A 56126-nucleotide genomic window follows, 5' to 3' on the forward strand; every position below is an offset into this window, starting at 1 on the left:
GTCACCGTGGAGGCTGGCCGGTCCGAGCTCCCGGGGTCGGCCGACGTCCGGTCGGCCGCGCACGAGCCGACCAGGAGCGCTGCCACCAGCGCCGCCAGGGTGACCCTGCCCACGGACCTGCGCACGACTCCACGGTGCCGCCTCTCCCGGGCCGCCGTCCAGTGGCGAAGGTCATCGGACCCTGTTGAGACGCCACGAACCCCCGGACCCACTGGGGCCGCCGGACTCACGGGACCGGGAAGTCTCTCGGAGGGCCCTCTCCGGTGGCCCCGTCGACGTCCTCGCGCAGCAGGTCGGCGTGCCCGGTGTGGCGGGCGTACTCCTCGATCATGTCGGCCATCAGCCGGCGCAGGCTCATGCCCTGGTGGGTCCTCTGCTCGAGGCCGCCGTGGGACAGCGCCTCGGTGAGCGCGTGGCGCGAGCGCTGCACGGACGCGACCCACAGCCCACGGAGGGCATCGGGGGTGTCGTCGGCCGCCGAGCTCCAGACCCACTCCTCCCAGTCCCGCTCGAGGTCCACCCCGTCGAACGGCGCCGTCGACGGGCGACCGGCGAGGTGGTCCTGGAAGTAGAGCTCCTCGACCCAGGCCAGGTGCTTGAGCAGGCCACCCAGCGTCACCGACGACCGGCCGAGTCTCAGCGCCAGACCGTCCGCGTCCACGTCCGCGCACTTCCAGGCGAAAGTGCGCCGGTTGCGTTCGAGGGTGACCACCGCGGTCTCGACCTCGTCGCCGTGCAGGAAGCGTTCGAGGTCCAGCTCGGGCGGCTGTCCGGGCGTGAAGCCGAAGGTGGTCGTCATGCGTCGAGCCTAGGCATGATTCCGGACGAGAGACGTCAGCAACCCGCCCGCGTCAGGAGGCTCGGCGTACGACGGCCTCCTGCTCACGCGACCAGCGAGCGGCGCGTCGCGACGCGTCGGTGGCGAACTCGGTGGCCCGACGGCGGTCGGCCCGTGACACTGTCCGAGTGGAGGAGGTCCGGGTCGTCGTGGCGCACCAGGAGCGCGCCACCCTGCGGGTGGGCGAGGTGTTCCTGAAGGTCGACGCCGACCAGGCGCGCACCGATGTCGAGGTCGCGGCGATGGCCCTGGCGCCGGTTCCTACTCCGGAGATCCTGTGGTGCACGCCTCCTGTGCTCGCGCTGGCCGCCCTCCCGGGGACCGCCCTCGGCCGCCTCGGCGAGCCGTCGCCGTCGTCGCCGGCGGCGTGGGCCGCAGCGGGCGCCGCCGTCCGCGCCCTTCACGACGCACCGCTACCGCCCTGGCCCGGCCGCAGCCTCGACGAGAAGGCAGCGAGCCTCGACCGCGAGTGCGCGTGGATCCTGGCGAACGACGTGCTCCCCGCCGAGCTGGTCACCCGGAACCGGGCGGTGGCCGACGCAGCCCTGCGGGCGTGGACGCCGGTGTTCATGCACGGCGACCTGCAGGTCGCCCACGTGTTCGTCGACGGCGACCGGGTCACCGGGGTGCTCGACTGGTCCGAGGCGGGGCAGGGTGACGGCCTGTACGACCTCGCCAGCCTGACCCTCGGCCACCGGGAGCACCTCGACGACGTGATGGCCGGCTACGGCCGCGACGTCGACGTCGACGTGGTCCGGGCGTGGTGGTCCCTGCGCAGCCTGACCGCGATCCGCTGGTTGGTCGAGCACGGCTTCGACCCGTCCGCGCCGGGCTGCGAGATCGACGTGCTGAGGTCGCAGGCCTGAGGAGTCGGGCTGAGGGTCGGGCTGAGGGGTCGGGCCGGGGGTCCGGACCGGCGGGTCAGGGTCGGGGCAGGGCTTCACCCGATGTGCGGGAGGGCCACACCGGAGCACAGTGGAGCTGTCGGGGAGAAGCCCCGACACGACACCGAAGGAAGTGCTCCACCATGAACGACATCAGCCAGAGCCTCGGCCGCCAAGGTCTCGTCCGGCCGCGCGACGGACGGCTGCTGGGCGGCGTCGTCGCCGGCCTCGGCCGGCGCTTCGGGATCGACCCGTGGCCGGCCCGCCTGCTGTTCGTGCTGGCCCTGATGGTGATCCCCGGCAGCCAGATCCTGGTCTACCCGATCCTGTGGATCCTGATGCCCACCGAGCAGGCCGCTGCCGACCTGGCTGCCCAGGGGCAGCCGGTCCCCGGCGTCTGACCCACGTCGTACGACGGGCGCCCGGTCAGCGGACCGGGTGCCCGGCCCCGGCCAGGGCCGACTTCACCTCGGCGATCGACACCGTCCCGAAGTGGAAGACGCTCGCGGCCAGCACGGCGTCCGCGCCGGCCTCGACCGCGGGCGGGAAGTCCGCGGCCGACCCGGCTCCGCCCGAGGCGACCAGCGGCACCGACACCTCGGCCCGCACCAGCCGGACCAGCTCGAGGTCGAAGCCCGACCCGGTGCCGTCGGCGTCCATCGCGTTCAGCAGGATCTCGCCGGCCCCGAGCTCGCAGGCTCGCGCGGCCCAGGCGAGTGCGTCCAGGCCGGCCGGCTTGCGGCCGCCGTGGGTGGTGACCTCGAAGCCCGAGTCGGTCCCCGGCGCTCGACGAGCGTCGAGCGAGAGCACCAGCACCTGGTTGCCGAAACGGTCCGCGATCTCCGCAACCAGCTCGGGCCGATGGATCGCGGCGGTGTTGACCGCCACCTTGTCGGCGCCGGCCCGCAGCAGGCGGTCGACGTCCTCGACGGTGGACACTCCCCCGCCGACGGTGAGCGGGATGAAGACCTGCTCAGCGGTACGCGACACGATCTCCAGCGTCGTGGCCCGCCCCTCGTGGGAGGCCGAGATGTCGAGGAAGGTCAGCTCGTCGGCACCCTCCTGGTCGTACCTCCGCGCCAGCTCGACGGGGTCTCCCGCGTCGCGCAGGTCCTGGAAGTTCACGCCCTTCACGACCCGACCCGCGTCGACGTCGAGGCACGGGATCACACGTACGGCCAGGCTCACGCGTCGTCGCCCCGGGTCAGGACGAGGGCGTCGTGGAGCGTGAACCGCCCCTCGTAGAGCGCGGTGCCGATGATCGCGCCCTCGACACCGACCGGGACGAGGTCCATCAGGGCTTCGAGGTCGTCGAGCTCGGTGATCCCACCGCTGGCCACGACCGGCCGGTCGGTGGCCCCGCAGACCTCTTGGAGCAGCGTCAGGTTGGGCCCCTCGAGCATGCCGTCCTTGTTCACGTCGGTGACGACGTAGCGAGCACAGCCCTCGCCGTCGAGCCGGGCGAGTACGTCGTAGAGGTCACCGCCGTCGCGGGTCCATCCGCGCGCGGCCAGGGTCCGGCCACGCACGTCGAGGCCGACCGCTACCCGGTCGCCCCAGTCGGCGATCGCCGCGGCGCACCACTCGGGCTGTTCGAGCGCTGCCGTGCCGATGTTGACCCGTCGGCAGCCGGTCGCCATGGCCGCGACCAGGGACTCGTCGTCCCGGATGCCGCCGCTGAGCTCGACGGCGACGTCGAGGCGGCCCACGATCGAGGCCAGCAGGTCGCGGTTGTGGCCGCGTCCGAAGGCGGCGTCGAGGTCCACCAGATGGATCCACTCGGCGCCGGCCTCCTGCCAGCGCAGGGCGGCCTCGACCGGGTCGCCGAAGCGCTTCTCCGAGCCGGCCACGCCCTGGACGAGCTGGACGGCCTGGCCGCCGGCGACGTCGACGGCCGGGAGCAGCTCGAGGTGGGAGGACATGACACCGATCCTAGGGACGGGCGAAGCCGAGCCGGCCACGTGTCTCGGCGCGCAGGGTCCGGGCCAGCGAGGCCACCGCGACCCGGCGGGTGGTGTCGACGACGACGGTGCGCGGGGCGTCGAGGGGATCCGGGTGCGCCACCGCCGTCCGGATCCTGCGCAGGGTCTGCTCGTCGGCCGGCAGGTGCGGCCAGCCGCGCTCGCGGGCGGCGTACCTGGCCACCGCGACGTCGGCCGGCACCGCGCACTGCACCTCCACCAGGGTCGACCACCACGGCGCGAGCAGCCCGGCGACCCGGGCGGTGTCGCGCCGCGGTGCGATCCAGATGTCCACCACCGCCTCGCCCTCGAATGCCTTGACCCGACGGACCAGCTCGCCCTCGGCGTCGAAGCGCAGCCAGTCGCGAGGCGTCTCGGGAGCCTCGGCGGCCAGCTCCTCCTTGATCTCGTCCAGCGAGAGGAAGGCGCAGCCCAGGCGCCGCGCCAGTGCGGACCCCAGCGTGGTCTTGCCGGAGCCGGGGACCCCGGTGACGACCACGAGGCTCATCGACGCGTCACCATCAGGCGCACGACCGGGAACACGACCAGGCTGACCACGAGCGCACCGGTGCGGGCGGCCCAGTCGTCGCGGACCAGCCAGACCAGGAGGTTGAGCAGCAGCAGGAGCCCGATCGTCACCCCCAGCTCGGTCCGCCGGCGCTGCGCGATGATCCCGGGCTGGAGGTGCGGCCGGGGAACCCACCCGGTGAGCGCACGTCGCCGCGCCGCGGCCCGGGTCCGCCGTTCGGTTGCGCGTCTCCGGGCCTCGGCTGCGGCCGCCGCGGCCTGCTCCCGCTCGGCGCGACGTTGCGCCCGCTCCTTGCTCATGTGGGGCTCATCCCGGACTCAGAGCCCCTCGACCCAGTTGCGCAGCAGGGCGGCTCCGGCGTCGCCCGACTTCTCGGGATGGAACTGGGTGGCGCAGAGGGGGCCGTTCTCGACCGCGGCGACGAACCGGTCCCCCCCGTGCTCGGCCCAGGTCACCAGCGGAGCCGCGGTGTGACCGTCGGTGGTCAGCTCCCAGGAGCGGGCGGCGTAGGAGTGCACGAAGTAGAACCGCTGGTTCGCCACGCCCGCGAAGAGCGCCGAGCCGGACGGCGCCTCCACGGTGTTCCACCCCATGTGGGGTACGACGGGCGCCTGGAGTCGCGAGACCACGCCCGGCCACTCGTCGCAGCCCGTCGTCTCCACGCCGTGCTCGACCCCGCGGGCGAACAGGACCTGCATGCCGACGCAGATGCCGAGCACCGGTCGGCCACCCGCCAGCCGGCGGCCGATGGTCCGCGGACCCTGGACGGCGCGCAGTCCGGCCATGCACGCGGCGTACGCCCCCACCCCCGGCACCACCAGGCCGTCGGCGCCCTCGGCTGCCGCACGGTCCGCGGTGAGCGTCACCGCCGCCCCGGCCCGCTCCAGCGCGCGCACCGCCGAACGGAGGTTGCCGGACCCGTAGTCGAGGACGACGACCGTCCTCCTGGGTGTGCTCAAAGAGTGCCCTTGGTGGACGGCACCCCGGTCTCGCGCGGGTCGGGCGCCACCGCGTCGCGGAACGCGCGGGCGAAGGCCTTGAACTGCGCCTCGACCAGGTGGTGGGGGTCGCGGCCGGAGAGCACCCGGACGTGGACGGCGACCTGCGCATGGAAGGCCAGGGTCTCGAAGACGTGCCTGGTCAGCGAGCCCGGGTAGGCGGCCCCGGTGCCGCCACCGATCACGACGTAGGCCTGGCCGTCGGGCTCGCCGACGTGGACGCAGTAAGGCCGCCCGGAGACGTCGACGGCGCACTGCACGAGCGCCTCGTCGAGCGGCACCAGGGCGTCGCCGAAGCGGCGGATGCCCTGCTTGTCGCCGAGCGCCTCGTGCAGGGCCCGGCCGAGCACGATCGCGGTGTCCTCGACGGTGTGGTGGGCGTCGATGTGCGTGTCGCCGTCGGTGGCCACGGTCAGGTCGACCAGCGCGTGCCGGGCGAAGGACGCGAGCATGTGGTCGAAGAAGCCGACACCGGTGGCGATGTCGCTGCGACCGGACCCGTCGAGGTCGACCTCGACGTGGACCTTGGACTCCTTGGTCTCGCGGTCGACCCGGGTGGTGCGGTTCATCTGTGTGCCTCCGATGTCTGCGTCACGGCGGTGAGCGCGGTTCGAAATGCTGCCATCTCGGCCGGGGTCCCGATCGAGACCCGCAGCCAGCCGTCGGGACCGGTCTCGCGCACCAGCACACCATGCGCGAGCAGCCCTTCCCAGACGGCATGCCGGTCGTCGAACCTGCCGAACAGCACGAAGTTGGCGTCGCTGTCCGCGACCTCGAACCCTTGGCCACGCAGCCACTCCACGGTGGCGTCACGTTCGACGCGGAGCCGGTCGACTGCGGCCAGGAGCTCGCCGGAGTGCCGGAGCGCCGCCAGGGCGACCGCCTGGGTGACCGCCGACAGGTGGTAGGGCAGCCGCACGATCCGCAGCCCGTCGCAGATCTCCGGCGCCGCGGCGAGGTAGCCGACCCGGGCACCGGCCAGCGCGAAGGCCTTGCTCATCGTGCGGGTCACCACGAGGTTGGGGTGCCGGGGCAGCAGCTCCAGGGCGCTCGGCGTGCCCTCCCGGCGGAACTCGGCGTACGCCTCGTCCACGACCAGCAGCCCGCCGCGCGGATCGCCGGCCAGCTCGTCGCACAGCGCCGAGATCGTGCTCGCGGGCAGCGCGGTGCCGGTCGGGTTGTTCGGCGACGGCAGGAGTACGACGCTCGGTCGCCGCGCCCGGACCAGCTCCAGCGCCCGGTCGAGGTCGATCGCGAAGTCCTGCTCACGGTGCCCCACCTCCCACGCGGTGTGGGTGTCGCGGGCGTACTCGGGATACATCGAGTAGGTCGGGGCGAAGCTGAGCGCGAGCCGCCCGGGGCCGCCGTAGGCCTGGAGCAGGTGGAGCATCACCTCGTTGGAGCCGTTCGCGGCCCAGATCCGCTCGGCGTTGAGGCCGTGGCCGAGGTGGGTCGCCAGTGCCTCCCGGAGCCCGGTGAACTCCCGGTCGGGGTAGCGGTTGAGGTCACGGGCAGCGGCCGCGACGCTGCGCTCGATGTCGGCGACGACCGCGGCCGAGGGCGGATAGGGGTTCTCGTTGACGTTGAGCAGCACCGGCACGTCGAGCTGCGGCGCGCCGTACGGCTCGAGCCCGCGCAGCTCCTCGCGGAGCGGCGCGGTCATCTCGTCGACCGGACCGTGACCGCGGCCGCGTGGCCGGGCAGGTCCTCCGCCTCGGCCAGCACGACGACGTGCGCAGCGACGGCCTCGAGGGCCGCGCGGTCGTACTCCACGACGTGCATGGCCTTGACGAACGCGCGTACCGACAGCCCCGACGAGTGGCAGGCACAGCCCGCGGTGGGCAGCACGTGGTTGGAGCCGGCGCAGTAGTCACCCAGCGAGACCGGCGCGTAGGGGCCGACGAAGACGGCGCCCGCGTTGTGCACCCGCGCCGCGACCCCGGCCGCGTCGGCGGTCTGGATCTCCAGGTGCTCGGCCGCGTAGGCGTTGACCACGTCGAGGCCCTGCTCGACGTCGTCGACCAGCACGATCCCGGACTGCTGGCCGCCCAGGGCGGTCAGGATCCGCTCGGTGTGGCGGGTCGCGAAGACCTGCTTGTCGAGCTCCGCCTCGACCTCGTCGGCCAGCCCCAGCGACGGCGTGACCAGGACGCTGGCCGCCATCGGGTCGTGCTCGGCCTGGCTGATCAGGTCGGCGGCGACGTACGCCGGGTCGGCGGTGTCGTCGGCCAGGATCGCGATCTCGGTCGGCCCGGCCTCGGCGTCGATGCCGACGACCCCGCGGAGCAGGCGCTTGGCGGCGACGGTGTAGATGTTGCCGGGACCGGTGACCAGGTCCACCGGCGCGCACGGACCCGCGCCGTAGGCGAACATCGCGATCGCCTGCGCTCCCCCGACGGCGTAGACCTCGTCGACGCCGAGCAGCGCGCACGCGGCCAGGATGGTCGGTTCGGGCAGCCCGCCGTGGTCCTTCTGCGGTGAGCTGGCCAGGGCGATCGACGCGACGCCCGCCACCTGCGCGGGGACGACGTTCATCACCACGCTCGACAGCAGCGGCGCGATGCCGCCGGGCGCGTAGAGGCCCACCCGCCGGACCGGGACCATCCGGTTGGTGACGGTGGCTCCGGGGCCGTAGGTCGTGACCACGTCGTGCTCGAGCTCGGCCTCGCAGGACGTGCGCAGGCGGGCGATCGACTCCTCCAGCCCGGCACGGACGGCCGGGTCGAGCTCCGCGAGGGCTCGGGCCAGCGCCTCCGGGGGGACCCGGAGGTCGTCCGGGGCCACCCCGTCGAAGCGGAGCGAGAAGTCCGCCACGGCGTCGGCGCCACGGGTGCGGACCGCCTCGCAGATCGGCCGGACGACCTCGACGGCGGCGTCCACGTCGTACTCCCCCGCGGCAGGACGCCTCGGTAGTCGACGTGCCCGCCCGGCTCGCTGCCGGTCGCAGCGGGCACGCCTCGGAGGTCGATACGACGGAGCATGGCTCGATTCTAGGGGCGGGCGAGGACGCCCCTTGAACGGCGAAGCGGGAATGGGACGGCCGCAGCGACCGGCAGAGCGCGCCTGCGCGCGAGTCGAGCGCCCCCCTCCCGGCCGCTGTCCACGAGCGCGGCTCCCGCTCCCGGGTTGGCGCGTGCCCTACGCTTCGGACATGGGCGACACGCTCCCGATGTTCCCTCTCAACTCCGTGCTGTTCCCGGGGATGAGCGTGCCGCTGCGGGTCTTCGAGGACCGCTACCGCGCCATGGTCCACCACCTGCTGCGGGTCGACGACCCCACCGAGCGGGTCTTCGGCTCGGTCGGCATCCGGGAGGGCTACGAGGTCGGCGAGCACGGTGCCCAGTGGCTGTTCAAGGTCGGGTGCCGGGTCAAGATGACCGAGGTCGAGTCTTTCGCCGACGGCTCCTTCGAGCTGGTCGCCGTCGGGCTGGACCGGATCGAGCTGGACCGCCTCGACACGTCCGGCGCGTATCCGGTCGGACACGTCCGGCCCCTGGCCGAGCACGACGTACGCGTACCGGAGCAGATCCAGGCCGCGGCCCGTGACGCGTTCGAGGACTACTGCGTCGCCCTGGGCGAGGTCGGCCGCGAACGGCCCGGCGGCGACCTCCCGCGCGACCCGACCTACCTCTCGTGGGCGTTGTCCGCGGTCGCTCCGCTCACGCTGGCGCAGCGTCAGGAGCTGCTCGAGGCCGAGGACCCCGTCGTCCGGCTGGTGATGGTCACCGACGTGATCCGCAGCGAGCTGCGCACCATGCGGGTCTTCGCGTCGCTGCCGGCCACCGAGATCGCCCGCACCCGGTGGTCTCCCAACTGAGCCAGGGTCGCGCTCAGTCGGTCGAGACCTTGAAGGACGTACGGGCGATGCTGCCGTCGGTCCAGCTGGAGAAGCCGAGCGCCTGGAGCGGGGCCACGTTGTCCATCAGGCTCCGGTCTCCGCTCGACGCCTGGGAGAGGGCGTGCTCGAGGTCGTCGACGTTGAGATAGAGGACCTCGTTGGCATGGTCGGCCTCGGGGATCACACCGGTGAACGCGCTGGTCGAGCCGAGGTCACCACCGGCCAGGACCTGCGTGCGGTAGTCCGGGCTCGGACCCACCACGACCACGCCCGCACCGCTGTCGGAGCCGAGCGCCGCCGCCGAGCCCGAGCCGACCTGCGCACGGAGCTTGGCCAGGACCTTCTCGATGGCTGCCGGGTCACCCTTCACCGAGTAGGCCACCGGCACGCCGGTGCCGTCGGAGGACTCCACCATCGACTCGTAGTCGAAGCTCTTGCCCACGCTGATCGCCGACGACGTGCCCAGCAGGGTCTCGGCGTCCGCCGGCAGGTCGAGCCCGGTCTCCTGGGAGAGCTGGTCGAGGAGGTCCTGACCCGTCTGGCCGTCCCCGGAGTACGACGCGAAGCGGTCGGCGAGGCCGAGCACCCAGCCCGACTGGAGCCCGACCCCCAGCGCCGCGGCGGTGTCGGCGGGCAGGCGGGTGACCGCCGCCCCGCCCTGGCCGTTGGTCACGATCGGCTGGGTCAGGGAGGAGTCGGTGGCCGTCGCGACCTCGAGGCCGTTCCCGGTGAACCGGATCGTCGCCGCAGCGCCCTGAAAGTTCTTCAGCACCTCACCGAACGGACCGCTGCCCTCCTGCGGGACGGCGGCCGTCGCGTGGAGGCTCGTCGACGAGCCGATGGTCGAGCTGACGGCCCCGGACGTTCCGAACGGCGAGAAGGCCCCGGACAGGTCCGAGAGCTGGCCGGCGAGGTAGTCGCCCGCCGCGGGCGCGGCGTACAGGTTCACGACGCCGGCGTCACCGACGGCCTTCGTCCACTTCTGGTAGGTCGCGTCGTCGGCCAGGCTGCCCTTGGCGGTCGCGGCCTCGATCGCGGTGACGTCGGCCTGGGTCTTGGCCACGATCACCCAGCCGTCGTGCACGTCGTAGGCGACGTCGGTCGGCGGGTTGTCGCCGCACGTGAGGAGCGTGTGCATCCCCGCTTCGGCCTTCGCGTCGTCCTTGGCCTGCACCACGAACACCGGCTCGGGGTTGCCGCCGCCGAGGTCGACCGCCGCGACCGCGGCGCGGTCACCCAGCCACGGGTCGATGTCGGACTCGAAGGTCAGGCTGGGACACCCGACCCCGGAGATCAGCTCGTCGCCGATCTTCTTGCGCACGTCGTCGACGCTGTGGATGCCGACCTTGTCCTTGAACGCCGGGAACTTCTCCAGGGTGCGGAAGGCGTCGATCTTCTGTCCCCCGCTGGGGTCGAGGTCGATGCTGGCGTAGGCGATGGTCGAGGCGGGCAGCGCCTGCGCGGGCTGGGCGCCCTGCTGGAAGAAGCTCAGCGCAGCCCAGGCGCCGGCGCCGAGGGCCAGCAGCCCGACGACCCCACCGCCCACGAGCAGGGTGGTCCGGCGGCTTCGCTCGGCCGTCGGCCGGCCGTCGGCGCCCTCGGGCGGGATCGGCGCCCCGCTGCCGTAGTCGAGGTACTCGGGCGTGCCACCCGGCCCGGCGCCCCACGGCTCTCCGTGGGCGTCCGCGGGCGGTTGCTGCTCGGACATGGTGATGCTCCCCGTGAAGTCGGCGCCAGTCGGCGCATCTGCGCCGGGAGCCTACCCGCGGCTGCCCTCCGGCATGCTCGCTTCGCTCGGATCGCCGGAGGCGACGTCGGGGGCCTCGGTGGACGTCGTGCGCGGCCAGGCGAAGAAGACCACGGCCAGCACGAGCAGCGAGACCATCGGCCAGACCAGGTAGGGGCTGAAGCCGCTGACGGTGAGCGCCCCGTGCACATGGACGCCGTCGGCCAACGACGCGGCCACGGTCGTCGGGTCGACCGGCCCGCGGCTGATGCCGACCTCGCGCATCACCCCGGCGGCCAGTGCGGAGCCGAGCGCCACTGCAACCAGCACCGCGAGCTCCCGTGCACGAGCGAGCAGGCCGACGGCCAACGCGGTCAGCGCGCTGGCCACGGAGCCGACGACGACGTAGAGGCCGGTCCCGGTGAACATCCGGCGCAGCGACTCGTAGTCGACGGGATAGACCTGGTGCTGCTGCACGAGCTGGTCGGGCGGCGTCCAGACCGCCTCCCAGACCAGGCCGGCGACCAGTCCGACCACCGCGTAGGCGATCAGCACCTCGACGACGATCAGGGCCGCACCCGACCAGGGGGCGCGCGGTGGTCGGCTGGTGTGCACGCTGCCAGTGTGCCCGGTGCCCGTTGCCGCGGAGGTCACCCGCTCAGGCATCCGGGGCCCAGGAGCTGCTTGAGGTCGGCGAAGAGCGCGGCTCCCGCGGCTACCCGCAGCCGGTCGTCGACCCGCATCACGGTGGTCCGCTCGCGGCCCAGCAGGCGCAGGTGCACCTCCGTGACGCCCGGGTGGGTGCGCAGCACCTCCTTGAGCTGGTCGACCACCGGCGGGGTGCAGCGGGTCAGCGGCATGCTCACGACCACCGGTCCGGAGCGGTCGTCGTCGAGGTCGGGGATGGTGACCTCCTCGCCCCGGATCTCCGGCTGGTCCTTGTTGCGGGAGAGCTTGCCGCGCACGGTGACGATGGCGTCCTCGGCGAGCAGGCTGCCGGCGAGCTGGTAGGTGCCCGGGAACAGGAGCACGTCGATGGCGCCGTCGAGGTCCTCGACCGTGATCACGGCCCAGGTGTCGCCCTTGCGGGTGATCTTGCGCTGCACCGAGGTGATCAGGCCGGTGATCGTGATCGGGCTGTTGTCGCCGCGCTCCTCGTCGAGCATCAGCTGACCGATGCTGCAGTCGCTGGCGCCCGCCAGCACGTGCTCCAGCCCCATCAGCGGGTGGTCCGAGACGTAGAGACCGAGCATCTCGCGCTCGTGCCCGAGCAGCGTCATCTTGTCCCACTCGTCGATCGTGGGCACCGCCACCGCCATCCCGAAGCCGGAGTCCTCGTCGTCCAGGCCACCGAACAGCGAGTCCTGGCCGATCGCCTCGTTGCGCTTGGTCTCGACGTACTGGTCGACGGCCTGCTCATGGATCGCCACCAGCGCCCGGCGTCCGTGCCCCATCTCGTCGAAGGCGCCGCCCTTGACCAGGGACTCGATCACCCGCTTGTTGCAGACCAGGGCCGGGACCTTGGCCATGAAGTCGTTGAAGTCGGTGAACCGCCCCTGCTCCAGCCGGGTCTCCACGATCCGGTCGACGACGTTGGCGCCGACGTTGCGGATCGCGGTCAGCCCGAACCGGATGTCGTCGCCGACCGGCGTGAAGGTGGCGTCGGACTCGTTCACGTCGGGCGGGAGCACCTGGATCTTCATCCGGCGACACTCGTTGAGGTAGATCGCCATCTTGTCCTTGTCGTCCTTCACCGAGGTCAACAGGGCCGCCATGTACTCCTGGGGGTAGTGCGCCTTGAGGTAGGCCGTCCAGTAGGAGACCAGGCCGTACGCCGCGGTGTGCGCCTTGTTGAACGCGTAGTCGGAGAACGGCACCAGGATGTCCCAGAGCGCTTTGACCGCCGCCCGGGAGTAGCCGTTGGCCGACATGCCCGCCTCGAAGGGGACGTACTCGGCGTCGAGGATCTCGCGCTTCTTCTTGCCCATGGCCTTGCGCAGCAGGTCGGCCTGGCCGAGGGAGTAGCCGGCGACCTTCTGCACGATCGCCAGCACCTGCTCCTGGTAGACGATCAGGCCGTACGTCGGCTCCAGGATCTCCGCGAGCGGCTCCTCGAGCTCGGAGTGGATCGCCGAGATCTCCTGGCGGCCGTTCTTGCGGAGGGCGTAGTTGGTGTGGGAGTCGGCTCCCATCGGGCCGGGTCGGTAGAGCGCCAGCACGGCGGAGATGTCGGCGAAGCTGTCGGGCCGCATCAGCCGCAGCAGGCTGCGCATCGGGCCGCCGTCGAGCTGGAAGACTCCGAGCGTGTCGCCACGCGCCAGCAGCTCGTAGGCGGCGACGTCGTCGAGGGCGAGGTCCTCGACGACGAGCTTCTCACCGCGGTTGCGCTCGATGTTGGCCAGCGCGTCGTCGAGGATGGTGAGGTTGCGCAGACCGAGGAAGTCCATCTTGATCAGCCCGAGGTGCTCGCACATCGGGTAGTCGAACTGGGTGATGATGGCGCCGTCCTGGGGGCGGCGGATCAGCGGGATGATGTCGATCAGCGGCTCGCTCGACATGATCACGCCCGCGGCGTGGACGCCCCACTGGCGCTTGAGGCCCTCGAGCCCGATCGCGGTGTCGATGACGGTCTTGACGTCCTGGTCGGCCTCGTAGAGGGACCGGAACTCCCCGCCCTCGCCGTAGCGCTTGTGCTGCGGGTCGAAGATGTCCTTGAGCGGGATGTCCTTGCCCATCACCGCGGCCGGCATGGCCTTGGTGATCCGGTCACCCATGGCGAAGGGGTAGCCGAGGATGCGGCTGGAGTCCTTGACCGCCTGCTTGGCCTTGATCGTGCCGTAGGTGACGATCATGGAGACCCGGTCCTCGCCGTACTTGTCGGTGACGTAGCGGATCACCTCCGCACGACGACGCTCGTCGAAGTCGATGTCGAAGTCGGGCATCGAGAGCCGCTCGGGGTTGAGGAACCGCTCGAAGATCAGGCCGTGCTCGAGCGGGTCGAGGTCGGTGATCCGCATCGCGTAGGCGCAGATCGAGCCGGCGCCGGACCCGCGTCCCGGGCCGACCCGGATCCCGTTGTCCTTGGCCCAGTTGATGAAGTCGGCGACCACCAGGAAGTAGCCGGGGAACCCCATCTGGAGGATCACCCCGACCTCGAAGTCGGCGCGCTCGCGAGCCGCCTGGGAGACGCCGTCCGGGTAGCGGTGCCGCAGACCGGTCTCGACCTCGCGGCGGAACCAGGTCTCCTCGGTCTCACCCTCCGGCACGGGGAACCGGGGCATGAACGTGCCGTTGCCCTCGGTGAAGCTCACGTCGCAGCGCTCGGCGATCAGCAGGGTGTTGTCGCAGGCGTCCTTCATGCCGTGCTTGTGCTCCCAGAGCTCCCGCATCTCGGCAGCGGACTTGATGTAGTAGCCGTCTCCGTCGAGCCGGAACCGCTTGGGGTCGCTCATCACCGAGCCGGAGGAGACGCACAGCAGGTGCTCGTGGGCCGAGGCGTCCTCGCGACGGACGTAGTGGGAGTCGTTGGTCGCGATCACCGGGATCGCGAGGTCCTTGCTGAGCTGGAGCAGGCCGTCGCGGACCCGCTTCTCGATCACCAGGTCGTGGTCCATCAGCTCGATGAAGTAGTTGTCGCGACCCATGATGTCCTGGAAGTCCGCAGCCGACTGGCGGGCCTTGGCGTAGTCGCCGATGCGCAGCCAGGTCTGCACCTCGCCCGAGGGACAGCCGGTGGTACCGATCAGGCCCGCGGCGTACTCGGCGAGCAGCTCCCGGTCGGCGCGGGGGTTGTAGTAGTAGCCCTCCATGCTGGCCCGGCTCGAGAGCCGGAAGAGGTTGTGCATCCCGGCGGTGCTCTCGGCGAGCAGGGTCATGTGGGTGTAGGCGCCGGAGCCGCTGACGTCGTCGTCGCCGCCGTCGTTCCACCTGACCCGCTTCTTCTCGAACCGGCTGGTGTTGGGGGTGAGGTAGGCCTCCATGCCGATGATCGGCTTGATGCCGGCCGCGGTCGCCTTGGCGTAGAAGTCGTAGGCCCCGAACACGTTGCCGTGGTCGGTCATCGCGATGCTGGTCATCCCCAGCTCGGCGGTGCGGGCGAACAGGTCGTCGAGCCGGGCCGCGCCGTCGAGCATGGAGTACTCGGTGTGGACGTGGAGGTGGACGAAGTCCGCGGCGGAGGTCGAGGCCGAGGCTGAGCCGGATGACATGGGTGGCGGGGGCTCCTCAACGGCTCGGGCGGGCAGGCGACAGCGGTGCGGCGGACAGAGGTCCGATGGATCTCGCTGGACCTCCACCGACGCCGCGGACCGGCCGGGGGAAGACGCTCAGACTACGCGATCTCCGCGGCCATCCTGACAGGGCACACCGACAGTCTCGTCGTACGACGGGTGCGCACGCCGGGCCGGAACGATCACGATCCGAGAAGCGTCCGGGCGCCGCGGCTCCCTAGGCTCGGGATCGACCACGGACCACCGAACGAGGAGACCACGACATGGCGAGCACGGGCTGGACCGACGACGAGCGGGCCGCGATGAAGGCACACGCCGAGGAGATCAAGCGCGCCGGCGGCAAGGGCGCCGCGAAGACAGCAGAGGAGGCCCAGGCCTGCCTCGACAAGATCGCCGAGATGCCGGCGGCCGACCGGGAGCTCGCCGAGCGGGTGCACGCCATCGTCACCTCCACGGCCCCGGACCTCGCGGTGAAGACCTACTACGGGATGCCTGCCTACGCCCGCGACGGCAAGGTGGTGTTCTGGTTCAAGTCGGCGGCGAAGTTCAAGACCCGCTACGCGACGATCGGCTTCAGCGACCAGGCCGCGCTCGACGACGGGAACCTCTGGCCGACGGAGTACGCCGTCACCGCGCTGACCGCGACCGAGGAGAAGAAGATCAAGGCACTCGTCACGAAGGCCGTGGGCTGATCCGCGGGGGCTACGGGCGCTTGGCCATCCGGATGTCGGGCGCCTTCTCCTCGTTGCCGGCGCCGTCGGTGCGCTCCACCTCGACCAGGCCACGGCGCTGGTAGAGGCTGCGGGCGCCGGTGTTGGTCTCGAAGACCCACAGCTCGTAACCGTCCGGGTGGGTGGCGTCCACGACGTCGAGCAGGAGCGAGCCGATGCCCTCGCCGGTGCGCTCCGGCAGGACGTAGAGGGCGTCGAGGAAGGTCGGGGTGCACTGGGCGTAGCCGACGATCTCGCCGTCCTGCTCGGCGACCCAGAAAGTGACGTCGCTCTCCGACATCCGCCGGGCGACGTACGCGCGGTCCTCGGCGTTGGTGTGCAGCGCCGGCGGCATCCGGGGTACGGCGTGCACCCGGGCGGCCGTGTAGAGGTCGGCCACCGCGGTCGCGTCGTCGACCGTCGCCAGGCGCACGGTGATCTCGTCAGTAGGAGTCACGGATCAGCTCCAGGGCCCGGGCCAGGTCGTCGGGGTACGGCGACGAGTACTCGACGTGCTCGCCGGTGTCGGGGTGCTCGAAGCCCAGCCGGACGGCGTGCAGCCACTGCCGCTCGAGCCCGACCCGCTCGGACAGGGTGGGATCGGCGCCGTAGGTGAGGTCGCCGACGCAGGGATGCTTCAGTGCGCTCATGTGGACCCGGATCTGGTGGGTCCGGCCGGTCTCGAGGTGGACCTCGAGCAGCGACGCGAAGCGGTGGGCCTCGAGCGTCTCGTAGTGGGTGACGCTGTGCCGCCCGTCGGCCATCACCGCGAACTTGTAGTCCGCACGCGGATGCCGGCCGATCGGCGCATCGATGGTGCCGGTCAGCGGGTCCGGATGGCCCTGCACCAGGGCGTGGTACACCTTGTCGACGGTGCGCTGCCGGAACGCGTTCTTGAGCACCGAGTAGGCCCGCTCCCCCTTGCAGATCACCATCACGCCCGACGTCCCGACGTCGAGCCGCTGGACGATGCCCTGCCGCTCGGAAGCCCCGCTGGTGGCGATCCGGAAGCCGGCCGCGGCCAGATGCCCGACGACGGTCGGACCGGTCCAGCCCGGCGAGGGGTGGACCGCGATGCCGACCGGCTTGTCGAGCACCACGATCGAGTCGTCGTCGTGGATGATCCGGATGCCCTCGACCAGCTCAGCCTTCACCTCGAGGGGGTCGGCGCTGGCCGGGATCGTCACGTCGAGCAGGGAGCCGGCATGCACCCGGTCGCTCTTGCCGGCGACCTCGCCGTCCAGCTGCACGTGGCCGTCGGTGATCAGGGCCACCGCACGGGTCCGGGAGAAGCCGAACATCCGGGCCATCGCCGCGTCGAGGCGTTCGCCCGCGAGTCCGTCCGGGACGTGGACGACGCGCTGTTCGGGGCCGCTGGTCATGCGCGATCGGCGCTGCGCGCACCGGTCAGCCGCACGCCCCGCCAGCTCTGCAGCACGATCAGCACCACAGCCGCGTCGATCAGCATGTCGGCGACGTTGAACACCGGCCAGTGGGGGAACTCCAGGAAGTCGACGACATGGCCCCGCATCACCCCGGGCTCGCGGAACACCCGGTCGGTGAGGTTGCCCAGCACCCCGGCCAGCAGCAGGCCGAGCGCGATCGCCCAGGTACGGTCCCCGAGCCTGCGGCCGTAGCGGACCACGGTCGCGGCGGCCACCACCGCGATCACCGACAGCAGCAGCGTGTACGACGTACCGGTGCTGAACGCCGCTCCCGGGTTGCGCACCAGGTCGAGACGCAGCCACGAGCCGACCACGTTGACCGGCTCACCCTCCGTCAGTCGGCCGACGGCCAGGAGCTTGGTGCCCAGGTCGACGGCGTAGGCCGCCAGCGCGACCGTGGCGAAGACCGCGCGGTGGTTGCCGGCGGAGCGTGGAGCCGGACCGGGTGCGGCGGAGGTCAGCGGCGTTCCTCGCGTTGCTTGCATGTCATGCACAGTGTGGCACGCGGGAACGCCATCGCCCGACCCTTGCCGATCGGGTTGCCGCAGGACTCGCAGGTCCCGTAGGTGCCGTCGGCGATCCGGGCCAGCGCCCGGTCGATCTGGGCCAGCTTCTCGCGCTCGTTGTTCAGCACGGTCAGCTCCTGGTCGCGCTCGAAGCTGGTGGCGCCCATGTCGGCCTGGTCGTGGCCCGCGCCGTCGCCCGCGTCGCGCATCAGCCCGGCCAGCTCCTCCTCCTGGGCGGTCAGGGTGCGCACCACCCGGGCCCGGTCGGTGTTCAGGTCGGAGATCACCTCGTCGACCTCGGCCTTGGTCCAGGGCTTGTCACCGGGGAGGACGGCCAGACTGGCCGGATCGGCCTTCTTGCCGGTCGGCCGCTTGGCCGGTGTGGGAGCGGCAGCCTGAGCCGCCGGGGTCACCTTCTTGGGAGCCTGTGCCGCCACGGTCTGCGCTGCCGCCTTCGTTGGAGTCGTCTTCGAGGGTGTCTGCTTCGCCGGCGCCTTGGCCGCCGGCGCCTTCTTCGCCGGCGCCTTGGCCGCGGGCACCTTCTTCGCGGGCGCCTTCGCGGCCGGAGCCTTCTTCGCCGGCGCCTTCGCGGCCGGAGCCTTCTTCGCCGGGGCCTTGGTCGGCGTCGCCTTCTTCGTCGCGGCCTTCTTCGACGGGGCCTTCTTCGACGGGGCCTGCTTCGACGGGGCCTTGGCGGCGGCTGCCTTCTTGGCCGGCGCCTTGGCCGCCGTCTTTGCTGTCGGAGCCTTCTTGGCGGCCGCCTTCTTCGGCGCCGGAGCCTTCTTGGCGGCCGTCTTCTTCGCGGCCGGAGCCTTCTTGGCCGCCGCCTTCTTCGCCGCCGGAGCAACCGTGGCCGGAGCCTTGGCCGCCGGAGCCTTGTTGGCGGGCGCCTTCGCGGCCGGGCTGGACGCGGCGCCCGAGGAGCGCGAGCCCACCACCTTGCGCGCCGCCTGGGCAGCCTTGCCGGCCAGCGATCGGGTCGTGCTGCGAGCCATGGTGACCTTCCAAGGGGCCGCGGGGACATCGGGCCTGACCGACGACATGCGGTGCCGGTCGGAGGGGAGGCTATCCCCCGGGGAGCGCTGGCTCAAAGACGGCACGCCTGTCGGAATCCGCCGGGCCGGCGCGTGCCGCAACGCACCCACCCGCAGGGGTGACGCACGGACGGCCGGCACCCGAGGGTGCCGGCCGTCCGGAGCGTGCAGTGAGCTGGCTCAGCCCTCGTCGTCGCCGAGCACCGAACGGAGCCGCTTGGGGGCGCCGGCACCGGCGTCGGGCGAACCCGGCGTCGGGTCGGCCGAGCCGGAGCTCTCCAGCGCCTCCAGCTGCTGGCTGAAGTAGGTCTTGAGACGGGAGCGGTACTCGCGCTCGAAGGCCCGCAGGTTGTCGACCTCCGAGGAGAGCCGGTCGCGCTCGCTCTCCAGGTCGCCGAACAGCTGGGTGCGGCGTTCGGCGGTCTCGCTGTCGAGCGACTGGGCCCGACCGCGAGCGTCGGCCTCCATCTTGTCGGCGTTCACCTTGGCCTCGGACTCGAGGCGCTCGGCCTTGGTACGTGCCTCGCCGATGATCTTGTCGGCCTCGCCCTTGGCGTCCTCGACGAGCTGGTCGGCGTTGTTGCTGGCGAGCTGGAGCAGCCGGGCAGCGGCGTTGGAGGCATCGGCCACGGTCTCGACGCGGATCGTCTCGACCCCGCCACCGGAGACGGCGCCGAGGGTCGTGGTCGTCATCGTGCTGCCGGGCGAGACCGGCGCCGGGGCCGGCTCCGGCTCGGGCTCGGGTGCGGGCTCGGGAGCCACCGGCTCCGGCGCCACGGGCTGTGCTGCGGCATACGGCTCGGGAGCGGGCGCCGGCTCGCCGGATCCGCTCTGCGCGGCCGAGAGCTTCGCACGCAGGTCGTCGTTCTCTCGGGTCAGGCGCGCGAGCTCCGCCTCCACCTCGTCGAGGAACTGGTCGACCTCCCCCATGTCGTAGCCCTCACGGAGCCGAACGGGAGTAAAGCGCTTGTTGCTCACGTCCTCAGGCGTCAGCGGCATGACCTCACCCAATTCCTAGTTTTCTCGGTTCCGAAGACTTCGCGTCGAACAATAGCGCCTCACCAGACCCGTGCGACTCACCCCCGAGAGCAGAGGCCGCCACGGCACCGGCGGGCAGGTCGTCGCCCCGCGGCGCGGGGGGACGACGACGAGCAATCGTCAGCTCTGGTTGAAGAACCCGCCTTCGACGATCCGCGCCTTGTCCTCGGCGGCGACCGTCACGTTGGGAGGCGAGAGCAGGAAGACCTTGGCGGTCACCCGCTCGATGGTGCCACGGGTGGCGAAGACCAGGCCGGCCGCGAAGTCGACGAGGCGCTTGGCGTCGGCGTCGTCCATCTCGGAGAGGTTCATGATCACCGGAATGCCCTCACGGAAGTTCTCCCCGACGGTGCGCGCCTCGTTGTAGGTGCGCGGGTGCAGGGTCGTGATCATGGACAGCTCGGCGATCCCGGCGGCGGGCGCCGCCACGGGCGTACGACGTCGCTGCGACAGGTCCGCGACGGGTGCCGGCTGGGCCTTGGCCGGCACCGCGGCCCGCCGCGACTGCGCGGGCTCCGGCTCGGTGTAGCCCTGCTCGTCGTACTCCTCGTCGTACATCCCGGTGTCCTCGAGCAGGCCGAGGTACTCGCCGATCTTGCGCATCGCGCCGCTCATGGATCCATCCTCCGGTTGTCGGGTGCCGCGAGACACCTGTCGTGCTGGTGACGCTACTGGATGCGGGGACGCTCACCGAGGATTGCGGAGCCGACACGCACGTGTGTCGCCCCGGCCCCGATCGCGGCCTCCAGGTCGTTGCTCATGCCGGCCGACAGCCAGTCGGCCTCGGGCCGCCCGACCAGGAACCCGGCCCGGATCTCGGCGAGCCGCGCGAACGCCGTCGCGGGATCCTCGCCCAGCGGAGCCACCGCCATCAGGCCGCGCAGCCGCAGCATCCCCGCGGCGTCGACCGCCGCGGCCAGGTCGGCCAGGTCGGCGGGGTCGGCGCCGGAGCGTCCGGCGCGGTCGGGCGGGTCGAGACCGACCTGGAGGAGCACGTCGACCGGGTGGCTGCGGCCATGGGCGCCACGGTTGAGGGCGTCGACCAGCTTGCGACGGTCGACCGACTCCACGACGTCGGCGTAGCCGCCGACCGCTGCCGCCTTGTTGCTCTGCAGGCCGCCGATGAAGTGCCACCGGAGGGCGAGGTCCGTGCACTCGGCGCACTTGTCGCCGGCCTCGGGGTGGCGGTTCTCCCCGACGTCGGTGACGCCGAGCCCGGCCAGGATCCGGACGTCGCTCGCCGGGAAGAACTTCGTGACCGCGACGAGGGTGATCTCGTCCGGGTCGCGACCGGCAGCCGACGCGGCGGCCGCGATCCGCCGGCGCACGTGGTCGAGCCCGGCCGCGATGTCGTCGCGGCGGTTCATCGTGACCTCCGGATGATCCCGGCCTGCCTCCCGGACACCCCGCCGTCGCGCCGGTAGGAGAAGAGATCGGCCGACTCCCGCGTGCACCTCGACAGGTCGACCACCCGGACGCCGTCCCGCTCGAGCTGGGCGCGCACCCCGGCCCCGACGTCGAGTGCCGGCGTACCCCACGAAGTGGTGGCGCGGCTGGCGGGCTCGACTGCGGCCACGTCGTCCTGCATCTCGGGCGGGACCTCGTAGCAGGCACCGCACACGTAGGGCCCGACCCAGGCCGTGAGCGGGCCGGCCGCCAGGCCACGGACCGCGGCGACGGTGGCCGGCACGATCCCGGCCACCAGACCGGGCCGGCCACAGTGGGCCGCACCGATCGCCGCGCCGTCGTCGGAGGCGACGAGGACCGGCACGCAGTCCGCGGCGCGCACCATCAGGGTCACCCCCGGCTCGGCGGTGACCACGCCGTCGGCGACCGCGTGGAGATGGCCGTGGACGGCGTGCGAGGGACCCTCGGGCCCGATCACCGACACCGTGTTGCCGTGCACCTGGCTGAGCTCGGCGAGCCGGTCGCCGGGGGCGAAGTCGGCCATCAGCCGTCGGTGGTTCTCGGCCAGGGCGTCCGGGTCGTCCTCGGCCCAGGCCAGGTTGAGCGAGTCGTAGGGCGCGCCACTGACCCCGCCGTGCCGGTCGGTGAAGGCCAGCTCGACGGGGCCGTGGGTCAGACGTGCGGCGTACACCCGACCGACGTTAGCCGGGGGTCACTTCAGGAAGTCCGGGACGTCGAGGTCGTCGTCGTCGAACTGCAGCTGCGGCTTGGCCGGCGCCGGCGTCGGCGACTGCTGCCGGGCTCCGGCGCTGACCGGCTCACGGGCCGGCTCCGCCTTCTTGGCGGCGAGGGCCTGGGCGGCTGCCCGGGTCTGCTCCTGCGACTGCTGCTGCTGGGGAGTACGACGGAAGCCGGACTCGGTCTCGCGGCGCTTGGGCATGCCGCCGTCGAACCCGGCGGCGATCACCGTGACCCGCACCTCGTCGCCGAGGGCGTCGTCGATGGTCGCCCCGAAGATGATGTTGGCCTCGGGGTGCGCCGACTGGGACACCAGGGCCGCCGCCTCGTTGATCTCGAACAGGCCCAGGTCGGAGCCGCCCGCGATCGAGAGCAGCACGCCGTGCGCACCGTCGATGCTCGCCTCGAGCAGGGGGCTGGAGACCGCCTGCTCCGCAGCGACCACCGAGCGGTCCTCGCCGCGGGCCGAGCCGATGCCCATCAGCGCGGAGCCGGCGTTGGCCATCACCGACTTCACGTCGGCGAAGTCGAGGTTGATCAGGCCGGGCGTGGTGATCAGGTCGGTGATGCCGGAGACGCCCTGGAGCAGCACCTGGTCGGCCTGCTTGAAGGCGTCGAGGACGCTGACGCTGCGATCGCTGATCGAGAGCAGCCGGTCGTTGGGGATCACGATCAGGGTGTCGACCTCCTCGCGCAGGCGGGCGATGCCCTCTTCGGCGGAGTTGGCGCGACGGCGACCCTCGAAGGCGAACGGCCGGGTCACGACGCCGATGGTCAGGGCGCCCAGGGAGCGGGCGATCCGGGCCACGACGGGTGCGCCGCCCGTTCCGGTGCCGCCACCCTCGCCGGCGGTCACGAAGACCATGTCGGCGCCCTTCATGACCTCTTCGATCTCGTCGGAGTGGTCCTCGGCGGCCTGGGTGCCCACGTCGGGGTTGGCGCCGGCGCCGAGCCCGCGGGTGAGCTCGCGGCCGATGTCGAGCTTGACGTCGGCGTCGCTCATCAGGAGGGCCTGGGCGTCGGTGTTGATGGCGATGAACTCGACGCCCTTGAGCCCGACCTCGATCATCCGGTTGACGGCGTTGACACCACCGCCACCGATGCCGACCACCTTGATGATGGCCAGGTAGTTCTGCGCTGCTGCCACAGTTCGCGCCTCTCGGTGATCGGCCGACCCGCGAGGGCCGACACGGCTGTGGCGTCCGGTCGGACGCCGATCGTGTTCGGGGAAGTCTCGAGGTCGGGAACCGTAACCCTGAAGTGGAGGGTTATAGTTATGTCAACCTCTCGATGGCGACGACGTTAGACAGCGCGACCGGTGAACCGGCGCAGACACGCGGGGACACGGCGTACCAATCGCGAGGATCGACCGACGCGTGACGAGCGGCCGCTCAGCGGACGCTGGTGACCGGCTGGCCCGGGACGCTGACGTCGTAGGTGCCCGCCGGGCGGGCGAGGAGGCGAGCCAGCACCTCGGCCTTGAGCGCGGACTGGGCATCGCTCCCCCACACCACGGTCGCGCCACCACGCAGGGCCAGCGAGATCTGGTCGATCCCCCGCACCTGCACGTGGTCGACCCGGGCCGCGAGGGTGTGCGGCAGGCTGGCGATCACTCGGGCCGCCTCGGCGAGGGCGGCGCTCCCGGTGTCGGCGCTGCTCACCACGCGGGGCATCCCGACCGGCGGGTGCGGGTAGTCGCGGAAGAGCACGCCGTCGGCGTCCATGGCGTGGAAGGTGCCGCCGATCTCGACGACCGCGACCGGGGTCCGCTCGGTGATCTTGATCAGCACCCCGTCGGGCCACTCGCGCGAAACGTCGACGCGGCGCACCGGCGCGAGGGCACCGACCCGGGAGCGGATCGCCTCGAGGTCGAGCTGGGCGAGGTGCCCTCCGGTGGGCACGTCCGCGGCGGTGAGGACCTGCTGTCGGGAGAGGAAGGACTCGCCCTTCACGTCGACCTTCTTGACGGTCAGCACCGAGCTGACGAAGACCAGCCACACGGCTCCGACGACCAGCGCGACCAGGAGGACCGACGCGATCACGTAGCGCCACACCAGCCAGCGCCGCAGCCACTGCCGGCGGGTGAACCGGCGCCGCGACCGCGCCGCGGGGTCGGGTGCGCGACGACCGCCCTTGAGCGGGTTGCGCGGCAGCGTGATCACGAGTCCTCCAGCAGATCGAGGAGCAGCGGCCCGATGTCGGTGACGCTACCGGCGCCGAGCGTCAGAACGAGGTCACCGGGCCGGGCGAGCCGGAGAAGTTCGGCCGGGACGTCGGCCGGGTCGGCGACGAAGTGCACCCGCTCGGCCGGCAGGGGTACGGCGTCCGCGACCAGGAGGCCGGTCACGTCGGGGTCGGGCTCCTCGCGGGCGACGTAGACGTCGAGCACGACCACCTCGTCGGCCGCGCCGAGGGCGACCCCCATGGCTGTGCCGAAGATCCGGGTCCGCGACACGAGATGCGGCTGGTAGGCCACGACGAGCCGGCCGTCGCCGGCCAGGGCACGGGCCGCCTGGAGGTCACCGGCGATCTCGACCGGGTGGTGGGCGTAGGAGTCGTAGACCCGCACTCCCCCGGCCTCGCCCTTGCGCTCCATCCGCCGCCCGGTGCCGGTGAACTCCCCGAGCCCGCGGGCCAGGTCGTCGTACCCCAGGCCGAGGCAGAGCCCCAGCACCAGCGCACCGGCCGCGTCGAGGACGTAGTGGCGGCCGGGGACCTGGAGGGTCACCCGAGGCCAGGCGGTGCCCGACGACTGCACCAGCGAGAAGGACGACGTCGTCCCCGACATCTCGACGTCGACGACCCGCCAGTCGTTGTCGGGCCCCTCGCCGACCGAGAGGGCGATCAGGTCGCGGGCGCGGGCCGGCTCGAGCAGGGCTCGGGCGCCCGGGTCGTCGCCGCAGACGACGAGGGTGGCGTGGGGTCCCATGGTGGCGACGAAGTCGGCGAAGGCCGCGTGGTAGGCCTCCTCGGTGCCCCACACGTCGAGGTGGTCGGCATCGACGTTGGTGACCAGGGCGAAGGCGGGCCGGTAGACGAGGAAGGCACCGTCGCTCTCGTCGGCCTCGGCCACGAAGACCTCGCCCTCGCCGGCGTCCGCGTTGCGGCTGGTGGCGCCGAGCACCCCGCCGATCGCGTAGGTCGGATCGGCTCCGGCGGCCCGCAGGGCCATCGTGAGCATCGACGTGGTCGTGGTCTTGCCGTGGGTGCCCGCGACGGCGGCGACCGTGTGGCCCGCCATGGTCGCCTTGAGACCTGCCGAGCGCGGCAGGACCAGCAGACCGCGCGCCCGCCCCGCGAGCACCTCGGGGTTGTCGTCGTGGGCCGCGGTGGTGACCACGAGCGTGTCCGCGTCGCCGACGTGGGCGGCGTCGTACCCGAGGTGCACGGGGATGCCGAGCTCACGCAGCGAAGGCAGGAACGGCGTGTCGTGGTCGTCGCTGCCGGTGACCGCGACGCCCTGACGGGCCATGATCCGCGCGATCGCCGACAGTCCGGCACCGCCGATCCCGACGAAGTGCACGCGGCCCAGCTCGCCGGCGGGCGGGATGACGTCGGGGACCGGGATCCTCATCGGGCCGCGTCCAGGATCATCCGGGCCAGCTTCTCGTCGGCGTCGAGCGGGACCAGGTGGGCGGCCGCGGCACCCATGGTGTCGAGGCGCTCCCGGTCGGTGAGCAGGGGTACGACGTGGGTCGCGACCCACTCCGCGGTCAGGTCGGCGTCGTCGACCAGCAGCCCGCCGCCCGCCTCGATCACCGCCCGGGCGTTGAGCGCCTGCTCGCCGTTGCCGATCGGCAGGGGCACGTAGACGGCCGGCAGACCGACCCCCGACACCTCGGTCACGGTGTTGGACCCCGACCGGCAGAGCACGGCGTCGGCAGCGGAGTACGCGAGGTCCATCCGGTCGACGTAGCCGAGCACGACGTAGGGCACCCCGGTGTCGGGAGGGGGTACGTCGTGCGCGGGACCGGTCACGTGCAGGACCTGGATGCCTGCTGCTGCCAGCGCGGGCGCTGCTCCGAGCACCGCCCGGTTGATCGACGCGGCACCCTGCGAGCCGCCGGTCACCAGCAGCACCGGCAGATCGGGCCGCAGGCCGTACGCCGTGAGCGCCTCGTCGCGGAGGGCGGCCCGGTCGAGGGTCGCGATCATCCGGCGGATCGGGAGCCCGAGGTAGGTCGCGTGCGGCAGCCGAGTGTCCGGGAAGCTGGTGGCCACGTGCCGGGTGAACCGGGCTCCCAGCTTGTTGGCGATGCCGGGCAGGGTGTTGCCCTCGTGCACGACCAGAGGCAGTCGTCGCCTGCGCGCCGCGAGGTAGGCCGGCACCGAGACGAAGCCACCGAAGCCGACGACGACGTCCGGACGGACCCGGTCGACGACCTCGAGCGCCGCGTCGCGGGCGGCCCGCAGGCGCCCCGGCACCCGCAGCAGGTCGACCCCGGGGCGACGGGGCAGCGGCACGCTCGGGACGAACTCCAGCGGGTAGCCGGCCGCCGGGATGATCTGCGCCTCGATCCGCTCACGGGTGCCCAGGCAGGTGATCGTGATCCCCGGGGCCAGCCGCTTCAGGGCGTCGGCCGTGGCCAGCAGGGGCGAGGTGTGCCCGGCGGAGCCGCCACCGGCGAGGAGGACGCTCAGCCGGCCGGCGGGCTCGGTGCTCACAGGCCGCGGCGCGAGACTCTCCCCGCGCTGACCCCGGTGTTGCGGGAGCGTTTGCGCTGGGCCAGGGCCCGGGCCGCCTCGGGCTCGCGGCGCGCGAAACCGACCAGCATGCCGAGGGCGACCAGCGACGGCACGAGGGCGGAGCCGCCGTACGAGACCAGGGGAAGCGGGATCCCGATCACCGGTAGCAGCGCCAGCACCATGCCCACGTTGATCATCATCTGCCCGATCAGCCAGACCACGATCCCGAAGGTCATGTAGCGGACGAACGGGTCCTTGGTACGGCGCGCCACCCGGATCGCGGCGTACGCGATGGTCAGGAAGAGGCCGATCACCAGCAGGGTCCCGACCAGGCCGAGCTCCTCGCCGAGCACCGCGAAGATGAAGTCGGTGTGCGCCTCGGGCAGGTTGCCCCACTTCTGCTGGCTGGCCCCGATGCCCTGCCCGAACAGCCCGCCCGTGGAGAGGGCGAACAGGCCGTGGGCGGGCTGCCAGCCGGCGCTGCTGTACTCGCGCATCGGGTCGGTGAAGGTCGTGATCCGGGTCAGCCGCTCGCGGTCGGTGGTGGCCAGCAGGCCGGCGAACACCGAGACGATCAGGAAGGACAGCGCGAAGAAGCGGGCCGGCGCTCCGACCACCCACAGCATCCCGAGCAGGATCGCGAAGAACACCAGGCCGGTGCCGAGGTCGTGGCCGAAGATCACCAGCCCGGTGGCCAGGAGCAGCCCGGGCACCACCGGCATCATGATCTGGTGCAGGTTGCCCAGCCGGCGCTCCTTGTTGGCGTAGACGTGGGCGGCCCAGAGGATCAGCGCGAGCTTGGCGATCTCCGACGGCTGGATCTGGATCGGGCCGATCGCCAGCCAGTTGGTGTTGCCGTTGAGGGAGACCCCGACGAACGCGGTCAGCAGCAGCAGGGCCAGCGAGACGAAGTAGCCCGGCCAGGCCAGGCGGCGCACCCACCGCTGTGGCAGCCGGCTCGCGACCCAGGCGCACGGCAGGCCGATCGCCACCCAGATCAGCTGCCGCTCGACGACGGCGTAGGAGTTCTGGTGGAAGTTCTGGAAGGCGTAGACGCTCGACGCGCTGAACACCATGATCAGGCCGATGGTCAGCAGCAGCGCCGAGGCGCCGAGGAGCAGGTAGTACGACGTGAGGGGACGGTCGAGGGCGTCCTGGAGGGCGGCGGACCAGGAGGAGACGGTCCGTCGCCGCTGACGGGCCGGCCGGCCCGGAGCCCGGCTCGCCGGCGTGGTCCGCCGGCCGAGTCCGCGTAGGGGGCTGACGATCGCCACCGGTCTCCCCCGTCCTCGGTCAGCCGTCGGTCAGTGTGTGCACCGCCCCGGCGAAGGCCTCACCGCGGTCGGCGTAGTCGGTGAACATGTCCATCGAGGCACAGCCGGGGGCCAGCAGCACCGTGTCGCCCGGTCGGGCGAGCGACGCGGCAGCCGTGACCGCCCTCTCCATGGCGGCATGTCCGGAGCCAGTCTCTCCGCCCTCGATCACGATGACCGGAACATCCGGCGCGTGTCGCGCAAGAGCGGCCGCGATGACGTCGCGGTCGCGGCCGAGCAGCACCACCCCGCGCAGCCGGGACCGGGCGGTCCGGACCAGGTCGTCGAACCGGGCGCCCTTGGCCAGGCCGCCCGCGATCCAGACCACGGGGTCGAACGCGAGCAGCGACGAGAGCGCGGCGTGCGGGTTGGTCGCCTTGGAGTCGTCGACCCACGCGACACCTCCGGTCTCGGGGCTCGCGACCGCGACCGTCGCGATCCGGTGGCCGTCGGGGCTGAAGGAGCGCAGCCCCTCGCGCACAGCTGCCTGGGAGATCCCGTGCGCCCGGGCCAGGGCCGCGGCCGCCAGTGCGTTGGCCACCACGTGCGGCGCGGGGCTGGGCAGGTCGTCGAGGGTGCACAGCTCAGCGGCGCTGGACTGCCGCTCGGGGATGAAGGCGCGGTCGACCAGCAGGTCGTCGACGAGGCCGACCATCCCCACCCCGGGCATCCCGAGGGTGAAGCCGATGGCCCGGGCTCCCTCGGCGACCTCGGCCTCGCGGACCAGCCGCTCGGTCTCGGGGTCGGCGGCGTTGTAGACGCACGCCCGCTGCACCCCGGTGTAGACCCGACCCTTGTCGGCGGCGTAGTCGGCCATCCCGGTCGGGCCGGGGTACCAGTCGAGGTGGTCCTCGGCGACGTTGAGGACGGCGGCGCTCTCGGCGGCCATCGAGTCGGTGTAGTGGAGCTGGAAGCTGGACAGCTCGACGGCGAGCACGTCGTACGGCGTGGGGTCCATCACCGCCTCGACGATCGGCAGCCCGACGTTGCCGGCCGCGACGCTGCGCAGCCCGGCCGCCCTCAGCATGGAGTCGAGCATCTGCACGGTGGTGGTCTTGCCGTTGGTCCCGGTCACGGCGAGCCAGGGCGCGGCGGAGTCGGGGTCGCGCAGCCGCCAGGCCAGCTCGACCTCACCCCAGACCGGGACGCCCCGCTCCCGGGCCTGCACGAGCAGCGGCGCCGAGGGCCGCCAGCCGGGCGAGACGACCAGCAGGTCGGTGTCGTCGGGGAGGGTGGCGGTGACCCCGGCGCCGAGCCGGACGTCGGCGCCGAGCACCTCCAGCAGCGTCGCCTTCTCCAGCTTGCCGTCGGCCGACTCGTCGAGCGCGGTCACCGAGGCGCCGAGATGGGTCAGGTTGTCGGCCGCGGCGAAGCCGCTGACACCGAAGCCGGCCACGACCGCGCGGACCGCCGCCCAGTCGCCGTGCCGGCCGAGCCCGTCGACGTCCCTCATCGCAGGGGGGTCACGTGCCCGCGACCCACGCGGCGTAGAACACACCGAGCCCGCCCGCGACGCACAGGCCGGTGATGATCCAGAAGCGGATCACGATGGTCACCTGGTCCCAGCCGAGCAGCTCGAAGTGGTGCTGGAGCGGCGCCATCCGGAACACCCGGTGCCCGGGCCGGACCCGGAACACCTTCTGCACCAGCACGGATCTACGCGACAGCTTGAAGAAGCCGACCTGGAGCATCACCGACAGGGTGATCACCAGGAAGAGACCACCCAGGATCACCAGGAGCAGCTCGGTGCGGGTCATGATCGCCAGGCCGGCCAGGGCACCGCCGAGCGACAGGGAGCCGGTGTCGCCCATGAAGATCTGGGCCGGGGGCGCGTTCCACCACAGGAAGCCGAAGCACGCTCCGGTGAGGGCGGCGGCGACGACCGCCAGGTCGAGCGGGTCACGCACCTCGTAGCAGGCCGGACCGCCGTGGCTGGCGCAGCTCTGGTTGTTCTGCCAGATGTTGACCAGCATGTAGGCGCCGAAGACCATCGCGCAGGCACCCGTGGCCAGGCCGTCCAGGCCGTCGGTGAGGTTCACCGCGTTGCTGGTGCCGGTGACCATCAGCCAGAAGAGCGCCAGGGCCACCACCGTGAACAGCTCGATCCGTGAGTCGCGGATGAACGACAGGTGGTCCGAGGCCGGGCTGACGTGCCGGCCGTCCTCGAGCATCGGCGAGAGCGCCAGCCAGCCGAACACCAGCGCGATCACGGTCTGGCCGACCATCTTCGCCTTGCTGCGCAGGCCCAGCGAGCGCTGCTTGGAGATCTTGATGAAGTCGTCGAGGAAGCCGACGATGCCCATCCCGACGAAGAGGAACAGCAGCAGCAGCGACGAGGCGGTGGGCTCGGTCCGGGTGACCAGCTCGGCCAGGAAGTAGCCCAGGACGGTCGCCGCGATCAGCACGACGCCACCCATGGTGGGGGTACCGCGCTTGGTGTGGTGGCTGGTCGGGCCGTCGTCGCGGATCTCCTGGGTCCACCCCAGCTGCATGAACAGCGGGATCGCCGCGCGGGTGCCGAGCAGCGAGAAGAGCAGGGCGAGACCTCCGCCCAGCAGGATCGCCTTCATCGGCTGGGACTCCCGCCTTCCCGTGCTTCGGCCGGGACGTCGAGCAGGACGTCGGCCAGGTGTTCGAGGGCAGCGCCTCGCGACGCCTTGACCAGGACGGCGTCCCGGGCCCCGACATTGTGCCGCAGCCACGTGCCGGCGGGTTCACGCCCCGCCGTCCGGACCACCTCACCCTTCCAGCCGGGGGTACGGCAGGCGCCCTCCGCGATCGCGTCGGCGGCGGCGCCGACCGTGACCAGCACGTCGATGCCCAGACCGGCGGCGTGCTCACCCACCTCCGCGTGCTGGTCGTCGGACTCCTGGCCCAGCTCGAGCATCTCGCCGAGCACGGCGACCGTACGACGTCCGCCGCGGGTTCCGATCGCGGCGAGGGCGTCCAGGGCAGCGTTCATCGAGGCCGGGTTGGCGTTGTAGCTGTCGTTGACCACGACCAGGCCGTCCGGCCGCTGGTGCAGCGCCATCCGCCACGGCGACAGCGAGCGGGCGGCGCCCAGGGCGGTCACGACGTCGTCCCAGCCGACCCCAGCTGCCAGCGCCATCGCCGCGGCCGCAGCCGCGTTGGCGACCTGGTGCGCCCCGGCCTCGAGGAGCTGCACCGATGCCCGTTCCCCGTCGTACCCGAGCTCGACGGTGGGTCGCCCGAGGTCGTCGAGCTCGAGGCTGCGCCAGGCCACGTCACCGGCGACACCGAACGTCAGCACCCGGGCCCGGGTCCGGGCGGCCATGGCCGCGACCAGCACGTCGTCGGCGTTGAGCACCGCGGTCCCGTCGTCGGGCAGCGCCTCGACGATCTCCCCCTTCGCGGTGGCGATCGCCTCGCGGGAGCCGAACTCGCCGAGGTGGGCGGTGCCGACGTTGAGCACCGCCGCCACCTGCGGTGGGGCGACCGCGCAGAGCTCGGCGATGTGGCCGATGCCGCGGGCTCCCATCTCGAGGGCCAGGAACCGGGTGTCGGTCGTGGTGCGCAGCACGGTGAGTGGGACGCCGATCTCGTTGTTGCGGTTGCCCTCGGTCCAGATCGTCGGGCCGGCTGCGGCGAGCACCTGGGCCAGGAAGTCCTTGGTGCCGGTCTTGCCCTGGGAGCCGGTGAGCGCGAGCACCGTCGGCCGGAGCGTGTCCACGACGTGCCGAGCCAGCCGGCCCAGCGCCCGGACCGGATCGTCGACGACGACGGTCGGGACGCCGGTAGGACGGGCCGCGAGCACTCCGGCCGCTCCCCCGGCGACGGCGGCCTCGGCGAAGTCGTGGCCGTCCACCCGCTCGCCGGCGACCGCCACGAACAGTCCACCGGCCGCGATCTCCCGGGTGTCGACGAAGGCCGGAGCGGTCACCGGCCCGGCGTTCCCAGGGACATCGGCGACCTGCCCGCCGACGACGGCCGCGATCTCGGCGAGGGTCATCTCGATCATCGCCGCAGCACCTCGCGCACCACCGCGCGGTCGTCGAAGGGGTGCACCACCCCGGCGATCTCCTGCCCGGTCTCGTGGCCCTTGCCCGCCACCAGCACCACGTCACCGGCACCGGCGCGGGTGACGGCCTCGGTGATCGCGGCCCGCCGGTCACCGATCTCGAGCACCGTCGCGGCCGTCTCGTCGATGCCGGACAGGATCGCGGCGCGGATCGCGGCGGGATCCTCGCTGCGCGGGTTGTCGTCGGTGACCACCAGCACGTCCGCGCCCGCCGCCGCGATCCGGCCCATGAGCGGGCGCTTGCCGGGGTCGCGGTCGCCGCCGGCGCCGAGCACGACGATCAGGCGGCCGTCGGTGAGGGCTCGCAGCGTGGCCAGCGCGGCCTCGATCGCATCCGGCTTGTGGGCGAAGTCGACGACCACCTCGAAGTCCTGGCCCTCGTCGACGCGCTCGAAGCGGCCCGGCACGCCCTCCCCTCCGGCGATCGCGGCGGCGACCGCGGCCGGGTCGTACCCGACGGTCGCGGCGGCCGCGACCGCTGCGAGGGTGTTCGCGACGTTGAAGGCACCGGTGATCGGGCAGCCGGCACCGATGTCGATGCCGTCGGGGCCGGCGATCCGGAAGCGTGACCCGGTCGGGCCCAGGTCGATGTCGAACGCGCACCAGTCGGCGTCGTGCCCGACGGTCGACAGCGTGCCGAGCGGGACCTCGGCCCGCTCCAGCAGCCGACGCCCCCACTCGCCGTCGATGTCCACCAGGCCGGCGCGGGCGTGGTGGGGAGTGAACAGCGCGGCCTTGGCCGAGAAGTAGTCCTCCATGTCGTGGTGGAAGTCGAGGTGGTCGCGGCCGAGGTTGAGGAACACGGCGACGTCGAAGACCAGGCCGTCGACCCGCCCCTGCACCAGGGCGTGGCTCGACACCTCCATCGCGCAGGCCTCGACCCCGCGCTCGACCATCATCGCCAGCAGGCCGTGCAGGTCGGGAGCCTCGGGCGTGGTCAGCGCCGAGGCGACCTCGGTGCCGAGCACCCGCGTGCCGACCGTGCCGATCACCGCGGCCGGGACCCCCGAGGCGGTCAGCCCGCTCTCGAGCAGTCGGGAGGTCGTGGTCTTGCCCTGGGTGCCGGTGATGCCGATCATCCGGAGGGACTCCGCGGGCCGTCCGTAGACCTCGGCGGCCACGGTGCCGAGCACCGCCCTGGGACGGGGTACGACGAGCACCGGCAGGTCGGTGGGCACGTCCGCCGCTCCGACCTCGTCGGTCAGCACGGCCACGGCACCGGCCGACAGCGCGGCCGCCAGGTGCGCGATGCCGTGCACCGTGGCGCCCGGGATCGCGGCGTACAGGTCGCCGGCTCGGACCCGTCGGGAGTCCATCGAGATGCCGGTCACCCCGGCGCCGACCGGGTCACCGACACCGTGCGGCGTGACCACCTCGACCCCGAGGCCGCGGAGGTGGTCGGCCAGCACCGAGACCTTGCTGGGCGCCGACCGCGACGGCCGGGCACCGTCCGGATCGACCGCGCTCACCACGGCCCGAGGCTATCGGTCCGTGAGAGCCGGCCGGTCACCCCGGGACCCTCGCGCCGGCGCCCCTCGGCTCCGTCACCAGGTCGTCGGGATCTGCGACGGCCGCGCCCCGGTCGGCGGTACGCCGTACCGACGGAGGGCGAAGGCCATGATCTTGGAGAAGGCCGGGCCTGCCACCGAGCCGCCGCCACCGCCGTTGCGGGGGTTCTGTACGACGACGTAGACGGTGAACCGCGGCTTGTCGGCGGGTGCGAAGCCCGCGAAGGACACCGTGAACTGGCCGTTGTAGCACCGGCACGTGGAGCCGACCCGCTGGGCGGTCCCGGTCTTGCCGGCCACGACGTAGCCGGGGACCTGGGCACCCGGAGCGGTGCCGGCCGTGGGGTCGACGACGCGCTCCATCATGTCCGTCATCTGGCGGGCGGCGTCGGCACTGACCACCCGACGCGTCGTGGTGTGGTCGGTGCCCACGACCTGACCGGTGCTCGTGGTGGCGGAGCCCTGGATCAGGCTCGGGTCGACGTGGACTCCGCCGTTGGCGATGGTGTTCACCGCGGCCGCCATCTGCACGCCGTTCACCGCCACGCTCTGGCCGAAGGCGACCCGGTCCGCGGTCATCTGGTCCCAGGCGGCGCTCGAGGGGAGGATGCCGGCGGTCTCGCCGTTCACGCCGATGTTCGTGGGCCGACCCAGCCCGAAGCGGGTCAGGTAGCGGCGCAGCTGGTCACCGTGGAAGAGCCGTGCCGCCTTGGCCGTGCCGATGTTGGACGACTGCGCGATGACGCCGGCCAGGGTCAGCTTCAGGGTCGGGTGGGGGAACCAGTCGTGGATCTGGCGGTCGCCGCTCTGCAGCTGCGGTGGCACGACCAGCTTGGTGTGGTCGGTGACCTTGCCGGCGTCGATCAGGCCGCTCAGGGTGAGCACCTTCTCCACCGAGCCCGGCTCGTAGGGGCTGGTCATGGCCAGCGAGTTGCGGTCCGCCGCCGGCGCGGCCTGCGGGTTGGTCGCGTCGTACGTCGGGTAGTCGGCCAGGGCCAGGATCTCGCCGCTGTGGGTGTCCTGGACGATCGCGAACCCGGAGTCGCCGCGGGCACCGAGGACGGTCTGCCGGAGGACCCGCTGGGTGTACCACTGGAGGTCCTCGTCGATGGTGGTGTGCAGGTCGGTGCCGTTCCTGGCCGGGGTGATGGTGCTCTGCCCCAGCGGGATCCGGTTGCCCGCACCCACCTCGTAGGTCTCCGACCCGTCGGTGCCGGCCAGCTGCTTGTCGAAGGTCATCTCGAGCCCGGCCAGCGGTCCGTCGGTGCCGAGGAAGCCGACCAGGTTGGCGGCCACGTCGTGGTTGGGATAGGCCCGGACCGGGTCGTTGCGGGTGTCGAGCCCGGTGAAGCCCTGCGCCTGCGCGGCGTCGACGACGCGGAGCGCGAGGGCTGCCGGCACCCGCCGGGCGATGTAGGCGAAGCGGCTGTGCTTCTCGGTCAGGGCGCTCAGGGTCGAGAAGTAGTCGACGTGCAGGCGCTGGGCGAGGAACTTGGCCAGGGCCGGCGCGGTGGCCCGGGTCATCGACGGGTCGGCCACCACCATCCGGCCGTCCACGGAGTCGGCCAGCGGCTTGCCGTTGCGGTCCAGGATCTCGCCGCGTCCCGCAGGCAGCTCGACGGTGACGGTGCCACCCTCGGCTGCCGCCAGCGCGGCGTACCGCTGGGGGTCGACACCCTGGAGCTGCACCAGGCGCGCCCCGAAGAAGGACAGCACGACCGCGATGAAGACGAACCCGGTGCGCAGCCGCAGCTGGGCGGAGCCACGCAGGCTGCGACGCCGCCGGTTGCGGGCCGCCGCGCCCGGGCGGCGGGTACGCCGGGCCGGGCTGCCGCCGGCGCGGCCGCGGCTGCTGGGACGGCGGACGCTGCCGCCGCGTGGGTGCGTGGGAGACACGGGTCGCTTCCTGCTCAGTGCGCCGCGGCGTGGTGGGTGCCGTGCGTGGTGCCCTGTCTACCGGCGCGCCGCCCCTGGTGCCGGGAACCGTGGCCCGTGTTGTCCGACGACTTTGTCGTCGACCCTGGCTGGTCCTGGTGACGCCCGCCGCCGGTGCGGACGATCGTCACGTGCGCGGCCGGGTCGAAGGCCGCGGGCTTGGCCGGCGGCGGTGCCGTCAGCCGGAGCTTGTCGAGACGGGTCGCGGGGGTCGGGTCGCCGAGCACCTTGCCGGTCGCGAGGTCGAGCACCGCCGGGCTGGTGGGCAGCACCATGCCCATCTTCTGCGCCCGCATCGCGATCAGCTGCGGGTCGCGCAGGTGGTCCAGCTGCATCTCCAGACCCTGCTGCTGCGCCACCAGCGTGTCCGCCTGGTGCTGCAGGGAGGTGGCGGCGAAGGACGCCTGCTGCATGGAGGTGTTGAAGAGGAGCAGCCCCACGATGCCGCCGACGGCGACCATCGAGACCACCAGCAGGAACGGCACGGGACTGGTCCGCCGGCGGCGGCGCCGGGGCACGACCGTCAGCCGCGCGCGCTCGATGGCGGCGCCGGCGAGGCGCGGGACTCGGCTCCGCAGGGCCAGGGCGGGACTGCTCATCAGGCGACTCCTCTGTCGGGGCGGATCCGTTCGACCGCGCGCAGCCGGACCGAGGCCGCACGCGGGTTGGAGGCGATCTCGTCGGCGTCGGCCCGCTCGGCGCCGCGGGTGACCAGGCGCAGCGCGGGCTCGCGGTCTGCGGGCACGACCGGGAGGTCGTGCGGGACGTCGACCGTGGTGACCAGGGCGAAGGCCCGCTTGACCAGCCGGTCCTCGAGCGAGTGGTAGGACTCCACGACGACGCGCCCGCCGACGGCGAGGGAGTCGATCGCGGCCGGGATGGCGCGTCGCAGCACGCCGAGCTCGTCGTTGACCTCCATCCGCAGCGCCTGGAAGGTGCGCTTCGCGGGATGCCCCCCGGTACGACGTGCCGGCGCCGGGATCTGGTCGTAGAGCAGCTCGACCAGCCGTGCCGACGACGTGAACGGCTCCGTCTCACGTTGCCGGACCACGGCGGCGGCGATCCGGGAGGCGAACTTCTCTTCGCCGTACTCCCGCAGGATCCGGGCCAGGTCGCCGTGGGAGTAGGTGTTGAGGACGTCGGCCGCGGTGGGGCCGGTGGTCGGGTCCATCCGCATGTCCAGCGGTGCGTCCTCGCGGTAGGCGAAGCCGCGCTCGGCCACGTCGAGCTGCATCGAGGAGACCCCGAGGTCGAAGAGCACGGCGTCGGCCCGGGCCACGCCGAGGTCGTCCAGCACCTCGGGGATCGCGTCGTACGTGGCGTGCACGCCGGTGAACCGGTCGCCGTACGACGCCAGCCGCTCGCCGGCGCGGCGCAGCGCCTCGGGGTCGCGGTCGATGCCGATCACCCGGGCCAGCTCGCAGCGGCCGAGCACCGCCTCGCTGTGGCCGCCGAGACCCAGGGTGGCGTCGACGAGGACCGCGCCCTCGTGTCCGAGGGCAGGCGTCAGGAGGGCGACGACCCGGTCGAGCAGCACCGGGACGTGGGAGGGGCTGGTCATGGTCCGGCCTAGCGCCCCAGCTGGGCCAGCAGCAGCAGACCCCCGGCGACGCCTACGGACGAGGCGGCCGAGAAGGCCATCAGGGCCACCGCGTCCCGCGCCTGCTGGCGGACCCGCGGGCCGCCGCTCGCGACGGGCACCGACCCCGGAAGGGGTGGTGCCGCCAGACGGGTGGACGTGAGACTCATCGGTTTCGACCCCGCTCGATGGGAACTGGTGCTGCCGGTGGATGTGGTGCAGCGACTCGTCCAGCCAGGTCTCTGCCCGCTCCCGTCGGGACCGCGCCCTGTGGGAGCGGCGGTCGAGATGGGGAAGCGCCTTCTGGTGCCGGGGAAGTTGCCCCAGACGGCGCGGGAGCGGGCACGAGACCTCGCTGTACGAATCGCTGTGGAGTTGTGTCTGTGGGAGTGAGGACCCGCCGGCCGGTCAGCCGGTGGGGAAGATGTCCTCGCTCATGTCGGCGAACGTCTGGCTGTGCTCGGTCTCCCAGGCGGCGATCCGGGCCGGGTCCCAGATCTCCACGCGGTTGAGCGCACCGATCACGACGACCTCACGATCGAGGCCGGCGTACTCCTTCAGCGGTGCCGGGATGGTGATCCGGCCCTGCTTGTCCGGCTTGTCCTCGGCCGCCCGCATGGCCAGGAAGCGGCCGTACTCCCGGGCCTGGCGGACCGTGAGCGGCGCCTGCTGCACCTGGGCGGCCATCTCGGTGAACGACGCGATCGAGAAGACGTTGAGGCAGAAGTCCTGTCCCTTCGTCACCACGAGTCCCTCCGCGAGCTGGTCCCTGAACTTGGCCGGGAGGAACAGGCGGTTCTTCTCGTCGAGCTTGGGGTTGTAGGAGCCCACGAACATCGGGGCACCTCCACCTGGCTCGACCTGCCCTCCACTTCGCGCCACTTTACCCCACTTTCATCCACCGTCAACCACATTCGGGGTAAAGACGCGGCGGATCCACGCCTGAGCGCGGCTCGGCCGGCGCCGGTGCGCCACCGCAGCGCGCATCCCCACTCCCCCGACGCCCTGCCCCATCACCGCAGGTCAGCGCGTTGCCGCCGCAGATGGGACTGCCGCAGAACGGCGCGTGGGGGGCGCGGTGGGGGGTGGTGGGGCGTCCCAGGACCCGTCGCCGACGGGGTGGAGGGCAGTGGAGTGGAGCTGCCTGGGCGAGGCCGCGGCGGGCGCCGGCGAGCAATCCGCAACCAAACCGTGACCCCGGGAGTCAGAACCAAGCAACGCCTCGACACGTAGGTTGTCCTGCACGACCTGGAACCGGCCGCCGCCGAACCGCGCCCCGGACCAGATCAACGGGTGGACGCGCAACGCGCTGGTTACGACGGGAAGGACGGCTCGTGGCTGTTCCGGCTTCACAGGGTGCAGATCTGGACACGCTCGGCCGGGTGGTCGACAAGGTCCGGAGCAACATCAAGCGGGTGATCGAGGGCAAGCCCGACGTGATCAGCTCCGCGGTGACGGTGCTGCTGGCCGAGGGCCATCTCCTGATCGAGGACGTGCCCGGCGTCGGCAAGACGATGCTGGCCAAGTCGCTGGCCCGCAGCATCGACTGCTCGGTACGCCGGATCCAGTTCACCCCCGACCTCCTGCCCTCCGACGTCACCGGGGTCTCGGTCTACAACCAGGAGTCGCGCGACTTCGAGTTCCGGCCCGGCGGCGTCTTCGCCAACATCGTGGTCGGTGACGAGATCAACCGGGCGTCGCCCAAGACCCAGTCGGCGCTCCTGGAGTGCATGGAGGAGCGCCAGGTCAGCGTCGACAACACGACGTACCACCTCGACCAGCCGTTCATGGTCATCGCCACCCAGAACCCGATCGAGATGGAGGGCACCTACGCCCTCCCCGAGGCGCAGCGCGACCGCTTCATGATCCGGCTGTCGGTCGGCTACCCGGTCGAGGCCGCCGAGATCGCGATGCTCGACTCGCACACCATGACCAGCCCGCTCGACGACCTCGAGCCGGTCACCGACGCCTCGGAGATCAGCAAGCTGATCGGGATCGTGGGCCAGGTGCACGTCTCGCAGGCCGTGCAGCGCTACACCGTGGCGCTGGCGTCGGCGACCCGCCGCTCCTCCGAGCTCTCGCTGGGCGCCTCTCCTCGTGCCTCGCTGCATCTGGTGCGGGCGGCGAAGGCATCGGCCGCGATGCAGGGCCGCGACTTCGTCCTGCCCGACGACGTCCTCGGTCTCGCCCCGTCGGTGCTCACCCACCGGCTGCTGCCGAGCGTCGAGGCCGCGATGGGCGGCCGCACCACCAACAGCATCCTGGAGAGCATCATCGCCGCGGTGCCCGTCCCCGAGGGGACCCGTGCGTGAGGCCCTCTCCGGTCTGACCGTCCGCGGACGGGCGTTTCTCGCTGCCGGCATCACGGCGGTGGTCTGCGCGGTGCTCCTCGGACAGCCGACCCTGACCCGGGTCGGCGTGCTCGTCGCCGCGCTGCCGCTGATCACGGTGGCCACGCTGGGTCGCAGCCGTTACCGGCTGGCCCTGGTCCGCAGCGTGAGCCCCCAGACGGTGACCGCCGGCCAGCCGGCCACGGTGGAGCTCACCATGACCAACGAGGGCCGCACCCCCAGTGGGGTGCTGCTGCTGGAGGACCACGTCCCCTACGTCCTGGGCACGCGGCCGCGCTTCGTGCTCGACGGGATCGGACACGGCTGGCGCCGCCACGCGACGTACCAGGTGCGCTCCGACGTCCGCGGCCGTTACGAGATCGGGCCGATGAGCGTGCGGGTCAGCGACCCGTTCGGCCTGGTGGAGCTGGGCCGTTCCTTCCACAGCACCGCACCGCTGACCGTCACCCCACGCACGGTGCCGCTGCCGCCGATCCCGCTCGGCGGCGCCTGGACGGGCTCGGGCGACAACCGGCCCCGGGCCTTCGCGATCGGCAGCGCCGAGGACGTCACCGTGCGCGAGTACCGCCGCGGCGACGACCTGCGTCGCGTGCACTGGCGCAGCTCGGCGCGGGTGGGCGAGCTGATGGTGCGCCGCGAGGAGCAGCCCTGGCAGTCCCGGGCGACGCTCTTCGTGGACAACCGGCTTTCCGCCCACCAGGGGCAGGGCATCGCGTCCTCGCTGGAGGCGGCGGTCTCGGCGGCCGCCTCGATCGCGGTGCACCTCGGACAGCGCGGCTTCACGGTCCGGCTGGTGACGTCGTCCGGCGACGACCTGAGTACGACGTGGCACACCCGCGAGCCGGAGCTGAACACCCGGGCGATGCTCGAGGCGCTGGCCGTCGTACAGCCGGTGACCAACTACCGCATCGACACCGGCTGGCTGGCCGAGTCGACCCACGGAGGGCTGCTGCTCGCCGTGATCGGCGCGATCACCGAGGCGGACGGCCCGATGTTGCGCCGGATGCACCACCACGCCGGCACCGCCCTGGCTCTGGCCCTCGACGTCTCGGCCTGGGGATCCTCCAGCGCCGGGCTGGGCGTTGTCCCGAGCTCCGCGCGGCCGATGCTGGTCCGTCAGGGCTGGCGGGCGGTCACCCTGCGCCCACGTGACCGACTCGACCTGGTCTGGCAGGACCTCGGCCGGACCAGCGCCCACGCCGCGCGCGGCGGAGTGGGACCCGACGAGGTGCGCGCCGTGCCGGAGGGTGCCCGATGAGCGGCCGGGCCACGGGACTGCGCCAGGGCCTGCCGATGGCCCTGGTCGCCGCGGCGACGACCTGGGTCGGGATGTGGTCGTGGAAGGGTTTCACCAGCAACTGGGGCGACTTCCTGGGCCCGCTGCTGTTCGTCGCCCTCGTCGTCTCCGTCGGTGGCGCCGCCCTACGTGCCGCTCCGCTCCCCCGTCGGGCCGGGGTGACGCTGCACGTCCTGCTGATCGTCGTGGTGCTCTGGCTGATGCTCGGCGGCTCGCTCCTCTCGCCGATCGCCTCGACTTGCGACCTCGCCGCCTCGATCTCCGACGCCTGGGTCAGCGCCGCCACGTGGGCGCCGCCGATCCCGACCACGGTGCCGAGCATCGCGCCCCTGATGATCCCGTGCGGTGCCCTCGCGCTGTTCCTGGTCGACCTCACGGCGTGCTGGCTGCGCCGGGTCTCCCTGGCCGGGCTCCCGCTGCTCGCGGTCTACTGCGTGCCGATCAGCCTGATCGGCACGGGCGTCTCGTGGCCGGTCTTCCTGGCGGCCGCGGCCGGCTTCCTGCTGATGATGTTCCTCCAGGAGTCCGCCCACATCTCGCGCTGGGGCCGCCCGCTCGGGACCGGCGCCGCGGGTGCCGACCCGCACGGCTTCGGGGTCAGCAACGGCGCCAGCAAGTCCAGCGCCGGTGCGGTGGGCAGCGCGGCCGTGGTGCTGGCGGTGATCCTGCCGATCTTCATCCCCACATTGCACCTCGACGGCCTCGGCATGTTCGGCTCCGGTGGCAGCGGCAGCGGCGTGAAGGTCACCAACCCGATCACCGACATGCGCCGCAACCTCCAGCGCGGCAAGGACGTTCCACTGCTGGACATCGTCACCAACGACCCCCACCCGTCGTACCTCCGGATCGCGGTGCTCAACCAGTTCAACGGCCTGGAGTGGACCACCGGCAGCCGGCAGATCATCAGCGACCAGCTCGCCAACGGCATCGTGCCGATGGAGCAGGGCCTGGCCAGGGACGTGCCGCTGAAGAGCTACAACTACTCGGTGCAGGCGACCTCGGACTTCGACTCCAGCTGGCTGCCGACCCAGTTCCCGGTCTCCGACATCGAGGCCGCGGGCGACTGGCACTGGGACGCCACCACCATGGACTTCATCGCCGGGTCGGACCAGCCCACCACGGCGGGTGCCACCTGGACCATGGTCAGCTCCCAGCCCCAGCTGACTGCCTACTCCATGGCGCACTCCCTCCAGGCACCGCTGGCCATCCAAAACGCCTTCACCGCGCTGCCGACCACGCTCCCGCCGCTGGTCTCACAGCTGGCCGACCGGGTCACGGCCGGCGACACGACCCGGCTCCAGAAGGCGATCGACCTGCAGCGCTGGTTCCGCAGCACCGGCCACTTCCGCTACAGCCTGAAGACCGCCTCCGGCGACGGCAACAGCGCCCTGACCACCTTCCTGACCCGCGGCAAGGGCGGGCGGATCGGCTACTGCGAGCAGTTCGCCTCGGCGTACGCGGTGATGGCCCGCTCGCTCGACATCCCGGCCCGGGTGGCGGTGGGCTTCCTCCAGCCCTCGCCCGGCCCCAACGGCGACTGGGTCTACTCCGCCCACGACCTCCATGCCTGGCCGGAGCTGTACTTCCGGGGTTCGGGCTGGGTGCGCTTCGAACCGACCCCATCCATCCGGGCCAAGACCACACCGATCTACACCCGCGAGCCGCTGACCAGGCCGAACGGTGGCCCCAAGAAGTCCCAGGGACCCGGGGGCGGCAAGACCGCCACCGACCCCACGTCCGGCCAGTCGGTCAAGAAGCCCCATGACCAGACCACCACGTCCACCTCCTCCGGCTCGGGCTTCCACGTGCCGTGGGTGCCCCTGCTGGTCGGTCTGGTGGTGCTGGTCCTGCTCGCGGTGCTGGCTCTCCTGCCGCGCTCGATCCGCCGTGCACGTCGTACCCGGCGGCTGGCCGGCCACGCCGAGGATGCCTGGGCGGAGCTGCGCGACAGTGCCATCGACCTCGGGGTCGGCTGGCCGTCCCGGCGCTCGCCCCAGGACACCGGGCGACTGCTGGTCGGCTGGTTCGGCGCCGAGCCCGACGGGCCGCCCCCCGTCCGCCCGGCACGCGGTCGCGGGCTGGCGCCCGGAGCCGAGGACGCCCTGGACCGGGTGGTGGGCGCTCTGGAGCGGGTGCGCTACGCGCGAGCGGCTTCGGACGAGCCCGGTGCCCTGGCCGAGGACGTCCGCACCTGCATCGCGGCGCTCGAGCACGGGAGCACCCGCAGCGCGCTGCGCCGGGCGAGCTGGATGCCCCGGTCGGTGTTCGCGCGGGACGACGCCGAGTCCGCACTGGTCCCCGGCGGGCGTGCGTCGGAGACCCTGGTCACCGGCGGCGTGGTCGACCACGTCGGCTGAGCGCAAGCGTCAGCGGGTCGTCTCAGCGGGCGACGCGGGGCGAGCGGTCAGGACTCGCCGTCGTGGCGCCGGCGCCACGGAGTGCCGAACCGGTCGAGGACGGACCCGGTCGGGGCCCCTGGTCGGCTGGGGGTACGGCGGACGCCGGAGCTGCCGCGGAGCGCCGTGAGGGCGATCGTCGCGGACACCAGCATGATCACGAACCCGAGCAGCCCGAGCAGGGTGGTGCGAGAGATGGCACCGAACATGAGCACGGCCAGGCCACCGGCGAAGCAGACCCCGGCCAGGACGGCCCGGCGCTGGGCGGCACGCCGCAGGCTGGTGCCACGGAGGGTGGAGGCGAGCTTCGGGTCCTCTTGGACGAGGGCGCGCTCCATCTGCTCGAGTGCTCGCAACTCCTCTTCCGAGAGCGGCACGGGATCCTCCCCTCGCAGTGAGCTCAGAGCCAGTGTAGGCAGCGGTTCGGGTGTGCGGTAGGCGGGCGACTTAAATTGTGACTATCGGTTCGAGGAAAGCAGGCTCGCGGGCCGCACGGTGCCGGCCCCGAACCTGCGGACGATGCGGTCCATGGCCCGGTCGGCCTCCGACCAGCCCTGGTCCCGCTCGCCCAGGACCAGCTGGCGGTGGACCCGGTCGCGGGTCACCAGACCCTCGACCCGGACTCCCACCAGCCGCAGCCGGGCGCGCTGCAGGCCGAGCGCGTCGTAGGAGCGGACCGCCTCGCGGTAGATCTCCTGGGTGACGTCGGTGGCCTCGGCCATCGTGCGGGACCGGGTGATCGTGGTGAAGTCGGCGAACCGGACGGTGATGGTCACGGTGCGCCCGGCCACTCCGGCCACGCGCATCCGGCTGGTGACCCGGTCGGTCAGGCGCAGCAGCTCGCGCACGATCGAGGCCCGGTCGTCGGTGTCGTGGGCGAAGGTCTCGTTCGCGCCCATCGACTTGTCGGGGTCTCCGCCCAGGACGCCGAAGTAGGAGCCGCTGGTACGGGCCACCACCTGGCGTTCGTCGATGCCCCACGAGAGGTCGTGGAGGTGTCGGCCGAGGTGGTGGCCGAGGGCACGCTGGAGGGTCCGGACCGACGTGTGCGCGAGGTCGCCGACGGTGACCAGACCGAGGCGGTGGAGCATCTCGCGGGTCTTCTCCCCCACGCCGTACAGCTCACCGACGTCGAGCGGGTGCAGCATCGTGGTGACCGACGAGGGCGGGCAGACCACCACCCCGTCGGGCTTGGCCCAGCGGCTGGCCAGCTTTGCCATGGTCATCGAGGCCGCCACCCCGACCGAGCAGGTGATGCCCTGCTCGTCGTGGATCGTGGCGCGCAGGTGCTCGGCGATCTCCTCCGGCGTGCCGAGCCGCCGGGTCGAGCCCCGGACGTCGAGGACGGCCTCGTCCAGCGAGAGCGCCTCCACCAGCGGGGTGACCCGGCGGAAGGTCTCCATCACCGAGGCCGAGACCGTCGTGAAGGTCTCGAAGTCGGGTGCGATCACCACCGCCGCCGGGCACATCCGGCGGGCGCGGGTCATCGGCAGCGCCGAGCGGACGCCGGTCGCTCGGGCGAGGTAGTTGGCCGAGAGCACCACCCCGCGCGACCCTCCGCCGACGATGACCGGGACCTCACGCAGCTCGGGGCGTTCGCGGACCGCCACGCTGGCATAGAAGGCATCCATGTCGACGTGCAGGATCGGCGTGACCGGTGCCGGGCCGGGTGTTGTGCCGGATGCCGGGCCGGGTGTCGGTGGAGGCGACGCCGGGGCGCCGCTCATGAGAGACCACCCCCGGGCAGCCGGGCGGCGGGCGTGGTCAGCGGCGTACGACGTCGCTGCGCACCGGCCCTGCAGCTCCGCTCAGGAGGACCGGTGGGCGAGCAGGTGCAGCTGGGTGGCCAGCGGGAGGTACTCGGGCAGGGTCGCGACGGCCTGCTCCAGCTCGACCAGGGCGGCGGTGGCACCGGGCTCGAGGTCGAGCAGGGAGCCGGGCACCAGGTCGGTGAAGACCCGGACGCCGTGCACCGCGACGGGGACGAACCCGGCCTGCTGCACCAGGCCGGTGAGCTCGTCACGGGTGTAGCGCCGCCCGGACCGGCCCGATGGCTCGGCGGGACGGCGCCCGGCGCCGGGCGCCGGGTCGAGCAGGGCCAGTGCCTGCTGGAAGTGGCCGGCCATGGCCCGGGCGACCACGGCGGCGTAGCGCTGGGCGACGAGCAGACTGAGCATCCCGTCGGGGCGGAGCACCCGGGCCAGGGTGGCCAGGGCGTCGGCCGGGTCGTCGACGACCTCGAGGACACCGTGGCACAGCACCAGGTCGGCGCTCGCCGGCTCGACCACGTCGAGCAGGTCGGCCAGCTCCCCCTGGAGGCCGGCGACCTCGACGTCGTGCTCGCGGGCCCGGCGGGCCAGCGCGGCCAGGGCGTCGGGACTGGGGTCGACCACGGTGACCCGGTGGCCGAGCTCACCGACCCGGACCGCGAGACCACCGGTGCCGCCCCCGATGTCGAGGACGTCGAGGGGTCCGCTGCCGAGCGTCGGCTCCAGCGCGGACCACACCACGGCGGTGCGGGTGTCGCTGCGGCCGGCCATGGCCGCCAGCCTAGAGGCTGGGCGGACCGGCGCCGGATGGGTGTCCGGATGGGTGGGGCGAGGGAGGCGTGGGTCATCCGGGGCTCCCGGGGCTGCGGTGCCAGAGCTTCCTGGCGACGGCCTTGACGTCCTCACCGGGCGGCTTGATGTCGGCGTACGGGGACATCCGGAACCCGCTGGAGTGGGTGAGGACCCGGTGGTGGGTGACCTCCTCGAAGCGCGGCACCACCGCCAGGTGGGCACGGACGGCTTCGATGCCGTCGCGCTGCCAGCGCGTGTGGAGGTCGGGCAGCGGCCAGGCGCCGGTCGCCCTCAGCGACACGCCGCATCGACCGGTCCGCCGCAGCTCACCGCGGACCACCAGCAGCCAGGAGTCGAACACGGTCGCGGCGTAGGGCCCCTGGGCGTCCTCGAAGAAGGTGGCGTCGACCGGGCCGGTGCCGTCGTCGAGGGTCAGGAACACCACCCGCCGCCCGGACCGGACCGGCGGGGTCTGGGTGGCGACCTTGACGCCCGCCACCAGCAGCTCGGCGCGGCTGCGCTGGAGGAGGAGGTCCTTGCTGCGCACCGCACCGAGGTCGTCGAGGAACTCGGCATAGGTGTCGACCACGTGCCGGCTGGCGTCGAGGCCGAGGATCTCCAGCTCGGCCCGCATCCGCTCGTCGGCGTTCATCTCGGGCAGGCCGCTGACCTGCTCCTGCGGTTCGTCGCCGAGGTCGAGGGTCAGCTGCAGCGAGGTCACCGGCCGCGGGTCGGCGCTCGCGCGCGACTGGGCCGCTGCCTTGGCCCACACCCCCTGGCTGGCCAGGGGGTGGCGCTCGAGGGCGACCGACCCCTCGCGGGTCCGGGGGTCGGTGCTGGTGCGGGCGGCGGCCTCCTCGACCCGGAGGTCGGCGGGCCGCGGCACCGGTGCCCGGCCGGCTCTCGACCGCCCGGCCGCGAGCCCGCGGGCTCGGCCGGCGCGCTGGATCGCCCGGGCGTGGCGGTCGAGCTCGGCGACCTGGAGCAGCAGGTCGCGCCGGGTCACCCTGGTCCGGCGGCGCACGCCTCCGCCGGCCGCACCCACGGTGGACCCGAGACCGTAGACGGAGTCGAAGGCGCCTGCCAGCACCAGCCGCTCGGCGGTCGGCCGCGACACCTGGGCGCGGTGCCAGAAGTCGGTGAGGGACACGTAGGGGACCGGCGACCCTGCCCCGGCCGGACCGCCGCCGCGGGCGGCGAGGATCCGGTCGATCTCTGCGGCGTTGATGCCCTTGACCTCGGCCAGCGCGAGCCGGATGCCCCAGGCCCGCCCGTCGGGCCAACCGCCCTCCGGTGCCGCGATGTCGTCGTCCTCGAGCGACCACGCAGCGAGCTGCCGGGGACGGCACTGCTCGACGACGTAGGCCTTCTCGGAGGCGTTGACGTCGAGCCCGAGGATCTCGATGCCGCACTGGCGGGCGTCCTCGAGGATCAGCCGCTTGGGGTACATGCCGGGGTCGTGGGTGAGCACCCCGGCCAGGAAGTGCGCCGGCCAGTGGGCCTTGAGCCACGCCGACTGGTAGGTGGGCAGCGCGAACGCCGCGGCATGGGCCTTGCAGAAGCCGAACGAGGCGAACGCCTCGATCACCTTCCAGATCGCCTCGACCACGGGCAGGGGGTAGCCGCGCCCGAGTGCGCGGGGGAAGAACCAGACCTTGGTCTCGGCCATCCCCTCGACGTCACCGAGGGCGCGTCGCTTCTCGTCGGCCTCGGCGTTGGTGATGCCGGCGAACTGGGCGATCATCTCGATCACCTGCTCGTGGAAGACCACCACGCCGTTGGTCTGCTCGAGGATCGGGCGCAGGTCGTCGTGGAGATAGGTCACCGACCTCCAGCCGTGCTTGGCCTCGAGGTAGGGGGTGATCATGTCGCTCTTGACCGGCCCGGGCCGGAACAGCGAGATGTCGGTGATGATGTGGTCGAAGGTCTCGATGCCGGACTTGCCGACCAGCTCGCGCTGACCGGGTGACTCGATCTGGAACACCCCGAGCGTGCGGGCGGAGCTGATCATCTCGAAGGTCTCGGGGTCGTCGAACGGCACCTGCTCCTCGTCGTCGAGGTCGATCTCGAGGCCGTCGGTGCGGCGGATCAGGTCGACGGCGTGCGCCATCGAGGACTGCATCCGGATGCCGAGCACGTCGAGCTTGAGCAGCCCGAGGTCCTCCACGTCGTCCTTGTCGAACTGGCTCATCGGGAACCCGGCGAAGCTGGACTCCACCGGGGTGCGGTCCAGGAGGGTGGCGTCGGAGAGCAGCACCCCGCAGGGGTGGACGGCGATGTGGCGCGGCAGCCCGTCGAGCCGCTCGACCAGGTCGAACATCAGGTCGAGCCGCGAGCTGTCGAGGCCGGCTGCCCGCAGCTCGGGCAGGTCGCGCATCGCCATCCGGGCGTCGCGAGCCCGGATGTGGGGGAACGCCTTGGCGATCGCATCGGTCTCGCCGGGTGGCATCCCGAGCGCGGCGCCGACGTCGCGGACGGCGTGGCGGACGCGGTAGGTGTCCATCATCGAGACGCAGACGCAGCGCTCCCCGCCGTAGCGGTCGAGGATCGCGCGGTAGATGTCCTCGCGCCGGGCCGACTCCACGTCGACGTCGATGTCGGGCAGTGAGGCCCGCAGCGGCGAGAGGAACCGCTCCATCAGCAGGCCGTGCCGGATCGGGTCGACCCCGGAGATCCCGAGGAGGTAGTTGACCAGGCTGCCCGCCCCCGAGCCACGCGCGGCGCAGCGCACTCCCAGGTCGCGGATCAGGTCGGTGACGTCGCCGACGGTCAGGAAGTACGACGCGTAGCCCAGGCCGCGGATCATCTCCAGCTCGTCGTCGAGACGCTTCCAGATGCGTTGCCGGGGGGCCGAGCCGTAGCGGCGGCCGATGCCCGACTCGCAGCGGTGCCGGAGGATCTGGTCGGCTTGCTGCCGGCCGGGATCGCCGGAACCGGCACCGGAGAGGTCGAACTCCGGGAAGTGGACCTCCCCCAGCCCCAGGTCGGCCCGCGGGTCGAGGGCGCAGCGGTCGGCGACCTGCCGGGTCCGGGCGAGCAGCAGGCCGGCCTCGCGGTCGCTGTCTCCGAGGCCGGCCAGCCGGGCGATCTCCTCGGCGACCTCGTGCATCTGCTTGCCGGACTTCAAGAAGCCCTCGGCGTTGCCGCGATCCAGATGACGCCGGTCGAGGGCGACCAGCCGCCGGGCGGCGTCGAGCACGTCGACGACCGGGGCGTCGCGGCGGTCGGCGTAGCGCACCGCGTTGGTCAGCACCGCACCCAGCCCGGCCCGCCGGGCGAAGCCGGCCATCCGGGCGGCGTGCGGGGTGGTGCCCGGACCCCACTCCCCGCCGCGGCCGGCCAACCGATGGGAGACCAGCTCGAGCAGGAGGTTGTCGCGCGGGACCAGCTCGAGCCACGGGGCGAGCGCCGCGTGGGCCAGGTCGTCACGACGCCGAGCCAGCGCGGCCCCGACCTCGGAGGTCGGGCCGAGCAGCACCACCACGTCACCGCTCGCGAGCCACGGGGCGATCACCGACAGGTCGACCACCGGCTTGCCACGCTCACCGCTCAGCTGGGTGGCCGAGACCAGCCGGCAGATCGCGGCCCAGCCGGCCCGGCCGCCTGCCTGGCCGGCGTGAGCCAGGAACGTGGCCCGCGGAAGCAGCCGGTCGTCGCGGAACTCCCCGCCGCGGACCGGGGTGCGGGGGCCCTGGTGTCGAGAGGCTCGCAGCGCTCGCTCCTGGACCGGTGAGGAGCACGGCCGGACCGCGAGGTCCACGCCGAGCACCGGCCGGATCCCCGCGGCCCGGCAGGCCAGGGCGTGCTTGACCGCGCCGTAGGTGCCGTCGCGGTCGGTCAGGGCGAGGGTGTCCATCTCCTGCTCGGCCGCGCGCTCGACGAGCACGTGCGGATGGGCGGCGCCGTACTGCAAGGAGTAGCCGGACGCGACGTGCAGGTGGACGAAGGGGTCCATCCGGCTAGCCGGCGCGGACGGTGGTGGGCGCGACCGGGCGGCGGACCGGCGGACCCGGGACGACCACCAGATGGGGCGACAGGTGAGAGGGCAGGTGGGGCGCCAGCCCCAACGCCTGCTCGACCAGGGTCAGGAACCGGTCGGCGTCACGCACCAGGTCGTCGGCCTCGCGCTCGCTGACCGCCCGGGTGGAACCCGCCTCGGCCGCGGCCCGCTTCGCGGCACCGGCCGCGAAGAAGGTCGCCCACTCAGCCAGCTCGGGAGCGACCTCGGCCAGCAGGACCCAGGCGTTCTTCTGTGGGCGGCGACGCGCCGGAGCCGGGCGAGCCCGGGCGGCCAGCAACGCGGCCGCGGCTCGCAGCGCGGCCACGTGGGCGCAGGCATAGCGGGTGGGGACGTCGGGGGCGTGGACCGCCTCGCTCAGCGACTCGGCGGACCGGGCGAGATAGGCGTGGGTGGTCGCGGGCAGCGAGAAGGGGCTCTCCTCGGACTCACGACGGCGCTGGTCGCTCATCGGCTAGTCCGCACAGCCGACGAGCGCCCAGCGCCCGTCGCTCCAGTCGAAGGCGAGCTCGAAGACTCCCCCGCCCGCACCGTCGGGACCATCCGCGGGGCCGCGGCCGGCCTCCACCCGCCACAGCTCGCGCTCTCCCAGCAGGTCGACGCCTCGGAGCCCGTCTCCCCCGCCGACCTCCTGGCCCGACCCGGAGGCAGGCAGCGGCTCGTCGGAGCCGATCACCGCCCGGGCTCCGGGAGACTGCCACCACGGACCGGTCTCCACCCAGTGCGCCAGCACGGCGCGGACCTTCCACAACCGGCCCCGCCACAGGAACTGCTCGGGACCCTCCATGCCGGACACCTGACCCATCCGGGTCTCCACCGGGTCGTCGTAACGCCTCATGCCGTCTCCCCCTCGACCGACCCCGCGGATCCGACCCGGCGAGGACGGGGGTCGAGGTCGCCCTCGCCGGAGTCGGATGATCGAACACCTGTTCGAACAACGAGAACGTTACACCTCCCCGCCGACAATGCAAGAGGGTCGGCGAGCAGGTGTGGACGAGCCTCAGACCGGGCTCTCGACCCCGCCGTCCACCGGGCCGTCCACCGGGCCGTCCACCGCGTCGTCGACCCAGGTGTCGGAGAGGTAGTCGAGGGTGTCCCGGTGCCACAGGCAGGCCGCGGCCACCGCCTCGACCACCAGGGAGACCAGGGCGAGCAGCACGAACGCCGCGGGTGGCCGCAGCACGAAGCCGAGGGCCACGCTGGCGAAGATCGTGCCCAGCACGAGGCCGCTCAGCCCGAGCTGGCCCCAGCGGTGCCCCTCGCGGAAGAACACGGTGAGCACCCACACCAGCATCGCGGCCACCACGAACATCGTGGCCCCGACCGGCAGGAAGGCGGGCGGGACGAACCCGGCCCGCTCCAGACCGGCCCGGCCACCTTGGGCGAAGGCCTCGCGGGCGCCCTCGTGCCGGCGCGCCCAGGAGCCGATCACCGAGGTGTAGAAGACCGCCATCAGCACCACGGTCAGCCCGATGATGCCGACCAGGCCCCAGACGGCACGCATCGCCAGGCCCACCGACGCCGGCAGTCGCCGATCCACACCCGCCCCTTCCGGCTAAGGTCGCCGCATGCCCGAACAGGAGCCTGCAGCCGTTCTCAGGTTCAAGGAGGCCCACTCCGCCCGCGGAGGCGGGGGCCGCGTCGTCATCCTGCCAGACCGGGTCCACACCGCCGCCCTGGCCGCCGAGGCGCTGGGCTGCGAGGTCGGCGCGATCGCCAACAGCCTGCTCTTCGACACCGGGGCCGGGCCGGCCCTGATCCTGACCTCGGGCGCGCACCGGGTCGACACCGACGCCACCGCGCAGCGGATCGGCGTACCCCGCCTGAAGCGGGCGGCTCCCGACTTCGTCCGGGAGCACACCGGCCAGGTGATCGGCGGCGTCTCCCCCATCGGCCACCCCGCTCCGGTGCCGACCTGGCTCGACACCGCCCTCCGGCAGTACGACGTGATCTGGGCCGCCGCCGGCCACCCGGCCGCCGTCTTCTCCACGACGTACGACGAGCTGCTGGCGATGACGGGGGCGACCGAGGTCGAGGTCGACTGATGGAGATCTGGGTCAACCCGGCCTGCTCGAAGTGCCGGGTGGCGCTGGCCGATCTCGACGCCGCGGGGGTCGACTACACCGTCCGCCGCTACCTCGACGACCCACCCACCCGCGCCGAGCTCGAGGGCGTGCTGGCCGCGCTCGGGCTCGAGCCGTGGGACATCGCCCGGCAGAAGGAGGCGGCCGAGGAGGGCCTCGCCTTCCCCCGCGACGCCGACCACCGGGGCGACTGGCTCGACGGTCTGGCCGCCCACCCCCGCGCGCTCCAGCGCCCGATCATCACCGCGGCCGACGGCACTGCCGTGATCGGCCGCGACCCCGGCTCCGTGGCCCGGGCGATCGAGCACGAGGCGGGCGGCTGAGGAGATATCCGCCGGCCGTGCGAACCCTCGACCACCAGATCGGAGTAGTCAGGGTGTGAGCCGACGAGACCTGGACTTCACCGAGTACTTCCTCGGCCGTGGCCCGGCGCTGCGCCGCACGGCGTACCTCATCGTGCACGACTGGCAGACCGCCGAGGACCTCACCCAGCGCGCCTTCGTCAAGCTGTACGCCGCGTGGTGGCGGGTGCGCGAGGAGACCCGGGACGCCTACACCCGCAGGATCGTGGTCAACGAGTGCCTGACCCATCTGCGCCGCCGACCACCCGAGTCGCCGACCGACCTGATGCCCGATCACGCCGTCACCCACGACGAGTGCCCGCTCGACGTCGGTGACGCCCTCGCCCTGCTGCCACCCCGGCAACGGGCGATCGTCGCCCTGCGCTACCTCGACGGGCTCTCGGTCCTCGAGGTGGCCGACGCCCTCGGCATCGCCGACGGCACCGTCAAGAGCCAGACCGCACGAGCCCTGTCCACCCTGCGCGACCACCTTCCGCAGCTCATCAACGAGGAGTCCCGATGACCGACCACGACCTGCAGACCCTGCTCCGCGAGCACGTCTCCAGCGACGAGCCCGCGTTCCGCGCGTCGCCGAGCAGCACGATCGCCCGGGGCAACCGGGTGCGCCGCCTCCGGTCCGGTGCGGTGGCGCTGTCGACCGCCGCCGTCCTGGGGGTGGGTGCCGTCGCCCTCCACAGCCTTCCCGACCGGTCCGCCACGGCGGTCGACCCGGGCTTCTCGGCCGGAGGCGACACCGTCGCCCAGCACCTGCTGGCCACCTCCGCCGAGGCCTTCGGCGCGACCGAGCCCGACCTGCCCGACGGGCAGGTCCTCGCCCGCGACGGCGACCTCCGTCCGGTGTCGCCGGACTCCGCTGCGGCCCAGTACGTCACGGTCGGGTACGCCTTGCCCGACGGCCACACCCTGCGCGTCTCGGCCAACGGTGTCGACCCTGGCGACCTGGCCCGGGCCGACGAGTCGTGCGCGTCGGGCCTCGCCGACGGCCTCTACGCGTCCTGCACGTTGACCCACCGGGCCGATGGTTCACTGGTGATGACCTCCGTCGGGGCGATCGGTGCCCCGCAGCCGGACGGCTCCCACCAGATGCTGACGGCGAGCCACCCCCGTACTCAGGACTCGGCCGTCTACTACCTGCGCAGCGTCACGGTGATCGACGCCGCCCAGGGCGTGACCGGCTCGGCGTCCGAGGTCGTGCACACGGCCACGGCCGGCGAGGCCGCCGATGCGTGGACCGTACCGGTCAGCACCCTGCGCGACCTGGCCGGCGACCCGGCCCTGGCCGGCTACGACCTGCCCACGAACCCCGCGCCGCGCACCATCGGCTGACCATGGCCACGGGTCGACATCCCTAGACTCGGCGCGTGAACGCCCTCGCACTGGTCTTCTCCAGCGGCTGGGCGAGCGGCCTGAACTGCTACCTCGTCGTCCTGGTCCTCGGCGTCGCCGACCGGGTCCACGACACCCAGCAGGTGCCCGACGTGCTGCACCGCTGGGACGTGCTCGCGGTGGCCGCCTTCTTCTACGCGATGGAGTTCGTCGCCGACAAGATCCCCTTGGTCGACTCGGCGTGGGACGCCGTGTCGACCGCCATCCGCCCGACCGCCGGTGCGGTCGTCGGCGTCCTGCTGGCCGGCCAGGCCGACTCTCTCAACGGGGCGGTCGCTGCGGCCGTCGGCGGGGGCACCGCGCTGCTGTCGCACTCGGTCAAGGCCGGCACCCGGCTGGCGATCAACTCCTCCCCCGAGCCACTCAGCAACATCGCGGCCAGCGTCTCCGAGGACCTCGCCGTCCTCGGCGTCATCCTGTTCGCGATCCACCATCCCCGAGCGGCCGCCGGCGTCGCCGGCGTGCTGCTGGCCGGGGGGCTGGTGCTGCTCTATCTCCTCGCCACGGTGGTACGACGTGGCTGGCGGAGGTGGAAGGGCCGAGGCCCCAGGGGTCCGGCCCGCGCGGTCGCGACGCCGCCGGCCTGACCGGCCGCTCCCTCAGCCGCCCAGGGTCGGCACGAGCGAGAACCAGGTCCTCAGGCCGTCGTACGACGTGCCCAGGCCGGGACGCAGGTGCCCGACGTACCAGCCGGCGTGGCCACGCCAGGTGTACTCCGCCGGGATGGTCATGGTGCGGGCGTAGTCGGGATCGCTCCACGACGGCTCGGACATCTGCGCCGGCCACCAGATCTTCATGCCCACCGTGGAGCCCACCGCGCGGAAGCAGACCCGCCACGGCATCGGCTGGTACTGCCCGCCGTGGTCGAGGATCACCGGTGAGAGGTCCCACTGGCCGAGCTGGGTGAACGGCGAGGCGCTGCTGCTGTCCCAGGCGTGGACGTTGAACATCCAGTGGGCGCCGTAGTAGATGTTCTTGGTCACGGTGATCGCGGTGGTCACCCCGTCGTGGTGTCGGATCCGCAGCGCCAGGCCCTCCTGGATGAAGTCGTCGGACTCGCTGCTCCAGGTGGCGCAGGTCTGCGCGTCCCGGGCCACCACCGACCGGCTCGGCCACACGACCGCACGGGTGTTGCCGCCGGTGTTGGTCTCCGGTGCCGCGGCGGTCAGCACCGGGCCGTCCTTGACCACGATGAAGGCGTCGCTGCCGTCGCGGGTCAGATAGGCGGTCCGCAGCGACCGCGTGCTCGTGGCTCCGTCGTAGCCCGGGATCCAGGGCAGGTGGACCGAGGCCGAGGCGACGTCCACGGCCCCGAGCGCCAGCAGCCCGGCCGCGGCCAGAGCCGCGAGGGGGCGTCCCGAACGTCGTCGACGCATGTCCGGGTCCTCTCTCGGTGCCGCTCCGGTGAGAGCCGAACTGTAGGCCGCGGCGGCGGCTCCCACCGGGACAACGACCGAACCCGACAGACGTCACCTAGGGTGCGCCCATGGCCCGGGTGGTGGTGATCGGCGGCGGTCTCGCCGGGCTCGCCTGCGCCCTCCGGTTGGCCAAGACCGGCCACGACGTGACCCTGCTCGAGGCCGGTGAGCTCGGTGGAGCCCTGGCGCCGGTCGTCGCCGACGGCTTCGAGTGGGACGGCTCGGCCACGCACACCCTGCTGCCGGCGGTTCTGCGCGACCTCTTCCGCAAGACCGGGCGGCCGCTGGAGAAGGAGCTGGAGCTGACCCAGCTCGACTGCCTGCGCGAGCACTGGTTCGAGGACGGCTCGGCCCTGGTGCTCCCCGCCGGTCGGGCCCCCCAGCACGATGCTGTCGAGTCCCTCGGCGCCGGGCTCGGCCGGCGCTGGGTCGACCACGTGGCCGCCTATGCCGACGACTGGGAGGCCCTGCGCCTCGGATTCATGGAGGTCCCCTGGACCCCGGAGGCGCTGCCCCGCCCGGTCGCGGCGCGGCTCGACTCCCGCGAGTCGCTCCAGCGACGGCTCCGGTCGCTGCGCGACGACCGGCTGCGGCTGGTGGCCGGTCACCCGTTCACCCTCGACGGGCACGACCTGCGCCAGGTGCCCGCCTGGGCCGGCCTCACGTCGTACCTCGAGCAGCGGTTCGGTGCGTGGGCCGTCGTCGGCGGGATGGGCCTGCTCCGCGACGCGTTGGTACGACGCCTGGCGACGCGGGACGTGACCGTGGTCGGCGCCAGGGCCCACGACGTGATCGTGCGCGACGGCCGCGCGGTCGGGGTGGCCACCGCGAGCGGCGACCTCGACGCCGACGTCGTGGTCTGCGCCATGGACCCCAGACGGCTGCCGGCGCTGGCCTCGCTGGTGCGCCGGACCATGCCGGCCTTGCCGCCGGTGGTCTGCCACGTCGGGCTGGAGGACCCGGTCAGGAACCTCCCGCACGAGCTGGTCCTCCACGGCGACCCGACCCTGGTGCTGCGGACCGGTGGCCGCGCACCCGACGGCGCGGCGGCCTGGACCGTGCTCGGGCGGGGGCGAGTCTCGGAGGACCTGCTGACCACCCTCGCGCGGCGCGGCATCGACGTCCGTCCGCGGGTCGTGACCCGCGTGGACCGGTCGCCGAAGGACCTCGTCGAGGCCTGGCGTGGCACCCCGCTCGGGATCGAGTGGGAGGGTCGCGGCACGGTCCGCCGACGCCTCGGACCGACCACGCCGGTGCCGGGCGTCTACGCCTGCGGGGCGCACGCCAACCCCGGCTCGGGCCTGCCGTACGT

Annotated in this window: 55 protein-coding genes and 1 pseudogene (2 of these 56 running past the window's edge); 13 read left to right on the plus strand and 43 right to left on the minus strand. The window is 72.7% G+C overall.

Annotated features, from left to right (window positions below):
• Both E3N83_RS07240 and E3N83_RS07245 read right to left on the minus strand, forming a co-directional pair.
• Nucleotides 1–125: the 5' portion of a C40 family peptidase gene (locus E3N83_RS07240; protein WP_151082649.1), read on the minus strand. It extends 946 nt beyond the left edge of the window; the window shows 125 of its 1071 coding nt (coding positions 1–125); the start codon lies at nucleotides 123–125; its stop codon lies beyond the left edge, outside the window.
• Between the two features lie 101 nt (nucleotides 126–226).
• Complete coding sequence (locus E3N83_RS07245; protein WP_151082650.1) at nucleotides 227–799, minus strand: mycothiol transferase; 573 nt, start codon at nucleotides 797–799, stop codon at nucleotides 227–229.
• Nucleotides 800–966: 167 nt separating this feature from the next.
• Between E3N83_RS07245 and E3N83_RS07250 the strand changes: the two genes are divergently transcribed.
• Nucleotides 967–1704 (plus strand): phosphotransferase family protein, encoded by a 738-nt coding sequence (locus tag E3N83_RS07250; protein ID WP_151082651.1) that lies wholly within the window; start codon nucleotides 967–969, stop codon nucleotides 1702–1704.
• A 161-nt stretch (nucleotides 1705–1865) separates the two neighbouring features.
• Complete coding sequence (locus E3N83_RS07255; RefSeq protein WP_151082652.1) at nucleotides 1866–2123, plus strand: PspC domain-containing protein; 258 nt, start codon at nucleotides 1866–1868, stop codon at nucleotides 2121–2123.
• Nucleotides 2124–2148: 25 nt separating this feature from the next.
• Here E3N83_RS07255 and hisF read toward each other — a convergent pair whose 3' ends face one another.
• From hisF to hisD, 8 genes and pseudogenes are all read right to left on the minus strand, one after another.
• Nucleotides 2149–2910: an imidazole glycerol phosphate synthase subunit HisF gene (gene hisF, locus E3N83_RS07260; protein WP_151082653.1), complete on the minus strand. Its 762-nt coding sequence runs from the start codon at nucleotides 2908–2910 to the stop codon at nucleotides 2149–2151.
• Nucleotides 2907–3644: a bifunctional 1-(5-phosphoribosyl)-5-((5-phosphoribosylamino)methylideneamino)imidazole-4-carboxamide isomerase/phosphoribosylanthranilate isomerase PriA gene (gene priA, locus E3N83_RS07265; protein WP_151082654.1), complete on the minus strand. Its 738-nt coding sequence runs from the start codon at nucleotides 3642–3644 to the stop codon at nucleotides 2907–2909. The genes hisF and priA overlap by 4 nt, the downstream gene beginning before the upstream one ends.
• Nucleotides 3645–3654: 10 nt before the next feature.
• On the minus strand, nucleotides 3655–4191 hold the full coding sequence (locus E3N83_RS07270; RefSeq protein ID WP_151082655.1) for an AAA family ATPase: 537 nt from the start codon (nucleotides 4189–4191) through the stop codon (nucleotides 3655–3657).
• The gene (locus E3N83_RS07275) at nucleotides 4188–4511 is read right to left on the minus strand and encodes a hypothetical protein (protein WP_151082656.1); all 324 of its coding nucleotides are present in this window, start codon (nucleotides 4509–4511) and stop codon (nucleotides 4188–4190) included. Before E3N83_RS07275 ends, E3N83_RS07270 begins: the two co-directional genes overlap by 4 nt.
• 18 nt (nucleotides 4512–4529) lie before the next feature.
• On the minus strand, nucleotides 4530–5171 hold the full coding sequence (hisH, locus tag E3N83_RS07280; protein ID WP_151082657.1) for an imidazole glycerol phosphate synthase subunit HisH: 642 nt from the start codon (nucleotides 5169–5171) through the stop codon (nucleotides 4530–4532).
• Nucleotides 5168–5779, minus strand: a complete 612-nt coding sequence (hisB, locus tag E3N83_RS07285) for an imidazoleglycerol-phosphate dehydratase HisB (protein ID WP_151082658.1) — start codon at nucleotides 5777–5779, stop codon at nucleotides 5168–5170. The genes hisH and hisB overlap by 4 nt, the downstream gene beginning before the upstream one ends.
• Entirely contained in the window at nucleotides 5776–6873 is a 1098-nt protein-coding gene (locus E3N83_RS07290) for a histidinol-phosphate transaminase (RefSeq protein ID WP_151082659.1), read from the minus strand. The genes hisB and E3N83_RS07290 overlap by 4 nt, the downstream gene beginning before the upstream one ends.
• A pseudogene (gene hisD, locus E3N83_RS07295) lies at nucleotides 6870–8191 on the minus strand (histidinol dehydrogenase). Before hisD ends, E3N83_RS07290 begins: the two are co-directional and overlap by 4 nt.
• Nucleotides 8192–8361: 170 nt before the next feature.
• Between hisD and E3N83_RS07300 the strand changes: the two are divergent.
• On the plus strand, nucleotides 8362–9027 hold the full coding sequence (locus E3N83_RS07300; RefSeq protein ID WP_151082660.1) for an LON peptidase substrate-binding domain-containing protein: 666 nt from the start codon (nucleotides 8362–8364) through the stop codon (nucleotides 9025–9027).
• 13 nt (nucleotides 9028–9040) lie between these two features.
• Here the strand turns inward: E3N83_RS07300 and E3N83_RS07305 are convergent, their stop codons facing one another.
• Genes E3N83_RS07305 through dnaE form a run of 3 tightly spaced genes read right to left on the minus strand, consistent with a single transcriptional unit; the run spans nucleotide 9041 to nucleotide 14982 of the window.
• A complete protein-coding gene (locus E3N83_RS07305) occupies nucleotides 9041–10756 on the minus strand; it encodes a DUF3352 domain-containing protein (RefSeq protein WP_151082661.1) in 1716 nt (571 codons plus the stop codon).
• A gap of 51 nt (nucleotides 10757–10807) precedes the next feature.
• Nucleotides 10808–11389, minus strand: coding sequence for a hypothetical protein (locus E3N83_RS07310; protein ID WP_151082662.1), 582 nt, complete (start codon nucleotides 11387–11389; stop codon nucleotides 10808–10810).
• 35 nt (nucleotides 11390–11424) lie between these two features.
• Nucleotides 11425–14982, minus strand: coding sequence for a DNA polymerase III subunit alpha (gene dnaE, locus E3N83_RS07315; RefSeq protein ID WP_151082663.1), 3558 nt, complete (start codon nucleotides 14980–14982; stop codon nucleotides 11425–11427).
• A 284-nt stretch (nucleotides 14983–15266) separates the two neighbouring features.
• Here dnaE and E3N83_RS07320 point away from each other — a divergent pair, with 284 nt between their 5' ends.
• Entirely contained in the window at nucleotides 15267–15695 is a 429-nt protein-coding gene (locus tag E3N83_RS07320; protein ID WP_151082664.1) for an iron chaperone, read from the plus strand.
• 10 nt (nucleotides 15696–15705) lie between these two features.
• Here E3N83_RS07320 and E3N83_RS07325 read toward each other — a convergent pair whose 3' ends face one another.
• From E3N83_RS07325 to mraZ, 22 genes are all read right to left on the minus strand, one after another.
• On the minus strand, nucleotides 15706–16170 hold the full coding sequence (locus E3N83_RS07325; protein WP_151082665.1) for a GNAT family N-acetyltransferase: 465 nt from the start codon (nucleotides 16168–16170) through the stop codon (nucleotides 15706–15708).
• A complete protein-coding gene (locus tag E3N83_RS07330; protein WP_151082666.1) occupies nucleotides 16157–17095 on the minus strand; it encodes an RluA family pseudouridine synthase in 939 nt (312 codons plus the stop codon). The genes E3N83_RS07325 and E3N83_RS07330 overlap by 14 nt, the downstream gene beginning before the upstream one ends.
• Entirely contained in the window at nucleotides 17092–17643 is a 552-nt protein-coding gene (gene lspA, locus E3N83_RS07335; RefSeq protein WP_151082667.1) for a signal peptidase II, read from the minus strand. Before lspA ends, E3N83_RS07330 begins: the two co-directional genes overlap by 4 nt.
• Nucleotides 17616–18659, minus strand: a complete 1044-nt coding sequence (locus tag E3N83_RS20300; protein ID WP_151082668.1) for a TraR/DksA C4-type zinc finger protein — start codon at nucleotides 18657–18659, stop codon at nucleotides 17616–17618. Before E3N83_RS20300 ends, lspA begins: the two co-directional genes overlap by 28 nt.
• A gap of 219 nt (nucleotides 18660–18878) precedes the next feature.
• Entirely contained in the window at nucleotides 18879–19697 is an 819-nt protein-coding gene (locus E3N83_RS07345) for a DivIVA domain-containing protein (protein WP_151082669.1), read from the minus strand.
• A gap of 159 nt (nucleotides 19698–19856) precedes the next feature.
• Nucleotides 19857–20351: a cell division protein SepF gene (locus E3N83_RS07350; protein WP_151082670.1), complete on the minus strand. Its 495-nt coding sequence runs from the start codon at nucleotides 20349–20351 to the stop codon at nucleotides 19857–19859.
• 53 nt (nucleotides 20352–20404) lie between these two features.
• Entirely contained in the window at nucleotides 20405–21103 is a 699-nt protein-coding gene (locus E3N83_RS07355; RefSeq protein WP_151082671.1) for a YggS family pyridoxal phosphate-dependent enzyme, read from the minus strand.
• On the minus strand, nucleotides 21100–21834 hold the full coding sequence (locus E3N83_RS07360) for a purine nucleoside phosphorylase YfiH/LACC1 family protein (protein WP_151082672.1): 735 nt from the start codon (nucleotides 21832–21834) through the stop codon (nucleotides 21100–21102). The genes E3N83_RS07355 and E3N83_RS07360 overlap by 4 nt, the downstream gene beginning before the upstream one ends.
• A gap of 21 nt (nucleotides 21835–21855) precedes the next feature.
• On the minus strand, nucleotides 21856–23028 hold the full coding sequence (ftsZ, locus tag E3N83_RS07365; RefSeq protein ID WP_151082673.1) for a cell division protein FtsZ: 1173 nt from the start codon (nucleotides 23026–23028) through the stop codon (nucleotides 21856–21858).
• A gap of 244 nt (nucleotides 23029–23272) precedes the next feature.
• Nucleotides 23273–24043, minus strand: a complete 771-nt coding sequence (locus tag E3N83_RS07370; protein WP_238343111.1) for a cell division protein FtsQ/DivIB — start codon at nucleotides 24041–24043, stop codon at nucleotides 23273–23275.
• The gene (gene murC / locus E3N83_RS07375) at nucleotides 24040–25455 is read right to left on the minus strand and encodes a UDP-N-acetylmuramate--L-alanine ligase (RefSeq protein WP_151082674.1); all 1416 of its coding nucleotides are present in this window, start codon (nucleotides 25453–25455) and stop codon (nucleotides 24040–24042) included. The genes E3N83_RS07370 and murC overlap by 4 nt, the downstream gene beginning before the upstream one ends.
• Nucleotides 25452–26522 carry a UDP-N-acetylglucosamine--N-acetylmuramyl-(pentapeptide) pyrophosphoryl-undecaprenol N-acetylglucosamine transferase gene (locus E3N83_RS07380; RefSeq protein ID WP_151084998.1) on the minus strand — a complete coding sequence of 357 codons (1071 nt, stop codon included), beginning with the start codon at nucleotides 26520–26522 and terminating at the stop codon, nucleotides 25452–25454. The genes murC and E3N83_RS07380 overlap by 4 nt, the downstream gene beginning before the upstream one ends.
• Nucleotides 26523–26542: 20 nt before the next feature.
• A complete protein-coding gene (gene ftsW, locus E3N83_RS07385) occupies nucleotides 26543–27841 on the minus strand; it encodes a putative lipid II flippase FtsW (protein WP_238343112.1) in 1299 nt (432 codons plus the stop codon).
• Nucleotides 27842–27860: 19 nt separating this feature from the next.
• Nucleotides 27861–29333 carry a UDP-N-acetylmuramoyl-L-alanine--D-glutamate ligase gene (gene murD / locus E3N83_RS07390; RefSeq protein ID WP_151082675.1) on the minus strand — a complete coding sequence of 491 codons (1473 nt, stop codon included), beginning with the start codon at nucleotides 29331–29333 and terminating at the stop codon, nucleotides 27861–27863.
• Nucleotides 29334–29343: 10 nt separating this feature from the next.
• A complete protein-coding gene (gene mraY / locus E3N83_RS07395) occupies nucleotides 29344–30450 on the minus strand; it encodes a phospho-N-acetylmuramoyl-pentapeptide-transferase (RefSeq protein WP_151082676.1) in 1107 nt (368 codons plus the stop codon).
• Entirely contained in the window at nucleotides 30447–31850 is a 1404-nt protein-coding gene (locus E3N83_RS07400; protein WP_420371844.1) for a UDP-N-acetylmuramoyl-tripeptide--D-alanyl-D-alanine ligase, read from the minus strand. Before E3N83_RS07400 ends, mraY begins: the two co-directional genes overlap by 4 nt.
• 5 nt (nucleotides 31851–31855) lie before the next feature.
• A complete protein-coding gene (locus tag E3N83_RS07405; RefSeq protein WP_238343113.1) occupies nucleotides 31856–33391 on the minus strand; it encodes a UDP-N-acetylmuramoyl-L-alanyl-D-glutamate--2,6-diaminopimelate ligase in 1536 nt (511 codons plus the stop codon).
• A gap of 72 nt (nucleotides 33392–33463) precedes the next feature.
• Nucleotides 33464–35323 (minus strand): peptidoglycan D,D-transpeptidase FtsI family protein, encoded by a 1860-nt coding sequence (locus tag E3N83_RS07410; RefSeq protein WP_238343114.1) that lies wholly within the window; start codon nucleotides 35321–35323, stop codon nucleotides 33464–33466.
• Nucleotides 35324–35337: 14 nt separating this feature from the next.
• Nucleotides 35338–35961, minus strand: a complete 624-nt coding sequence (gene ftsL, locus E3N83_RS07415) for a cell division protein FtsL (RefSeq protein ID WP_151082678.1) — start codon at nucleotides 35959–35961, stop codon at nucleotides 35338–35340.
• Nucleotides 35961–36923, minus strand: a complete 963-nt coding sequence (rsmH, locus tag E3N83_RS07420) for a 16S rRNA (cytosine(1402)-N(4))-methyltransferase RsmH (RefSeq protein ID WP_151082679.1) — start codon at nucleotides 36921–36923, stop codon at nucleotides 35961–35963. Before rsmH ends, ftsL begins: the two co-directional genes overlap by 1 nt.
• Nucleotides 36924–36931: 8 nt before the next feature.
• A complete protein-coding gene (locus E3N83_RS07425) occupies nucleotides 36932–37111 on the minus strand; it encodes a hypothetical protein (protein ID WP_151082680.1) in 180 nt (59 codons plus the stop codon).
• Between the two features lie 238 nt (nucleotides 37112–37349).
• Nucleotides 37350–37778, minus strand: coding sequence for a division/cell wall cluster transcriptional repressor MraZ (mraZ, locus tag E3N83_RS07430; RefSeq protein WP_151082681.1), 429 nt, complete (start codon nucleotides 37776–37778; stop codon nucleotides 37350–37352).
• A gap of 497 nt (nucleotides 37779–38275) precedes the next feature.
• On the opposite strand from mraZ, the gene E3N83_RS07435 reads away from it, so the two are divergent.
• Genes E3N83_RS07435 through E3N83_RS07445 form a run of 3 tightly spaced genes read left to right on the plus strand, consistent with a single transcriptional unit; the run spans nucleotide 38276 to nucleotide 42946 of the window.
• Nucleotides 38276–39253 carry an AAA family ATPase gene (locus tag E3N83_RS07435; RefSeq protein WP_151082682.1) on the plus strand — a complete coding sequence of 326 codons (978 nt, stop codon included), beginning with the start codon at nucleotides 38276–38278 and terminating at the stop codon, nucleotides 39251–39253.
• Nucleotides 39246–40550, plus strand: coding sequence for a DUF58 domain-containing protein (locus tag E3N83_RS07440; RefSeq protein WP_151082683.1), 1305 nt, complete (start codon nucleotides 39246–39248; stop codon nucleotides 40548–40550). Before E3N83_RS07435 ends, E3N83_RS07440 begins: the two co-directional genes overlap by 8 nt.
• Entirely contained in the window at nucleotides 40547–42946 is a 2400-nt protein-coding gene (locus E3N83_RS07445) for a transglutaminase TgpA family protein (RefSeq protein ID WP_151082684.1), read from the plus strand. Before E3N83_RS07440 ends, E3N83_RS07445 begins: the two co-directional genes overlap by 4 nt.
• Before the next feature lie 47 nt (nucleotides 42947–42993).
• Here E3N83_RS07445 and E3N83_RS07450 read toward each other — a convergent pair whose 3' ends face one another.
• From E3N83_RS07450 to E3N83_RS07480, 7 genes are all read right to left on the minus strand, one after another.
• A complete protein-coding gene (locus tag E3N83_RS07450) occupies nucleotides 42994–43362 on the minus strand; it encodes a DUF3040 domain-containing protein (RefSeq protein ID WP_151082685.1) in 369 nt (122 codons plus the stop codon).
• An 81-nt stretch (nucleotides 43363–43443) separates the two neighbouring features.
• Entirely contained in the window at nucleotides 43444–44712 is a 1269-nt protein-coding gene (gene dinB, locus E3N83_RS07455; protein ID WP_151082686.1) for a DNA polymerase IV, read from the minus strand.
• An 81-nt stretch (nucleotides 44713–44793) separates the two neighbouring features.
• Nucleotides 44794–45525, minus strand: a complete 732-nt coding sequence (locus E3N83_RS07460; protein ID WP_151082687.1) for a methyltransferase — start codon at nucleotides 45523–45525, stop codon at nucleotides 44794–44796.
• Between the two features lie 73 nt (nucleotides 45526–45598).
• Nucleotides 45599–49501 carry a DNA polymerase III subunit alpha gene (locus E3N83_RS07465; RefSeq protein WP_151082688.1) on the minus strand — a complete coding sequence of 1301 codons (3903 nt, stop codon included), beginning with the start codon at nucleotides 49499–49501 and terminating at the stop codon, nucleotides 45599–45601.
• A 4-nt stretch (nucleotides 49502–49505) separates the two neighbouring features.
• Nucleotides 49506–50015 carry an SAV_6107 family HEPN domain-containing protein gene (locus E3N83_RS07470; protein ID WP_191908000.1) on the minus strand — a complete coding sequence of 170 codons (510 nt, stop codon included), beginning with the start codon at nucleotides 50013–50015 and terminating at the stop codon, nucleotides 49506–49508.
• A 3-nt stretch (nucleotides 50016–50018) separates the two neighbouring features.
• Nucleotides 50019–50402: a DUF6504 family protein gene (locus tag E3N83_RS07475; protein WP_151082689.1), complete on the minus strand. Its 384-nt coding sequence runs from the start codon at nucleotides 50400–50402 to the stop codon at nucleotides 50019–50021.
• A 162-nt stretch (nucleotides 50403–50564) separates the two neighbouring features.
• Complete coding sequence (locus tag E3N83_RS07480) at nucleotides 50565–51104, minus strand: hypothetical protein (RefSeq protein WP_151082690.1); 540 nt, start codon at nucleotides 51102–51104, stop codon at nucleotides 50565–50567.
• A gap of 28 nt (nucleotides 51105–51132) precedes the next feature.
• On the opposite strand from E3N83_RS07480, the gene E3N83_RS07485 reads away from it, so the two are divergent.
• Genes E3N83_RS07485 through E3N83_RS07505 form a run of 5 tightly spaced genes read left to right on the plus strand, consistent with a single transcriptional unit; the run spans nucleotide 51133 to nucleotide 53983 of the window.
• Nucleotides 51133–51609 carry a YbaK/EbsC family protein gene (locus E3N83_RS07485; protein WP_151082691.1) on the plus strand — a complete coding sequence of 159 codons (477 nt, stop codon included), beginning with the start codon at nucleotides 51133–51135 and terminating at the stop codon, nucleotides 51607–51609.
• Nucleotides 51609–51971, plus strand: coding sequence for an ArsC/Spx/MgsR family protein (locus E3N83_RS07490; protein ID WP_151082692.1), 363 nt, complete (start codon nucleotides 51609–51611; stop codon nucleotides 51969–51971). The genes E3N83_RS07485 and E3N83_RS07490 overlap by 1 nt, the downstream gene beginning before the upstream one ends.
• Before the next feature lie 55 nt (nucleotides 51972–52026).
• Nucleotides 52027–52512 (plus strand): SigE family RNA polymerase sigma factor, encoded by a 486-nt coding sequence (locus tag E3N83_RS07495; protein WP_151082693.1) that lies wholly within the window; start codon nucleotides 52027–52029, stop codon nucleotides 52510–52512.
• Nucleotides 52509–53336: a hypothetical protein gene (locus E3N83_RS07500; protein WP_151082694.1), complete on the plus strand. Its 828-nt coding sequence runs from the start codon at nucleotides 52509–52511 to the stop codon at nucleotides 53334–53336. The genes E3N83_RS07495 and E3N83_RS07500 overlap by 4 nt, the downstream gene beginning before the upstream one ends.
• A gap of 35 nt (nucleotides 53337–53371) precedes the next feature.
• Complete coding sequence (locus tag E3N83_RS07505; protein WP_151082695.1) at nucleotides 53372–53983, plus strand: DUF4126 domain-containing protein; 612 nt, start codon at nucleotides 53372–53374, stop codon at nucleotides 53981–53983.
• A gap of 12 nt (nucleotides 53984–53995) precedes the next feature.
• Here the strand turns inward: E3N83_RS07505 and E3N83_RS07510 are convergent, their stop codons facing one another.
• Nucleotides 53996–54772, minus strand: coding sequence for a hypothetical protein (locus E3N83_RS07510; protein ID WP_151082696.1), 777 nt, complete (start codon nucleotides 54770–54772; stop codon nucleotides 53996–53998).
• A gap of 110 nt (nucleotides 54773–54882) precedes the next feature.
• Between E3N83_RS07510 and E3N83_RS07515 the strand changes: the two genes are divergently transcribed.
• Nucleotides 54883–56126 carry the 5' portion of a phytoene desaturase family protein gene (locus tag E3N83_RS07515; protein ID WP_151082697.1) on the plus strand. Its footprint extends 46 nt past the window's final position, so only the first 1244 of its 1290 coding nucleotides appear in the window; it begins with the start codon at nucleotides 54883–54885; its stop codon lies off the right edge, out of view.

The organism is Nocardioides cynanchi (assembly GCF_008761635.1).
Taxonomy (GTDB): Bacteria; Actinomycetota; Actinomycetes; order Propionibacteriales; family Nocardioidaceae; genus Nocardioides; species Nocardioides cynanchi.

Coding starts and splice junctions, on each gene's coding strand:
- E3N83_RS07425 (WP_151082680.1), bottom strand. CDS start 37,111: ATGAGTCTCACGTCCACCCGTCTGGCGGCACCACCCCTTCCGGGGTCG.
- E3N83_RS07305 (WP_151082661.1), bottom strand. CDS start 10,756: ATGTCCGAGCAGCAACCGCCCGCGGACGCCCACGGAGAGCCGTGGGGC.
- E3N83_RS07275 (WP_151082656.1), bottom strand. CDS start 4,511: ATGAGCAAGGAGCGGGCGCAACGTCGCGCCGAGCGGGAGCAGGCCGCG.
- dnaE (WP_151082663.1), bottom strand. CDS start 14,982: ATGTCATCCGGCTCAGCCTCGGCCTCGACCTCCGCCGCGGACTTCGTC.
- E3N83_RS07445 (WP_151082684.1), top strand. CDS start 40,547: ATGAGCGGCCGGGCCACGGGACTGCGCCAGGGCCTGCCGATGGCCCTG.
- E3N83_RS07345 (WP_151082669.1), bottom strand. CDS start 19,697: ATGCCGCTGACGCCTGAGGACGTGAGCAACAAGCGCTTTACTCCCGTT.
- E3N83_RS07245 (WP_151082650.1), bottom strand. CDS start 799: ATGACGACCACCTTCGGCTTCACGCCCGGACAGCCGCCCGAGCTGGAC.
- murD (WP_151082675.1), bottom strand. CDS start 29,333: ATGAGGGACGTCGACGGGCTCGGCCGGCACGGCGACTGGGCGGCGGTC.
- E3N83_RS07490 (WP_151082692.1), top strand. CDS start 51,609: ATGGAGATCTGGGTCAACCCGGCCTGCTCGAAGTGCCGGGTGGCGCTG.
- E3N83_RS20300 (WP_151082668.1), bottom strand. CDS start 18,659: ATGGCTCGCAGCACGACCCGATCGCTGGCCGGCAAGGCTGCCCAGGCG.
- murC (WP_151082674.1), bottom strand. CDS start 25,455: ATGAGGATCCCGGTCCCCGACGTCATCCCGCCCGCCGGCGAGCTGGGC.
- E3N83_RS07350 (WP_151082670.1), bottom strand. CDS start 20,351: ATGAGCGGCGCGATGCGCAAGATCGGCGAGTACCTCGGCCTGCTCGAG.
- E3N83_RS07470 (WP_191908000.1), bottom strand. CDS start 50,015: ATGAGCGACCAGCGCCGTCGTGAGTCCGAGGAGAGCCCCTTCTCGCTG.
- E3N83_RS07460 (WP_151082687.1), bottom strand. CDS start 45,525: ATGGCCGGCCGCAGCGACACCCGCACCGCCGTGGTGTGGTCCGCGCTG.
- E3N83_RS07290 (WP_151082659.1), bottom strand. CDS start 6,873: ATGACCGCGCCGCTCCGCGAGGAGCTGCGCGGGCTCGAGCCGTACGGC.
- E3N83_RS07355 (WP_151082671.1), bottom strand. CDS start 21,103: ATGAACCGCCGCGACGACATCGCGGCCGGGCTCGACCACGTGCGCCGG.
- E3N83_RS07475 (WP_151082689.1), bottom strand. CDS start 50,402: ATGAGGCGTTACGACGACCCGGTGGAGACCCGGATGGGTCAGGTGTCC.
- ftsL (WP_151082678.1), bottom strand. CDS start 35,961: ATGAGCAGTCCCGCCCTGGCCCTGCGGAGCCGAGTCCCGCGCCTCGCC.
- E3N83_RS07465 (WP_151082688.1), bottom strand. CDS start 49,501: ATGGACCCCTTCGTCCACCTGCACGTCGCGTCCGGCTACTCCTTGCAG.
- E3N83_RS07400 (WP_420371844.1), bottom strand. CDS start 31,850: ATGACCCTCGCCGAGATCGCGGCCGTCGTCGGCGGGCAGGTCGCCGAT.
- mraY (WP_151082676.1), bottom strand. CDS start 30,450: ATGAAGGCGATCCTGCTGGGCGGAGGTCTCGCCCTGCTCTTCTCGCTG.
- E3N83_RS07270 (WP_151082655.1), bottom strand. CDS start 4,191: ATGAGCCTCGTGGTCGTCACCGGGGTCCCCGGCTCCGGCAAGACCACG.
- E3N83_RS07510 (WP_151082696.1), bottom strand. CDS start 54,772: ATGCGTCGACGACGTTCGGGACGCCCCCTCGCGGCTCTGGCCGCGGCC.
- E3N83_RS07300 (WP_151082660.1), top strand. CDS start 8,362: ATGGGCGACACGCTCCCGATGTTCCCTCTCAACTCCGTGCTGTTCCCG.
- priA (WP_151082654.1), bottom strand. CDS start 3,644: ATGTCCTCCCACCTCGAGCTGCTCCCGGCCGTCGACGTCGCCGGCGGC.
- hisB (WP_151082658.1), bottom strand. CDS start 5,779: ATGAACCGCACCACCCGGGTCGACCGCGAGACCAAGGAGTCCAAGGTC.
- E3N83_RS07485 (WP_151082691.1), top strand. CDS start 51,133: ATGCCCGAACAGGAGCCTGCAGCCGTTCTCAGGTTCAAGGAGGCCCAC.
- lspA (WP_151082667.1), bottom strand. CDS start 17,643: ATGCAAGCAACGCGAGGAACGCCGCTGACCTCCGCCGCACCCGGTCCG.
- E3N83_RS07330 (WP_151082666.1), bottom strand. CDS start 17,095: ATGACCAGCGGCCCCGAACAGCGCGTCGTCCACGTCCCGGACGGACTC.
- rsmH (WP_151082679.1), bottom strand. CDS start 36,923: ATGACCAGCCCCTCCCACGTCCCGGTGCTGCTCGACCGGGTCGTCGCC.
- dinB (WP_151082686.1), bottom strand. CDS start 44,712: ATGAGCGGCGCCCCGGCGTCGCCTCCACCGACACCCGGCCCGGCATCC.
- E3N83_RS07500 (WP_151082694.1), top strand. CDS start 52,509: ATGACCGACCACGACCTGCAGACCCTGCTCCGCGAGCACGTCTCCAGC.
- mraZ (WP_151082681.1), bottom strand. CDS start 37,778: ATGTTCGTGGGCTCCTACAACCCCAAGCTCGACGAGAAGAACCGCCTG.
- E3N83_RS07255 (WP_151082652.1), top strand. CDS start 1,866: ATGAACGACATCAGCCAGAGCCTCGGCCGCCAAGGTCTCGTCCGGCCG.
- E3N83_RS07320 (WP_151082664.1), top strand. CDS start 15,267: ATGGCGAGCACGGGCTGGACCGACGACGAGCGGGCCGCGATGAAGGCA.